General features: G+C 44.0%; 61 protein-coding genes and 1 pseudogene (2 of these 62 only partly in view). 51 read left to right on the top strand and 11 right to left on the bottom strand.

Annotation, left to right across the window (positions count from 1 at the left end):
• On the top strand, positions 1-607 hold the 3' portion of the coding sequence (locus ACM1ND_RS19325) for a hypothetical protein (protein ID WP_069081163.1). It extends 44 nt beyond the left edge of the window; only the last 607 of its 651 coding nucleotides appear in the window; the start codon falls outside the window, past its left edge; the stop codon is at positions 605-607.
• Between the two features lie 160 nt (positions 608-767).
• Here the strand turns inward: ACM1ND_RS19325 and ACM1ND_RS19320 are convergent, their stop codons facing one another.
• Positions 768-1,697, bottom strand: a complete 930-nt coding sequence (locus ACM1ND_RS19320; protein ID WP_069081184.1) for an AraC family transcriptional regulator — start codon at positions 1,695-1,697, stop codon at positions 768-770.
• 199 nt (positions 1,698-1,896) lie between these two features.
• On the opposite strand from ACM1ND_RS19320, the gene ACM1ND_RS19315 reads away from it, so the two are divergent.
• The 4 genes from ACM1ND_RS19315 to ACM1ND_RS19300 all read left to right on the top strand — a co-directional run bounded on the left by ACM1ND_RS19315 (position 1,897) and on the right by ACM1ND_RS19300 (position 4,702).
• Positions 1,897-2,175, top strand: a complete 279-nt coding sequence (locus ACM1ND_RS19315) for an Atu4866 domain-containing protein (RefSeq protein ID WP_013311369.1) — start codon at positions 1,897-1,899, stop codon at positions 2,173-2,175.
• A 39-nt stretch (positions 2,176-2,214) separates the two neighbouring features.
• On the top strand, positions 2,215-2,952 hold the full coding sequence (locus tag ACM1ND_RS19310; protein WP_165178611.1) for an SDR family oxidoreductase: 738 nt from the start codon (positions 2,215-2,217) through the stop codon (positions 2,950-2,952).
• A gap of 219 nt (positions 2,953-3,171) precedes the next feature.
• A complete protein-coding gene (locus ACM1ND_RS19305; protein WP_013311367.1) occupies positions 3,172-3,450 on the top strand; it encodes an ArsR/SmtB family transcription factor in 279 nt (92 codons plus the stop codon).
• Between the two features lie 79 nt (positions 3,451-3,529).
• Positions 3,530-4,702, top strand: coding sequence for an MFS transporter (locus ACM1ND_RS19300; RefSeq protein WP_028542251.1), 1,173 nt, complete (start codon positions 3,530-3,532; stop codon positions 4,700-4,702).
• Between the two features lie 100 nt (positions 4,703-4,802).
• Here ACM1ND_RS19300 and ACM1ND_RS19295 read toward each other — a convergent pair whose 3' ends face one another.
• Both ACM1ND_RS19295 and ACM1ND_RS19290 read right to left on the bottom strand, forming a co-directional pair.
• Complete coding sequence (locus tag ACM1ND_RS19295) at positions 4,803-4,949, bottom strand: hypothetical protein (RefSeq protein WP_023989733.1); 147 nt, start codon at positions 4,947-4,949, stop codon at positions 4,803-4,805.
• Between the two features lie 28 nt (positions 4,950-4,977).
• The gene (locus ACM1ND_RS19290) at positions 4,978-5,244 is read right to left on the bottom strand and encodes a hypothetical protein (RefSeq protein WP_023989732.1); all 267 of its coding nucleotides are present in this window, start codon (positions 5,242-5,244) and stop codon (positions 4,978-4,980) included.
• A gap of 437 nt (positions 5,245-5,681) precedes the next feature.
• Here ACM1ND_RS19290 and ACM1ND_RS19285 point away from each other — a divergent pair, with 437 nt between their 5' ends.
• On the top strand, positions 5,682-6,053 hold the full coding sequence (locus tag ACM1ND_RS19285) for a hypothetical protein (RefSeq protein ID WP_023989731.1): 372 nt from the start codon (positions 5,682-5,684) through the stop codon (positions 6,051-6,053).
• 229 nt (positions 6,054-6,282) lie between these two features.
• Here ACM1ND_RS19285 and ACM1ND_RS19280 read toward each other — a convergent pair whose 3' ends face one another.
• Entirely contained in the window at positions 6,283-7,284 is a 1,002-nt protein-coding gene (locus ACM1ND_RS19280) for a chitosanase (protein WP_418026496.1), read from the bottom strand.
• A 273-nt stretch (positions 7,285-7,557) separates the two neighbouring features.
• Between ACM1ND_RS19280 and ACM1ND_RS19275 the strand changes: the two genes are divergently transcribed.
• The 5 genes from ACM1ND_RS19275 to ACM1ND_RS19255 all read left to right on the top strand — a co-directional run bounded on the left by ACM1ND_RS19275 (position 7,558) and on the right by ACM1ND_RS19255 (position 11,801).
• Positions 7,558-8,346, top strand: coding sequence for an isocitrate lyase/PEP mutase family protein (locus tag ACM1ND_RS19275; RefSeq protein WP_068942129.1), 789 nt, complete (start codon positions 7,558-7,560; stop codon positions 8,344-8,346).
• 37 nt (positions 8,347-8,383) lie between these two features.
• Complete coding sequence (locus ACM1ND_RS19270) at positions 8,384-8,944, top strand: bifunctional transcriptional activator/DNA repair enzyme AdaA (protein WP_023989728.1); 561 nt, start codon at positions 8,384-8,386, stop codon at positions 8,942-8,944.
• 25 nt (positions 8,945-8,969) lie between these two features.
• A complete protein-coding gene (locus ACM1ND_RS19265) occupies positions 8,970-9,455 on the top strand; it encodes a methylated-DNA--[protein]-cysteine S-methyltransferase (protein WP_023989727.1) in 486 nt (161 codons plus the stop codon).
• Positions 9,456-9,468: 13 nt separating this feature from the next.
• A complete protein-coding gene (locus ACM1ND_RS19260) occupies positions 9,469-9,756 on the top strand; it encodes an antitoxin Xre/MbcA/ParS toxin-binding domain-containing protein (RefSeq protein WP_023989726.1) in 288 nt (95 codons plus the stop codon).
• Positions 9,757-9,923: 167 nt separating this feature from the next.
• Positions 9,924-11,801, top strand: coding sequence for a stalk domain-containing protein (locus tag ACM1ND_RS19255; RefSeq protein ID WP_418026495.1), 1,878 nt, complete (start codon positions 9,924-9,926; stop codon positions 11,799-11,801).
• A gap of 86 nt (positions 11,802-11,887) precedes the next feature.
• Here the strand turns inward: ACM1ND_RS19255 and ACM1ND_RS19250 are convergent, their stop codons facing one another.
• Positions 11,888-12,445, bottom strand: a complete 558-nt coding sequence (locus ACM1ND_RS19250; RefSeq protein ID WP_068942131.1) for a YdhK family protein — start codon at positions 12,443-12,445, stop codon at positions 11,888-11,890.
• 290 nt (positions 12,446-12,735) lie between these two features.
• Between ACM1ND_RS19250 and ACM1ND_RS19245 the strand changes: the two genes are divergently transcribed.
• The 3 genes from ACM1ND_RS19245 to ACM1ND_RS19235 all read left to right on the top strand — a co-directional run bounded on the left by ACM1ND_RS19245 (position 12,736) and on the right by ACM1ND_RS19235 (position 15,573).
• Positions 12,736-13,575 (top strand): MetQ/NlpA family ABC transporter substrate-binding protein, encoded by an 840-nt coding sequence (locus tag ACM1ND_RS19245; RefSeq protein ID WP_053325891.1) that lies wholly within the window; start codon positions 12,736-12,738, stop codon positions 13,573-13,575.
• A gap of 69 nt (positions 13,576-13,644) precedes the next feature.
• Complete coding sequence (locus tag ACM1ND_RS19240; protein ID WP_418026494.1) at positions 13,645-14,820, top strand: aminotransferase class I/II-fold pyridoxal phosphate-dependent enzyme; 1,176 nt, start codon at positions 13,645-13,647, stop codon at positions 14,818-14,820.
• A 42-nt stretch (positions 14,821-14,862) separates the two neighbouring features.
• Positions 14,863-15,573: a 5'-methylthioadenosine/adenosylhomocysteine nucleosidase gene (locus ACM1ND_RS19235; RefSeq protein WP_013311357.1), complete on the top strand. Its 711-nt coding sequence runs from the start codon at positions 14,863-14,865 to the stop codon at positions 15,571-15,573.
• A gap of 18 nt (positions 15,574-15,591) precedes the next feature.
• On the opposite strand, the gene ACM1ND_RS19230 is transcribed toward ACM1ND_RS19235, so the two are convergent.
• From ACM1ND_RS19230 to ACM1ND_RS19215, 4 genes are all read right to left on the bottom strand, one after another.
• Complete coding sequence (locus ACM1ND_RS19230; protein ID WP_053325889.1) at positions 15,592-16,077, bottom strand: DUF5381 family protein; 486 nt, start codon at positions 16,075-16,077, stop codon at positions 15,592-15,594.
• Positions 16,070-16,906 (bottom strand): hypothetical protein, encoded by an 837-nt coding sequence (locus ACM1ND_RS19225; protein WP_053325888.1) that lies wholly within the window; start codon positions 16,904-16,906, stop codon positions 16,070-16,072. Before ACM1ND_RS19225 ends, ACM1ND_RS19230 begins: the two co-directional genes overlap by 8 nt.
• Positions 16,907-16,939: 33 nt before the next feature.
• On the bottom strand, positions 16,940-18,025 hold the full coding sequence (locus ACM1ND_RS19220) for a WXG100 family type VII secretion target (protein WP_053325887.1): 1,086 nt from the start codon (positions 18,023-18,025) through the stop codon (positions 16,940-16,942).
• 272 nt (positions 18,026-18,297) lie between these two features.
• A complete protein-coding gene (locus ACM1ND_RS19215) occupies positions 18,298-19,044 on the bottom strand; it encodes a hypothetical protein (protein WP_418026493.1) in 747 nt (248 codons plus the stop codon).
• Between the two features lie 158 nt (positions 19,045-19,202).
• On the opposite strand from ACM1ND_RS19215, the gene ACM1ND_RS19210 reads away from it, so the two are divergent.
• The 5 genes from ACM1ND_RS19210 to ACM1ND_RS19190 all read left to right on the top strand — a co-directional run bounded on the left by ACM1ND_RS19210 (position 19,203) and on the right by ACM1ND_RS19190 (position 22,808).
• Positions 19,203-20,129 (top strand): cell division protein ZipA C-terminal FtsZ-binding domain-containing protein, encoded by a 927-nt coding sequence (locus ACM1ND_RS19210; RefSeq protein ID WP_418026492.1) that lies wholly within the window; start codon positions 19,203-19,205, stop codon positions 20,127-20,129.
• 20 nt (positions 20,130-20,149) lie between these two features.
• Entirely contained in the window at positions 20,150-20,851 is a 702-nt protein-coding gene (locus ACM1ND_RS19205) for a DUF1963 domain-containing protein (protein ID WP_418026491.1), read from the top strand.
• Between the two features lie 99 nt (positions 20,852-20,950).
• A complete protein-coding gene (locus ACM1ND_RS19200) occupies positions 20,951-21,430 on the top strand; it encodes a DUF6097 family protein (RefSeq protein WP_076295519.1) in 480 nt (159 codons plus the stop codon).
• 33 nt (positions 21,431-21,463) lie between these two features.
• On the top strand, positions 21,464-21,931 hold the full coding sequence (locus ACM1ND_RS19195; protein ID WP_023989714.1) for a hypothetical protein: 468 nt from the start codon (positions 21,464-21,466) through the stop codon (positions 21,929-21,931).
• A gap of 79 nt (positions 21,932-22,010) precedes the next feature.
• Positions 22,011-22,808, top strand: a complete 798-nt coding sequence (locus ACM1ND_RS19190) for a hypothetical protein (RefSeq protein WP_076295518.1) — start codon at positions 22,011-22,013, stop codon at positions 22,806-22,808.
• 29 nt (positions 22,809-22,837) lie between these two features.
• Here ACM1ND_RS19190 and ACM1ND_RS19185 read toward each other — a convergent pair whose 3' ends face one another.
• Entirely contained in the window at positions 22,838-23,260 is a 423-nt protein-coding gene (locus tag ACM1ND_RS19185) for a hypothetical protein (protein WP_076295517.1), read from the bottom strand.
• 169 nt (positions 23,261-23,429) lie between these two features.
• Here ACM1ND_RS19185 and ACM1ND_RS19180 point away from each other — a divergent pair, with 169 nt between their 5' ends.
• The 23 genes and pseudogenes from ACM1ND_RS19180 (at position 23,430) to ACM1ND_RS19070 (ending at position 48,749) form a co-directional block, all read left to right on the top strand.
• On the top strand, positions 23,430-24,218 hold the full coding sequence (locus tag ACM1ND_RS19180; protein WP_254347582.1) for a YwiC-like family protein: 789 nt from the start codon (positions 23,430-23,432) through the stop codon (positions 24,216-24,218).
• 14 nt (positions 24,219-24,232) lie between these two features.
• On the top strand, positions 24,233-25,348 hold the full coding sequence (locus ACM1ND_RS19175) for a TIGR04053 family radical SAM/SPASM domain-containing protein (RefSeq protein ID WP_160789669.1): 1,116 nt from the start codon (positions 24,233-24,235) through the stop codon (positions 25,346-25,348).
• A pseudogene (gene hemG, locus ACM1ND_RS19170) lies at positions 25,332-26,754 on the top strand (protoporphyrinogen oxidase). The gene ACM1ND_RS19175 and the pseudogene hemG overlap by 17 nt, the downstream one beginning before the upstream one ends.
• A gap of 109 nt (positions 26,755-26,863) precedes the next feature.
• Positions 26,864-27,583: an iron-sulfur cluster repair di-iron protein gene (gene ric, locus ACM1ND_RS19165; protein WP_068942146.1), complete on the top strand. Its 720-nt coding sequence runs from the start codon at positions 26,864-26,866 to the stop codon at positions 27,581-27,583.
• A gap of 29 nt (positions 27,584-27,612) precedes the next feature.
• Positions 27,613-28,437 (top strand): molybdate ABC transporter substrate-binding protein, encoded by an 825-nt coding sequence (gene modA, locus ACM1ND_RS19160; RefSeq protein ID WP_418026490.1) that lies wholly within the window; start codon positions 27,613-27,615, stop codon positions 28,435-28,437.
• Positions 28,434-29,111: a molybdate ABC transporter permease subunit gene (modB, locus tag ACM1ND_RS19155; protein ID WP_028542273.1), complete on the top strand. Its 678-nt coding sequence runs from the start codon at positions 28,434-28,436 to the stop codon at positions 29,109-29,111. The genes modA and modB overlap by 4 nt, the downstream gene beginning before the upstream one ends.
• Positions 29,112-29,309: 198 nt before the next feature.
• The gene (locus tag ACM1ND_RS19150) at positions 29,310-32,984 is read left to right on the top strand and encodes a nitrate reductase subunit alpha (protein ID WP_068942148.1); all 3,675 of its coding nucleotides are present in this window, start codon (positions 29,310-29,312) and stop codon (positions 32,982-32,984) included.
• Positions 32,974-34,551 (top strand): nitrate reductase subunit beta, encoded by a 1,578-nt coding sequence (gene narH, locus ACM1ND_RS19145; protein ID WP_028542275.1) that lies wholly within the window; start codon positions 32,974-32,976, stop codon positions 34,549-34,551. Before ACM1ND_RS19150 ends, narH begins: the two co-directional genes overlap by 11 nt.
• A complete protein-coding gene (gene narJ / locus ACM1ND_RS19140) occupies positions 34,544-35,110 on the top strand; it encodes a nitrate reductase molybdenum cofactor assembly chaperone (protein ID WP_028542276.1) in 567 nt (188 codons plus the stop codon). The genes narH and narJ overlap by 8 nt, the downstream gene beginning before the upstream one ends.
• On the top strand, positions 35,110-35,793 hold the full coding sequence (narI, locus tag ACM1ND_RS19135) for a respiratory nitrate reductase subunit gamma (RefSeq protein ID WP_028542277.1): 684 nt from the start codon (positions 35,110-35,112) through the stop codon (positions 35,791-35,793). The genes narJ and narI overlap by 1 nt, the downstream gene beginning before the upstream one ends.
• A 45-nt stretch (positions 35,794-35,838) precedes the next feature.
• Positions 35,839-36,291 carry a GAF domain-containing protein gene (locus ACM1ND_RS19130; protein ID WP_023989701.1) on the top strand — a complete coding sequence of 151 codons (453 nt, stop codon included), beginning with the start codon at positions 35,839-35,841 and terminating at the stop codon, positions 36,289-36,291.
• Between the two features lies 1 nt (position 36,292).
• On the top strand, positions 36,293-37,357 hold the full coding sequence (locus ACM1ND_RS19125; protein ID WP_254347579.1) for an ATP-binding protein: 1,065 nt from the start codon (positions 36,293-36,295) through the stop codon (positions 37,355-37,357).
• Between the two features lie 7 nt (positions 37,358-37,364).
• Positions 37,365-38,012, top strand: coding sequence for a response regulator transcription factor (locus ACM1ND_RS19120; RefSeq protein WP_023989699.1), 648 nt, complete (start codon positions 37,365-37,367; stop codon positions 38,010-38,012).
• Positions 38,013-38,034: 22 nt separating this feature from the next.
• Positions 38,035-38,565, top strand: coding sequence for a hemerythrin domain-containing protein (locus tag ACM1ND_RS19115; RefSeq protein ID WP_023989698.1), 531 nt, complete (start codon positions 38,035-38,037; stop codon positions 38,563-38,565).
• A gap of 166 nt (positions 38,566-38,731) precedes the next feature.
• Entirely contained in the window at positions 38,732-39,886 is a 1,155-nt protein-coding gene (locus ACM1ND_RS19110) for a nitrate/nitrite transporter (protein ID WP_023989697.1), read from the top strand.
• Positions 39,879-40,898, top strand: a complete 1,020-nt coding sequence (locus ACM1ND_RS19105; RefSeq protein WP_075154569.1) for a ThiF family adenylyltransferase — start codon at positions 39,879-39,881, stop codon at positions 40,896-40,898. The genes ACM1ND_RS19110 and ACM1ND_RS19105 overlap by 8 nt, the downstream gene beginning before the upstream one ends.
• A gap of 85 nt (positions 40,899-40,983) precedes the next feature.
• Entirely contained in the window at positions 40,984-41,424 is a 441-nt protein-coding gene (locus tag ACM1ND_RS19100; protein WP_053326596.1) for a molybdenum cofactor biosynthesis protein MoaE, read from the top strand.
• Positions 41,421-41,654, top strand: coding sequence for a MoaD/ThiS family protein (locus ACM1ND_RS19095; RefSeq protein WP_053325878.1), 234 nt, complete (start codon positions 41,421-41,423; stop codon positions 41,652-41,654). The genes ACM1ND_RS19100 and ACM1ND_RS19095 overlap by 4 nt, the downstream gene beginning before the upstream one ends.
• Positions 41,655-41,691: 37 nt before the next feature.
• Positions 41,692-42,708, top strand: coding sequence for a GTP 3',8-cyclase MoaA (gene moaA / locus ACM1ND_RS19090; protein ID WP_075154568.1), 1,017 nt, complete (start codon positions 41,692-41,694; stop codon positions 42,706-42,708).
• 586 nt (positions 42,709-43,294) lie between these two features.
• Complete coding sequence (gene licT / locus ACM1ND_RS19085; protein ID WP_023989692.1) at positions 43,295-44,128, top strand: BglG family transcription antiterminator LicT; 834 nt, start codon at positions 43,295-43,297, stop codon at positions 44,126-44,128.
• 107 nt (positions 44,129-44,235) lie between these two features.
• Complete coding sequence (locus ACM1ND_RS19080) at positions 44,236-46,149, top strand: beta-glucoside-specific PTS transporter subunit IIABC (protein WP_028542282.1); 1,914 nt, start codon at positions 44,236-44,238, stop codon at positions 46,147-46,149.
• Between the two features lie 30 nt (positions 46,150-46,179).
• On the top strand, positions 46,180-47,637 hold the full coding sequence (locus ACM1ND_RS19075; protein WP_053325876.1) for a glycoside hydrolase family 1 protein: 1,458 nt from the start codon (positions 46,180-46,182) through the stop codon (positions 47,635-47,637).
• A 275-nt stretch (positions 47,638-47,912) separates the two neighbouring features.
• Complete coding sequence (locus ACM1ND_RS19070; protein ID WP_023989690.1) at positions 47,913-48,749, top strand: methyl-accepting chemotaxis protein; 837 nt, start codon at positions 47,913-47,915, stop codon at positions 48,747-48,749.
• 87 nt (positions 48,750-48,836) lie between these two features.
• Here the strand turns inward: ACM1ND_RS19070 and ACM1ND_RS19065 are convergent, their stop codons facing one another.
• On the bottom strand, positions 48,837-49,331 hold the full coding sequence (locus tag ACM1ND_RS19065) for a nuclear transport factor 2 family protein (RefSeq protein WP_023989689.1): 495 nt from the start codon (positions 49,329-49,331) through the stop codon (positions 48,837-48,839).
• A 196-nt stretch (positions 49,332-49,527) separates the two neighbouring features.
• Between ACM1ND_RS19065 and ACM1ND_RS19060 the strand changes: the two genes are divergently transcribed.
• From ACM1ND_RS19060 to ACM1ND_RS19020, 9 genes are all read left to right on the top strand, one after another.
• Positions 49,528-50,082: a TetR/AcrR family transcriptional regulator C-terminal domain-containing protein gene (locus ACM1ND_RS19060; protein WP_068942165.1), complete on the top strand. Its 555-nt coding sequence runs from the start codon at positions 49,528-49,530 to the stop codon at positions 50,080-50,082.
• A gap of 183 nt (positions 50,083-50,265) precedes the next feature.
• Positions 50,266-51,072: an alpha/beta fold hydrolase gene (locus ACM1ND_RS19055; protein ID WP_028542285.1), complete on the top strand. Its 807-nt coding sequence runs from the start codon at positions 50,266-50,268 to the stop codon at positions 51,070-51,072.
• Positions 51,073-51,096: 24 nt separating this feature from the next.
• Positions 51,097-52,080: a sensor domain-containing diguanylate cyclase gene (locus ACM1ND_RS19050; RefSeq protein WP_068942167.1), complete on the top strand. Its 984-nt coding sequence runs from the start codon at positions 51,097-51,099 to the stop codon at positions 52,078-52,080.
• Between the two features lie 543 nt (positions 52,081-52,623).
• A complete protein-coding gene (locus tag ACM1ND_RS19045; RefSeq protein ID WP_023989684.1) occupies positions 52,624-53,586 on the top strand; it encodes a helix-turn-helix domain-containing protein in 963 nt (320 codons plus the stop codon).
• A 107-nt stretch (positions 53,587-53,693) separates the two neighbouring features.
• Positions 53,694-54,896, top strand: a complete 1,203-nt coding sequence (locus ACM1ND_RS19040) for an MFS transporter (RefSeq protein WP_076157394.1) — start codon at positions 53,694-53,696, stop codon at positions 54,894-54,896.
• 328 nt (positions 54,897-55,224) lie between these two features.
• Positions 55,225-55,551, top strand: coding sequence for a hypothetical protein (locus tag ACM1ND_RS19035; protein WP_023989682.1), 327 nt, complete (start codon positions 55,225-55,227; stop codon positions 55,549-55,551).
• Between the two features lie 21 nt (positions 55,552-55,572).
• A complete protein-coding gene (locus ACM1ND_RS19030; protein ID WP_023989681.1) occupies positions 55,573-55,974 on the top strand; it encodes a hypothetical protein in 402 nt (133 codons plus the stop codon).
• A gap of 404 nt (positions 55,975-56,378) precedes the next feature.
• A complete protein-coding gene (locus ACM1ND_RS19025) occupies positions 56,379-57,389 on the top strand; it encodes an ABC transporter permease (protein WP_023989680.1) in 1,011 nt (336 codons plus the stop codon).
• Between the two features lie 34 nt (positions 57,390-57,423).
• A protein-coding gene (locus ACM1ND_RS19020) for an ABC transporter permease (RefSeq protein ID WP_023989679.1) crosses the window boundary here: on the top strand, positions 57,424-57,671 show its start. Its footprint extends 661 nt past the window's final position; the window shows 248 of its 909 coding nt (coding positions 1-248); the start codon lies at positions 57,424-57,426; the stop codon falls past the right edge of the window.

Below are 57,671 nucleotides of genomic sequence, written 5' to 3'. Positions count from 1 at the left end.
ATTGCTGGCTGTAACCATAGGGTGCACTCCCCATCCAGTGGGACAGGATGCTGAAACTGCGGCGCCGTCCAGGGCAAACAATGGGGAGTCCAAGCAAACTGTAGCCAATACGCAGCACACCCAGCAAAGTAAAGAGGAGCTAGTGCTGTCCTTTTATAAAGATTCATCCCTCAGTGATGAAGCAAAAGTCCGTCATATGACGGACCATTTAGCAGGAATCCAATGGGGAAAGATAAACGAAATCAAAGAACATCAAAGCCTGGAAATTATCGAATATCTGTATAGGCAGCGCGCTTTTATTCCATCGGAAAGCTTTGCAAATCTGATTCAGGCTTCTGACGGATTGGATGGAGCTTTAAGCGAAAGCTATGCTGGTCTTATGGGAGATTTGTTTACAAGAGATAGAACTGCGATGACTCGAGCATTGGCAAATATGGACAAAACCAACCGCACACAAGGTATAGGAAGCATCGGGTATGCTCTCAGCTATAGAGAACCCAAAGAAGTCAAGAAAGAGATTCAACAATGGCAGGCAGGACAAAAGCTTACTACGGCAGAGAAGGATGTCATCCGAGCCTTGTTCGTCAAGCTGGATAATCCGTATTGATGCTCAAATAGTGATGACCACATGCATAGAGGAATATATTGAGCAGCCGCGTCTCTACCGGAGGAGCGGCTGTTTTGTGCTGTTTTTTACATCCTGGCATTTATGATTTGGATAAACGTTAGTAGAACCATTGGTTTCAGATGTTCATCTAACAATGGGTTCAAGTGGTCTGGTGATCCTGATCTGAGCGCAAGCGTTTAATATCACTAATTGGAGGCAGGCCGAACAAGCGGGCGTATTCGCGGCTGAATTGTGAGGGACTCTCGTAACCTACCTGAAAACCGACATCTGCCGCATCCGCTGATTCAGATAACAACAGGCGGCGGGACTCTTGTAGACGTAATTGTTTTTGATATTGCATTGGGCTCATAGCCGTAACCTCTTTAAAATGACGATGTAGTGACGAAGGACTCATATTCGCTAGTTTGGACAATTCCTCAATACGTAACGGCTTATCATAATCCTGCTTAATCCGCTTTATGACTTCTGCGATCCGGTTGGAATGGCTGCCGGTCATGACCAGTTGTTTTAAGGATTCCCCCTGATTCCCCTGTAAAATCCTATACAGTATCTCACGAATGACTAATGGAGCCAGCACCGGAACATCTTGCGGGTTTTCCAAAAGATGCACTAGCCTTACCACGGCATCCAGCAGTAGAGAGTTAGTTTGGCTTACATACAAGCCTCGTCTGGAATCAGGCATTGGGCTTGTGGGAAAAGCAGATTCCTTGATCAGGTCCAGAACCTGATGCGGATCAAAATTGAGCCGGAGGCACAAATAAGGAGCTTCTGCTGACGCTTGAATGACCTGCCCGGAAATCGGCAAATCCACCGACACAACAAGGTAATCGGATGTGCCGTAATGGTAACTTTCCTCTGCGAGCATCACGACTTTTCTGCCTTGTGCCACAATACATAAAGCAGGTTCATGGACTTGATGTATCGGTACGGTTGTATTTGAACTTCGGACGAAATGAAGCGAAGGTATGGCTGTAGTGAGAACTCCGTCCTGATTTGAAAATCGTTCTATAAGCCTTGCCAACTCGGCTTGTTTTTCCATGGTAGAACCTTCTATTTTGGTTGCCCCCATCATGACACATCCCTTCTTTGCAACGTAGCCCGTTTTCATTTTCAGTAGTTTATTACATATTAAGGGGCTTTGGAGGATTAGGCAATAATTTGCTCTGATTCTTCTACCGGGCTGATGGACATTCCTCTCATAATAAGATGCAGATACAACACCTAATGAGCAATTGAGAAAAAAATAGAAGTGCAAAGGAGTGGGAGTCATGGAGAGTAACAAAGCGGAAAAAAGTGTACACGCTTCGCAGCATCCCTATATAGGGATGTGGGTAACTGAAGACGGAAATATCCGTCACGAACTCTTGCCTAATGGCCGTTATGATGAAGCACGGGGTCAGAGACAAAGTGCCTATACAGGCAGCTATATCTTAGAAGATGACTATATCGAATATGTGGACGACACCGGATTTACGGCAGATGGTGTATTCAAAAATGGTGTTTTGTATCATGCAGGGATGGTTTTTTACAGGGAAGTAAAAAAGTAATCTGTTTCAGTGATATTTTTAACTAGAGGAGGAATAAGAATGTTGGATATTAAAGGGAAAGTCGTAGCTATTACGGGGGCAAGCAGTGGGATCGGTGAAGCTACTGCCCGTTTACTTGCTCACCATGGGGCTCATGTAATATTAGGGGCCAGACGCACAGAGCGACTGGAGGCTCTGACATCCGAGATTCGTTCTAAAGGTGGATCGGCTGATTATCAGCAACTGGATGTGACTAAGAGGGACCAGATGGAAGCGTTCATTAAGTACGCGGAAAAAACATTTGGGCGTGTGGATGTCATTTTGAACAATGCAGGAGTGATGCCTCTGTCAAAATTAGAGGCCCTGAAGGTAGAGGAATGGGATCGCATGATTGATGTAAATATACGAGGCGTTCTGCATGGGATTGCGGCAGGGCTTCCGATTATGAAAAAGCAAGGATTTGGTCAGTTTATCAATATCGCCTCTATTGGTGCGTATAGTGTAACCCCGACTGCAGCGGTGTATTGCGCAACGAAGTATGCGGTTCGGGCAATTTCTGAAGGGTTGCGTATGGAGGTGGGGGGAGATATTCGTGTGACGCTGGTATCGCCAGGAGTAACCGAATCTGAGCTTGCTGACAGTATTTCAGATGAAGAGGCCCGGCAAGGAATGAAAGAGTACCGTCGTATTTCGATTTCGCCTGATGCCATTGCCCGTTCCATTCTGTATGCCATGGAGCAGCCAGCGGATGTAGATGTTAATGAAATTATTGTCAGACCCACGGCAAGCCCGAATTAACGCCATGGCGTCCAAGATTCCCCCTCTCTACTCAGTCATTTTTCCCTCCATCCTTTATGGATGGGGGGGATTTATCGGATGAGAAAGAACATTATTCACACCACAGAGTGTAAAATAGCTGTACCTTTATAATAAACGGGTTTACTTTTACAAATGTTTGTGATAATTTTATTTCGACAAACATCGAAATTAAGACTGAACAGAAGGGAGCCGAACAAGGTGAAAGATACAACAGAGATGCAGCAGGCTGTAAAAATATATAAAGCACTTGGAGAACCGACTCGTCTCAAAATAGCACTTCTGCTAAAAGAGGAAAGTGACCAATGCTGCTCTGTGCTGGGCGAGAAGCTGAACAGTGTAGCTATTTCAACACTATCGCACCATCTGAAGCAAATGGCAGAGTCGGGGCTGCTCACATACCGTAAAGAGGGGACGTTTATTTATTACAGCTTGGATGTGGAAGCAGCGCAGAAATATGCCCCGTTCCTAATAACATAAATTTTTTTAGTCTTAATTTCGATATTTGTAAAAATATAAAAATATAAAAATATCAAAAGAAAAGAGGCGTTATTTAAAAATGCAGAGCACGTGGAAAGTGTATATTTTGGCAATTGTTAGTTTTTTGGTAGGCACATCCGAGTACATTATCTCAGGCATTTTGGATCAAATTGCGACAACTATGGGGATTACGGTGTCCGCAGCGGGCCAGCTGATTACAGTCTTTTCTCTTGCTTACGCGATTGGCACGCCGATTCTGATGGCAGTAACCGCTAAATGGGACAGACGCAAGCTGCTCTTGAGTTCGCTCGGATTATTTGCAGTAGCTAATGTCCTCTCCTTTATTCTGCCGGGTTTTGGAATGTTTATCGCCGCGCGTATTCTTATGGCCCTCGGGGCGGGGATGGTCGTGGTTACAGCACTGAGCATTGCAGCAAAAATTGCCCCAGCCGGCAAGCAGGCCAGTTCTATTGCTACAGTCACTATGGGTTTTACAGCTTCGCTGATTATCGGGGTGCCGCTTGGGAGAATGATATCTTCTGCATATGGCTGGAAAACCGTATTTCTCGGCATCGCGTTGACAGGGATTATTGCCCTAATTGTTATATCTATGACAATTCCCCGCTTAAAAGGAGATCGACCAGTCCCCTTACTACAACAGTTTGCTCTTCTGAAAAAGCCTGAAGTTGCTTTGGGATTAGGTATTACCTTCTTTTGGCTAGGAGGTTATTCACTCGCGTATACTTACATCTCACCGTATTTGCTGAATGTATCAGGTGTAGGAGAGGATATGCTAAGCTCAGTATTGCTCGCCTTCGGAATTGCCAGTCTAATCGGGTCAAAAATTGGTGGGTACAGTGCGGATAAAAAGGGTATACCCTTTACATTATTAGGGGGTATGGTGTTGCACGGTATTTCCTTACTCTTGCTTCCTTTTGCCGCTCATTCCCTGATCGCAGTATTTGCTTTATTGATCCTTTGGTCGTTCGCAGCCTGGACAACTGGACCTACTCAACAATATAATCTGGTCACACTTGTGCCTGAATCTTCCGGTGTGATGCTGAGTCTCAATCAATCTACAATGCAGCTTGCTATGGCAGCCGGAGCCGGAATTGGCGGTGTAGTTGTTGGTCAGGTTTCGCTGTCTTCCATCACCTGGTTTGGAGCAGCAGGGGTTGGTATAGCTATTGTGGCTACGTATTTACTTACACGAAGATCCTCAGTTCAAACACAAGTGGGTGTTACGGAGTAAAGTGTATAGATAAGTGAAGAGGAGGCCCAGTGATGAAGGTGACATTGCGGCCTTCTTTGATTTGAATGAGCAATAACATGCTCTTTTGCAGTAGGAAGGCTTATTCAAACGCAATATCAGTGATTTTGCCGCCTTCCTCAAAGGCGATATTTTTATAAACTTGATTGGAAACCGAATTTTTTAAATCTGCATATAGCATGGGTACTAAATGCTCATTTTCCAAAATGCAACATAGCTCGGATACCATTGCGCTGGCAAAACCTTTCTTTCGCAAATTAGGCGGGGTATAGGGTGGTTCCTTTTAAATAACGTAAGAGTTCTTCTATATAGGTCAATTTATAATCATCTGTGATTTGTTGTGAGATCCATAGCCAAGCCTTATGTCCGGGTGATTGAGCAAAGATCATATTTTTATCGGACGTTTTGAGGCATGTTGACTCTTCTGACTCACAAATTCGATGGATCAAATTGTATCGAACTTCATCAGCCAAAAATTGATTTTGATTTAATATATCGTCGTTTGAGACTAGTAGCTCAATCATGACTCTGCCTCCTAAAAATGAGCTATGACCTAAACAAAAAGTAGAAATCTATGAAGATTCAGTTGTTATATCTACTAGGATTTAAACTTCCGCGCTATAAGCTTCTTATTTTTTTGTCGCCAAATCCATCTTTCGATAAAGTTTTTTTCTTTTCTTTCCTGAAGTGTTTCCTTCATACCCTTAATAAGAAATTCGGATCTTCGCTTGTCGTTTCTGCTAATTTCACGTAGTTCCTCAATAAATTTATCGTCCATGTCCGCATCTCCGTTAGTTCAGGATTTTCCAAATTGCTAAGCTAGATTATACAGAACATATGTTCCTTTTTCAAGTCTGCATCTGCTCTATTCAATCACATAACTATTTTTAGATGGATGCTGCGAGGCCCGCGCCAATCGGATGGTGAAGCATAAGATAAAGTTGAAAGGAGGAATTACAACATGGACAACAAAGCATATGTATCTCAAACGTATCCACGTCTTACAGTCTACAACGAAGAAAATTTTCGGGGTTCCAGGAGAGTATTCAGAGGAAACCTAGGCATTCGTAATACCGATAACATTCTCAACGGCATCGAAAGTTTGCGTTTCTTTTCTACTAGCAGCAATGCTACACTTGTACTCTTTACTGGCACGCGGTTTAGAGGTAACTTCCGTGTGTTTAGAGGCAATCGCAACATCGCCGACCTGGATGATCTGATTCGCGGGAATGATGTGGAATCTATTATCTCTACCAATCAACGTTTGACGTTGCAGCAAATCCGTAATATCCGCAGTAGCGGTAGACTGCCATCTGGCTATCGAATCATCTAACGGCCTTATTTCGACTTCATAAACCATTTTACAAGACTGTTTCAGGAGCTTGCAACTTTCGGGCTTTTGGGACAGTCTCTCTATTTGTACACGCGACCTACATACTCGAATGATGAGAGGAACTGTATGGGAGAATGGGATGTTGTTAGCAGTCAACACCAACTCAATGTTCATAAAAAATAGATAAAGGAGGACATACGATATGCCCTCCTCATGACGTATATTATATTTACTTCAGTTCCCAATTCGTTGCTTTGATCACAGCTGCATCTGCGTTCTTAAGATCTGTTTCGCCAGAAGCTAAGAGAGAGCTCCATTGTTTCACACGATTCTTACCATTGGGAGGTTGGTTATAATCGTTGGTATCGACAACCAATGTACGCTTAGCATAGAAGCTAGTCATGAACTTCTTCTCATTCGTACTACTGCCTGAACGTGAGAGGATTCCTTCAAGACTACCTGAATCACCAGTAGCGCCTTGATTGAGTGCTGTGTCGACAAATGAACCAATCGTCAGAGCAGTATTAAATCCGCGTTTCTGTGCTTGCTGTACACTATATTCGATATAGGTGTCATAGAACGTACGCCACATGGCTTCTCTCCAAGCTTCATTGTTTTGGAGAGCGTTGATCTTCTTCTTGATAACACTATCGCTATCGCTGAGCTTTAGAATCGAACCACTCATTTTCCCCTTCAGGCCAGCACGTGTTAATCCACCTGCAATGGAAGGGTTACTAGCTCCACTAGCAGCATCAAAAGCTTTGAATAAGTCCGGACCATCGGGTCCCGTATCATTTGAACCGCCTGTTGTTGCTCCAAAGATACCAATGGTGTATCCGCGATTATCGCCGATATCTTCAGCATATCCATAGAATTCAGTCCATTTCAAAGAATCTTGCTCTGGTTTGTTCACTAGCTTCATAATATTATCCCATTGCTCACCGTCGAGTCCTGTATTAGCCTTCAGAAACTGAAGTGTTGAAGGTGAGAAATTAGCATCATGATCAATAGCTGTAACCGCTTCTTGGCTAGTAGCTGCTTCGCTGGTAAGGGATAATGGCTCTATACTAGCTTCATTTGAGTTGTCGAAGCCCTCATTTAAATCGATCGTTTTCTGTACTGGAGTTCCATTCTCTTTAGCAAAAGCCTTGGCAGGTGGACCCGACAAGCTAGAGAAAGAAGCAATTACAGTAAAGCTTAGCAAGATCCTAAGGAACTTTGTTTTATACATATAACTCCTCCTATAATAATGTAATTGTGAAAGGCTAAAAGCTAAAAGCGTAGATTTGCATCTAACTCGAATTGATTTAGCAAGAGTATAGATAAGAAGAATATGATTGAATAGAGCTTAAATAACCGTTTTTTTCAAAAATTATGATTTATATGTGAATAAATGGACCTAGTTGTTCCTAGATTCCTACAGACCATAAGTGCAAGAATGAGGACGAAACAAAGATAGCCTCTTGATAAAATGAGTTACATCACATATCAGGAGGCTATATTTATGAACAAAATTCATCAGTTTCATGCACTTCACACATCAGAGGAACTTTTATTTTTAGGGAACGCCTGGGATATGCTATCTGCGGTGGCTCTGGAGAAGGCAGGCTTTAAGGCGATAGGTACGACGAGCTGGGGAATTGCCAATACGCTTGGATTCTCAGATGGAGAGCTTATTGATTTTGACCAGCATGTAAGCATTATTCGGACGATTGCTGAGCATGTTCAGATTCCAGTGTCGGCAGATATTGAAGCAGGATATGGGGAGGATACGGCAACGATTGTTGAGCATGTTTTAAGGATAGCCGATGTGGGAGTTGCAGGGATTAATATTGAGGATTCTTTGAAAACGAAAAAGGGACTTCGAGAAGTGGGCCTGCACAGTAACCTGTTGTCCAAAATAAGAACAGCATTGGATACGCGTGGGTTTAAAAATTTTTTTATAAACGCAAGAACGGATACATATTTGCAGATGGATGCCCCACTTTCAGAGACCATAGAGCGGGCCAAAGCGTATGTGGATAATGGTGCGAGCGGAATTTTTGTTCCAGGATTAAAGCGTGATGAAGAGATCAGGGAAGTTGTGTTTCATATACATGCTCCGCTTAATGTTTTATCCCTGCCGGGTCTGACGAATGTCCACCAGCTTCAGCAGTTAGGAGTTAAACGGTTTAGCTTTGGAAATGCATTTTCTGATAAGATAATAGTTGCTTTGCAAAAGAATGCAGAACAGTTGATAGAGCTTCAAGATACATCACATTTATATGAGGATTTTGCAAAATCCTTGAGCTAGATGAATATGAACTATAGAAAGGACAGAGCATTCGATCATGGCTAACCTTAGTCTTTCTTTTGAAGAAATGTGGGAGAAAATTATAGCGTGTGATCGTAAGTATGACGGGTTGTTTTTTACCGCTGTGAAAACAACCCGCATATACTGCCGACCTTCCTGTCGATCCAAAAAGCCGAAGAAAATAAATGTGGAGTTTTACTTTGATTTGGACAAAGTGGAAAAGGCGGGTTTTCGTGCTTGCAAAAGATGCCAGCCCCATACAGACCATTCGCCGTATATCAGACTTGTGCAGAATGTAGTAACCTTCTTGGTCAATCATTACAAGGAAAAACTTGTATTGCAGGATATTGCGGACCATATCGGAATAAGCTCCTTTTACTTGGATCGGATCTTTAAACAGGAAACCGCCGAAACCCCGCGTACGTATTTGGAAAAAATAAGAGTAGATAAGGCAGCCTATCTTCTTAAAAGTACAAATCTTACGAATCTTGAGATTTGCTATGAGACGGGCTTCCAAAGTCCCTCCCATTTCTATAAGGCGTTTCGCAGCTTGAACCATTGTTCTCCTAGTGAGTATAGAAAGTTGAGTAAGGAATAGAAAAGGAAGGAGGGCGTATCCTTTTATGAGTGAACTTTACGTATTGAAGTATGTATCGCCGATTGGAGAGATAGAGATACAGGGCACAAATGAGGCTGTCTATTCTATTATGTTCTCTAATCGGAATGAGCTCTTAACGAGGGCTATAGAAGAGGTTCCAATCCAAGTATTAGCGGAATGCGCTATCCAGCTTGACGAGTATTTTAAAGGTGAGCGCTTTGAGTTTACGTTTCCTTATGCCTTTGAAGGTACGGATTTTCAGCAAAAAGTATGGAATGCTCTGGTGTCCGTGGGGTACGGTAAAACGACAGCTTATAAAGATATTGCTCTTGCTATTGGAAATGAAAAAGCGATCCGAGCCGTAGGCAGTGCTAATGGAAAAAATAAGCTGAGCATTGTGATTCCATGTCACCGAATTATCGGTTCCAATCAGAAACTAACGGGCTATGCAGGAGGGCTATGGAGAAAAGAATGGTTGCTCCAGCATGAAAAGCGTTGTCTGAGGCCCTAAGGAGGGTTCGTAGATGAGAGACATATATTTGAAAGAGTTTAAGCCGGAGAACTGGGCCAACATGGTTCAGATCTATCAGGAGCGGTATGCACAGGTAGATCCGGCTATAAGAGCAAAAGTGGTCGAAAGTAAAATTCCCAAGGAGATTCAGATTGTGCTACTGCCCGATATGGGGGAATATTTGCTGACTTGGATGGATCGAAAAGTCCCCGCACTCGGCAACGAAACACCGTCGGATTATTTGAAAAGCGAAGAAGGCACTAAAGCACTGAAGGCGGCCATATTACGTATGCCACGTTGAAGAAGCGGGCCAAGGAGATACATATGAACATTGAACAGATGAACAGAGCGCGAATGATGGAAAAAGTGAGTTCGCATATCCATAACTGTAATCAGATGGCATGAACTTCATCTAACCCTATGCTATGATTTACCGACAAGACTATAGATTCAAAAGGGGAAATAAGAATGAAGCTCAAAAGAATGATGTTCCTACTTTCGTTTTTAACGATACTCGTAGGGTTGTTCACTTTGTGTACAGAAAGTGTTCATGCTGCCAATTCGACAGTATTCAGAGATGGAGATAAGCTTAAGCTTACCCTTGATGATGGTAATGGAGTAAACAGAGTGTTTAAATTCGATCTCCCGTTTACGATTAAGCCTGATACGCCAATTCGTCTGTATAGCAACTATATTGAAATTCCTTCTGGTGACTTTACGATTGATTATGCCAACTCTACAATTACGATTGCGGATTCACGACCAGCACCTTATCCAGGATCAGAAAATCATATAGAACTTCCTATAACTGTGAAAGGGGCTGTGCAGTCAGTCGATGAATCTAAAGTAACTCCACTTGCGGAGGAGCCGAAAGTAACGCAGCCTGAGGTGGAGACCAATATAAAAGAGATTTCCACTCCCAGTAAACCCGAGGTTGCTCAACCTGTGGACGAACCGAAAGTAATTGAATCTCAAGTAACCCAGCCTGTCGTGGAGCCTAAAGTGGACCAAGAGGTGGATGAGTCACCGGAAATCCCTTTGACTATCCCGTCTGGAGAAAATTTTCCGGGTACATTTACGATCAACTCTTCAGGTACGTCATTTTCGGTTCGTTTGAAAATAAAAAATATTCAACCCACGTACACTTCATACGTTATGGTCAAAAATGCAGATGCTCAATTAATTAAACGGATTCAGTTCGATCCGGAAACAACGTTTACCTACCCTTTGAGTAACCTGAATTTATCTACGGGTGGATACTACTTTTATATCAAAATGATCGACCAGTCGGGAAATTCGGCAGCGTCTGTACCCCAATTTGTTCCCATAAATAATAACAAGGCTCAGCAGGTTGAGGTGTTTATAGACGGGAAACTGCAACAATATGAGCAGCCTGCGACCTCTATTAGCGGAAGTATGCTGGTGCCATTTCGTGCCGTTTTTGAGGCGCTTGGGGCGAAAGTGAAATGGGATGGAGCTACCAAGACTGTTACTGCAACCAAAGGAAATACAACGATCAAGTTAACTGTAGGCTCCAGAGATGCCTATATCAACGGTAAATTAGTGCGTCTCAATGCAGCGCCGAGACTCATTAACGGCAAAGTAATGGTTCCTATTCGCTTTGTAAGTGAGGCGCTGGGTGCGAAGGTAAAATGGAATATTGCAGCTCAGAGCGTTGTGATTTTTCATGCTCCACCGCAGGTTTTGACAACCAGTGAAAGTGAACAATTAATGGAGGAAAATGAAGATGCTTCTGAATCACATTCCAATCCAACGATTCTAAAAAAGATATCCACCACCTTCTCCAAATCTACGGATATTGTGTTCGTCATAGATGTTACGAGTAGTATGACAGGGACGCTGGATTATGTGAGACAGAAGGTGAAAGGCTTTGTTGATTCCGTTCCAGCAGGTTCCCAATTTGCTGTCGTTGCATTTCGGGATATCAATCTGAAGGCAGATAAAGATTTAGAATTTTTGGAGTTTACGACCGATAAAAACAAGTTAAAAGGTAATTTGAATATGCTGCGCCCTTCCGCTGGCGGGGATTTGAAGGAATCGGGATTAGAGGCTATTCAGTTAGCTATAAGTAAATTTCCCAAGAATTCTAATTCCAAAACAATTATATTCATTACAGATGCACCAGTTCATGATAAAAATACAGCTCTGGGTAAAGCCCGTTTTTCAGTAGATGAAATCAACGAGCAATTACAGAAAAATGGTGTTATTTTTAATGCAATCGTGCCTGCGAATGGACTAGCCAACAAACAAATGAAAAAGCTTGTAGAAACCAACAAAGGGACTTTGTATGACATCAAGGATGCCAAGCTGAATTTAGCAAAGTAGGTTTGTCCAAACTCAAATAAAGCCGTATAAAGGGAGCCGATGTAAGGCTCCCTTTTGCTATCATAAGCGCCTGTGTTGTAAGAGTTCTAATGGGCTGAAAGCTCACTCTCCGTCACCCATTTATGATTTTTGACAGGCTCTCCTCCTGTAGTCGGCGTATAATCTACCATATATACGGTCGTTGGCTCGACGGAATCAATGGTAGCCTTAGCCCCATCCATCCCCTTCATATGATCTGCTGTAAGAATAACCTCCGTTCCCGGTGAATAGGGCTCGCTGCCTGTATCCTTAATCTCTTCATGAATAACCCACTTATGATTATTCACTTTTTCTTCTCCAGTGGTTGGAGTATATGAGACCGTATAAGCAGTAGTCGTATAAGCACCAACAATCGTGGCAGTAGCCCCATTCATGCCTGCCATATGGTCGGCTCGGATAGTCGCTTGGCTACCAACTTTGAAGGCTGGATTTTCCGCTTCTTTTAGTCCGGTAGGAAGCTTACTGGAAGTGGAATGGTTCATATCCGATGTGTCGTGCTGTTGACTGCTGTTTGTCGTGTGCTCCTGGTTCGGCGTGTTACTGTTCCCGCACCCACTCAAAATAATCATGATTGTACCAGCGAGCAAAGCCCATTGCATTCTCATATTTACAGCTCCTTTACGGTTTTAATTACATATTTTAAATGTACCCCTATGGGGTATATTTAAAACGGAAGTATATGACAAACTTGTGAAGTGTTTTGCTTTCAAGGGGATCTCCTGTTGTGACCCCTTTTTTGTTATGCAGAAGATGCGTAATTAAATGTTGTTGACAGTGAATAAAAAATCATTGTAATATCTATAAAACGCATCAAGTTACTTGGTATTTTGGGCGACTGTAAACATTCTAACTCACCAAAAGTAGATGATATCAAGGAGCAGGGGGAGACATCAAAATGAAGAAACCATGGATTTCATTTATATTGCTGCTGGGAGCAGTCGTGCTTTTTATTTCAGGCTGCGGCAGCAAGAATACGTCGGGCAACGCTGCGGGTGAAGAAAAGAAAACACTGCATATCAGCTTTAATCCCGGTCCATATAGCGATCAGTTTAAGAATGGTGTGGCTCCATATTTGGAGAAGAAAGGCTATACGATTACATATAAAGAGTTTACAGACGGTGTTCAGCCCAATGTAGCCGTGGCTAAGGGGGATATTGATGCTAATGTGTTCCAGCACTCGCTCTACCTGGATTCTATGAATAAGCGGGAGAATATTGATCTGATTGGTGCTGTGCAGGTCCCGACTCCTCCAATGGGATTGTACTCCAGCAAGCATACCAGCCTTGACGAAATCAGTGAGGGAGCCCAAATCAACCTGCCTAACGAGCCAGTCAATATGTTGCGTGCGCTGAATATTTTGAAGGAAGTAGGCTGGATTACGTTAAAGGACAATATCGATCCATTGCAAACCTCGGTGAACGACATCACCTCTAATCCGCATCATCTGCAATTTGTTGCTACCGACCCGGCACAGGGGCCACGTGCACTAGAGGATGTTGATTTTGCGGCTATACAAGGGAACTTTGCTGTATCGAATGGAATAAAGCTGACCTCGGCATTAAAGCTTGAAAATATGACAGATCCGTTCACGAACGTGGTTGCTGTGGACAGCAAGAACAAGGATAAGCCCTTCGTCAAAGACATTATTGAAGGATATCATTCAGATGAATTCCAAAAGTACATCCAATCGAATCCTGATTATGAAGGCTACAAGCTGCCAAGCTATTTCAAATAATATGGGGTATTATCTTCTGCGGGCTGACGTTGTCAGCCTGTATCTTATGGATAGAAGGTGGAGATGAACGTGATTTTTTCATCCTCTGATCTCGTCAAGGCTCTGCCTGACAACTATTTTAGCGCAATGGATGACAAGGTGAATCTGTATAAAAGTAAGGGAATAGATGTAATCAATTTGGCAGCCGGCAACCCGGATCAGCCGACACCGGCGCATATCATCAGCACTTTGAATGAAGCGGTCGATCAACCGATCAATCAGGGCTATCCACCTTTTCATGGGAAAAAAAGCACGCTGGAGGCTGTCGCTGCGTTCTATAAACGGGAGTATCAGGTGGAGCTGGATCCTGACCGGGAGGTTGCCATATTCAACGGCTCAGCCATAGGTGTAATGGGGATTCCACAGGCGCTGCTGAATCCCGGTGATTGGTTATTGACCACCGATCCGGCATATCCCCAATATTATTCCGCTGCTGCGCTGGCAAGAGCCCATATTCATACGATTCCGCTTGATGAGAAGTATGGCTTCTTGCCCGATTATACAACCGTGCCGGAAGAAATTGCAGAGCAGGTCAAATTGCTCATGATTAATTATCCGAACAATCCGACTGGAGCAGTAGCTACAGCAGATTTCCTGATAAAGACGCTGAATTATGCCGCTCGGTACCAGTTTCCGGTTATGAATGATTTTGCTTATGGTGCTCTTGGATTTGACGGGCATAAGCCGATTAGTTTATTGCAAATCCCCGGCGGCAAGGAATATGGCGTCGAGACGTATACGGCTTCCAAAACGTATAACATGGCTGGATGGCGCTTCGGCTTTGCAGTGGGAAATTCGTCCATCATTGGTGCGCTCAAGCATTATCATACGCATGCCTACAGCACTGTTTTTGGAGCGGTACAGGATGCGGGGGCTGTGGCATTGCTGGGCACGCAGGAACCGGTACGGGAGCTCGCGGCGTTATATGAGCGGCGCCGTGATATTCTCATTGCAGCGTTACGAGGTATTGGCTGGGATGTAGCTGCTCCCCAAGGGTCTTTTTTTGCCTGGTTCAAGGTGCCAGAGGGTTATACATCCGCTTCATTTGCAGACTTTTTATTGGACGAGGCGCATGTTGCGGTCGCCCCTGGAGAAGGCTTTGGTCGTGCGGGAGCTTCTCATGTGCGGTTCAGTCTGGTGAACAGTGAAGAAAGGCTGCTGGAGGCGGTGCAGCGTATCGCAGCAACGGGTATTTTTCAAGTATAAGCTGGAATACAAGGAATTCATGGAGGGAGCGGGAAAAGAACTTTGAGTATAGCGATTATCGGAGCCATGGAGGAAGAAATAGCAGATTTGAAAGCGCAGATCGAAGGGATAAAGATGACCCAGATTGCGAACGGGATTTTTTATACAGGCCAGCTTGAGGGCAAGGAGGTTATTCTGCTGCAATCAGGAATTGGCAAAGCGAACGCAGCCTCGACTACGGCGCTGCTGATTGAGCGATTTAGCCCGGAGCTTGTCATTAATACCGGGTCTGCGGGTGGGCTCGATCCAGCGCTGCATGTTGGCGATGTTGTAGTGGCGACCGAGCTGACTTACAGCGATGTGGACGGAACGGCGTTCGGCTATACCTACGGACAGGTGCCACAGATGCCGGCAAGTTATCCTGTCGATCCAGCGCTGCTTGCTTTTGCGACAGAAGCGCTGGCGGAGACCAGGATTGAGGGGCAGATCGTCAACGGATTGATTACGACGGCAGACTCTTTCATCTCCCAGGCTGAGCGCGCCCATTTTATCCGTAGCCAGTTTCCTGAAGCGAAAGTGACGGATATGGAAGGGGCCGCGGTCGTTCAGACTGCGTACCAGTTTGGTGTTCCGTTTTTGGCTGTCCGTTCTTTGTCTGATCTTGCCGGTGTAGAAGCGGCGGATTCTTTTGACTCCAATCTTGATTTGGCTGCGGCCAACTCGGCAGCAGTGGTTGTGGCTCTTGTAGCTGCATATGATAGAGACAAGCTTTGACATATTCAATGGCACTATTCAGGAACGTTTTTTCTTTGGCTTGCCATGCTGGTTAATGAGAGTTCGAAGTTGTTTCCCGGCTTGGTTTAGCTCAACATCGTTCAACACATAATCGGTGCTGACTTCCCAGGTGCTGTGGTCATTCAGATGAAAAATAAAGGCGGGAAAGCGAGGGCGCAGCCATTTGCGGATGGAGGCTCCTTCGAATTCGACTTTAGTGATTGCAGACCATGGGACAGTTCGAATACCATCGGAAATGCTATGCTCGTCAAAGATGAACAGGTAGGTATCCTTACGAAGCGTTCTGCTCAAACAAACCACAAGATAGCTACCGAAAAAAGGAAATCCGATAATGGCGGAGGTAATAAAGAAAAAGATTTGTAGAGCTGAGATATCTTCGTCGATAAAAATGAGCAGCAGCAAAAGCAGACAAATCAGCACAAACATCAAGCTGCCCATGGCTTTCCAAAATGCCAAAGATCTTCGATATACAATTTTATCCACGGAATACCGCCTCGTCGCGTACAAACTCCTGAATGAAATAAGTTATTCGTTCTCTCCAGTCAGCTTCGGTTACACTTTCAATACGCAGACATGGGGTGGCCTGCATATCCAGTTCTGTATTTCTTACGATCCACACATCATTCGTTCCTTTAAGAACAAATAGTAGATTTGTAACGGAAGGTCCATCTTCATCCGTATCCGCGTATATCATCTGGCTCAAATTATCTAGGCTACACTGATTACGATCAAAATCCTCTCGCCAGTCTTGTATTATTTGCTGAGCGGACTCATGAAGCTTCCACGTTGTCATTTGCTGCATGCTGAAGCTGGAAGAGGTTAACTCATTCCACTGTTCTTCTGTCAGATCGACGTATCGGCTGTGCTCATTGAAGTTCGAAGCAAGCAGGCCGAACAATTGATCAATGTCGTGATGCCAGTCTTCTGGGGAAGACCAGCGAAAGAAATGGAGTTCATTGTGGCTGGAAAAATGATACAGAAAACGTTCATTTCCATGGTGTATCGTTAATGTATTTTGCTTATCCTGTTGCTCCTTGTAGCCACGTAGCATCTGACGACTTTGTACCAGATGAGCTAGCATTTCAACAATGAACGCATCAAATTCAAGCTGTTGTTGCTCGTCATCTCGTTGTTCCATCAAACCCTTGGATATCAGGCTATGCGTTGCGGCATGAAAAAGCAGTTCCCAGCGATCTTCGGTCAGTTCCCCGTAATAAGATTGGAGCAGACCAGAAGCCATGTCTTCTGCGCCCAGTGCGGTCAAGGCAAAGCCTAGTTCCTCAAGCGTTAAAATTACCGTTTGTTTGTCCATAGTTAGGCTCCTTCTCCATCTGTTAGGTGTATGTCATTTAAATAGTTTGCTGGCCCAACGTATCCCTTTTTCGGCGAATTTGGCGACCTTTCCACCTGCCCAGCTTCCCACCGTACCGCCGACGTAAGCACCGACGGCTGCACCGACCGGACCACCGATAGCGCCGCCTACGGCTCCCAAAGCAACAGCACCGCCATAAGTTGCAGCGGTTTTAATCGCTACGTTAGAAGCAGATACAGCCACATCCGTTCCGGTAAGCTTCCCGCTTTTCCATTTTCCAGCCAGACTGATACCCTCGCCCACAATATTCATGGTGGCATTAATAGGGTATAGCTTTTTGGCAATCATGCCGGGAATTTGGCGGGTGGCTATGCCGTAACGGCCTTTTTCCACCCCGGCGATGACGTTCCGCGTCCACTGAGGAAAGCTATTGGCTTTGTTGAATCCGAGGCCAAGCTTACCCATTTGAAGCTTTCCAGCTAAACGATCAAAGCCCTTTAAACCCTTCATCACAATACCGGGTTTAGCGAATTGGCGGTTTAGGCTTTTGCCCAAATTACGCATAAACGCATTGTTACCCTTGCCATTCACCCATGCCGCATTATGTATAACCGCTCGAGTGGGATTCTTCAGACTTTTCTTGAATTCTACTGTTTTGGTGAGCACAAGTGTGGAAGCCAGACCGCTATAGATAGCTGTTCCGGCAAATCCCAGTTGCCCGCGCCATTTATTGGCTTCTGAAATGCTGTTAATAGCTATATCTGCTGGATCGGGTCCTTTTTTCCCGGAAGTTGCCCCTTCACTGCTGCCGATCTGTCCTCTGTGATCTCCTTTATTAATACCCGTGTCTGCTTGTGTATCTGTTTCCTTGAATTTTACTGCAATGGAACGCAGCTCTGTGCTGACAGAACCGACAGTTTGAGTGAAAGCATCCATTTGTCCACGCGCTTTATGAAAATCCTGATAAAAGCGCTGCTGTGTTGTTCCTGCCCAGCTATTTTCCAACATCTGAATATGCTGTGACAGTTGTCCGCAAATTTGTGCCCCCAGCTCACGTGCCTGTGCGAACTGCCTGGAAACCGCCTCAAGTTTCTCAGGAGGAACCATAATTTTTGCCATGATGTCCACCTCGGATGATTAAAATAATTACTTATATTCTAGTGAATCTAGTGGGGGTTAGCAAAAAAAGGAGGGTATTTAAGTGAAAAATAAGTCATTTGTATGAGTTCCTGAGGATTCATAAGGGAGAATAGTAGGAGGTGTTATGCTCCGAAGTTCTTATATGCCATTCATAACGAAAACGAAAAAAGCCCCTCTTTTCAAATGGAGCTTTCCATTAGAAAGAGAGGCCTTCTTGCGTAGAAGCTAATACATATTTCGCGTCGTTTTAATTATTTTAGCGGAATCTGCTTGGACAGCTTTTCAAACTGCTGCAAATAAGGAGTGACCTTGGCAGTAATTCCTTTGAGATACTTGATGGACGCTTGTCTTTGACGTTCTTTGGTAGCAGTCTCTTCAGGGAACATAGAGTATTCCTTTTGGACAGAGCCATTTTTATAATTTACGGAGAAGAGATCTCCTTTTTGCCATCTTTGGACCAGATCTTGATTACTGTGCAAGATATTTAGTATTTCTTTGCTATTTTTATAAGTGAAGCTGTAGTCTGGATCGGCCACAGCGTGGATCACTTGGTAGCCATTCTGTAATCCATTGTTCTGAAAGGTACCTACTTGGATCTCGTTCGAACGTACGGTTCCGTCCATTTGGGTCACTTTTTCAGTCTGCGTACCCTTGCCACTCATCGTGTCATTGCTCCATGTGCCGTTGTATACGACTTTATGATTTTGTCCATCTGCATCGGTGTATTGATTTATATATTTTCCGGTACCTGAGCGCTTGCCATTCACAAAATCACCCGAATACTGCTTATATTCGCTCCATTTGATCGTACCACGTCCGTTGGGCTGCCCATTCTCGACCTCTCCATAGTAAGTCGTCTGACCGGATAGCTGAAGCAATTCCTTGGTTGCAGCCGCATTCGCCGCAGGTGTACTTACAGACAGCGCTCCAGATATTAGCGATGCGGACACCATAATAGGCAGAGACAAAGCCTTCCCTTGTTGCCAAAGTTTTTGCATCACGAGTTCTCCCCTTTCGAAGCTTTGAATTTCTAAAAGTTAAGTTCAACGACCCAGCACCGTTTTATACTATTTTGTGCTTGGTGAGTTATAGTTTAATATAGATTGAGAATTATAGGAAACTGTAAAGTGAAAACAGCTAGCTAGGAGGGAGATTCATGAATTTACCCGAACATGGGAGTGAGGATGTATCTAGCATCCTTGCCGTGGAGTTGGAACATGAGCCTGTGAAGACCATAAAAGGAATCCATCAAGTGGAGCCTGATTCTAATATCTATTGGCTGATTGACGTGGAATTCAGCGGTTTTACGTTATCAGATGAGGATATTTTGCAATTGCTTAAGGGGTATATCGTGTATGGACATGTGCATGATTTGCAGATATGGACTAGTGTGGGACGCAGATCGGCAGGCGAATGCCATTTTGATAAAATCTGTATTTGTATGGATATATTCGATAATGTAGAGATGCAGATTCGTTTAGATGAAGCCAAGGTTGCAGACTTTATGAACACACTGCCAGCGCGTTTTCAGGGGAAGGGCACCGTTCATGTGCTTCCTCGGGAGGATGCTGCCCGTGCACGTGCAAAAGCGGAAAAACTTAAAGCATTTACAGATCAGGAAGGTGAAAGGGAACACGCTGTCATGCTTAGGCTGGTGGCGGATCAAGGCCAATCTTACCGTGGAGCGGATATCTGGGATGTCATGCTGAGTCTCGGAATGGAGTGGGGAGATATGGATATTTTCCATGCACACCATCACGGGCCGGGAGGCTATGATGAACTATTTAGCGTACATACGGGAACCGAGCCTGGATTTTTTTGGTTGAGTACACTCGCAGAGGATCGCTTTGCAGATTTGATTTTCAGTATGGATGGGGTACGAACCGTACAGCCGCAAACTGTGTTTGAGGCGATGTGGAAAAGTGCCGAATATGCACGCGCCAGACTTGGCGGGACATTAGTGAATGAACAGGGTCTGCCAGCTGTGCCGGAAGATTATCTACGTCAGATTCAAGAGATGGAAGACCGCTTAAGTGAGTTTGGTTTTAAAGCAGGAGAGGATGTTGTTGCGTTTCTATTCTAGATTAGAAAGGAGTGGTTTCGTTGTCCAGCAACGCTATTGAGAAGCTAAGAACGATTCTAAAACGTAAAGCTACTATTTTCCATACAGGGGGCCGTAGACCGTCCGGTTCCCTTGAACAGAGCTGGATTGGTAGAGTTACAGTGGCTTTGCCAACGGAGGAGCAACCCATTGATGTACAGGGGAATGTTATGGCTCCGATCATGCAATTGTATTTGCCTGCCTTGCCCTTTGTTCCTCCGGCTATACACAGTGTCAAGCTGTTGACAGTCTTTCTGTCTCCTGATGTACTGGATCATGAGGACATGGAAGGATATATGTGTATTCGTGAGTATACGTCGTTAGAGGATTTGGTTGAAAAAGATTTTGGTCCGGCATTTATGCAAATCAAAGCATTCCCGCTGTTCCCCGAACTCAAAGAGAATGATTATCCGGTCTGGGACGGTGAAGACATTCCTGAGGAATATGGCGATGCCCTCAACCATTTGGACGAGGAGGAACCCGACTATTTTGAGGACATCGTAGAGGAAATATATGCGGTTCACAAAATCGGTGGCTATCCCAGCTTTGTTCAATCGGGCATCGACTTTGGCGAGGGCTATGAATTTGTGTTTCAGATTGCTTCAGATGCCAAAGCCGAATTGAATATTGTCGATGGAGGCAGTTTTTATTTTGCCAAGCATCAGAGTGAAGGAGCCTGGCGGGGTTACTTTGATTTTTACTGATAAGCTCACTTAGAAAGCAGTCTGGAACCGATCGTTTTGTAGAGCATGGCAACCCTATATACTCGTAAGTTAGACACTATTGAAGTGGAGTAAAAAGATATGAATGTTTTAGGTCAGCTGGGATCTGCTATCCAGAGTAGTTTATTTATTCAATCCGAATTGAAGAAAGCCTATGCATTTATTCAGAAGCACGATCTGCCTGTAGAGCAGGTAGAAAATGATTTTCACAAGCAGATCATCGTGCTGGAGCAATATGCTGGAACTCGCGTTTTTCAGCGAGGGCTTGCCAAATACAAAGTAATCAATGTAATGCTTATGATCATATCTGTGATCATATTGTTGGCAGCAGGCATCGTTGCGGCGGTAGAATATTTACAACCAGAACGACATTTGCTGCAAGTGGTGGCGAATGCCATGTTTGACTATTGGGTTCCCTCTATCACTTTGCTCAGTGTTGTATTCGTGAGTGTGATCGTTCTTGCCATCGTTAGAAATGTCTATGCCAGACGATTACATACGCACGTGCTAGATCGGGCCTGGCAGGCCATTTTCAATCATGAGGACAGAGAGCAGCTGTAGGAGATTGGCATAATAGCTGAAGGAGTGGCAGCAATGAATGACTGGGAATCGGGAATCATTCAGGTCGATGGTGAGCGTGCTATCTACTCATCTTTAACAGAAGATCAGTTGTTAGAGACCACTTGGTATTCGAAATATTTTCATTCTGTAAGAAGGCTAGGGAATGACTACATCTGGTATCATTTCGATCAGGTTTCTTTGCTGCGTCGGCATTTTTTTGTGTCTGTATGCTTTAAGGATACAAGCCTAATTGTCGTGGAGATTTCGCTTCAGGGCAATGAATTTCCAACTTCTTGGGATAATTGGTCTGAGGAAGGGGAGAGAAAGCGGCAAGGGGAGCATGATCGTTTGTTACAGCAACATTTGTCCGTGAAGCCAAGCTATCGTCAAACCAAGCCTTACCCCTATATGGAATATGAACTGAGCTGGGGGAAAATCTCTTCTTATTTTGACCCCCGGTCAGGAAATACGGCCATTGCTTTTAAATATAAAGATGAATAGCAATCTTACATAAAATGCACTACAACCCTGAGCTTTGTATTGGAGGTGAAGGGGTTGAGATGAGTAAGGGAGATGTGTTGTGGATAAAAAGGCAAAAAAAATACTGATGAACACATTCTGGTCCTCCAGCGGCTGGAAGCAGGAGCGGGGATCTTTTTCGGGTGAGGATTTTGAATATGCCAAAAGTAAGGGCTTGATGTTCGATCCGATCACCATTACACATAACGAGATTATAAACAGATTACATGAGCTGCATCAGCAAAAGGCTACAAAAGAGCGAGTGGCAGCAGCATTTTTGCACAGCCTTTCCACGAAAAAGGTTCATTTACGAAGCGCCTTATCGAGCTGGGCATTAACCGCTGGGCTTCCTTTGCACACCTATGGTGAGCGGCCTGTCGTCCTGCCCAATTACAGTAGCTGTGGGGACTGTAATTTTAATAAAGTGATGTCTGATAATGAATACGTCAATGAAGATTTGAATGTACTGAATTTTGAACGAATCAAATGGGGCGGTATTCGTCTGAACCACCTTCTATATTGCTGGATGGACCTTGAATTGTTCAGTCAAGAAGAGGATGTTCAGGTTTCCGATGAGGATCTAGCTATAATCCATAACATGCTCGAAGCTGTTCAGAACTGTGAGGCTCAAAGCAGTGCACGTCAATTGGAAAAGCGCTGGAAGGATGTGTTTCCATCCAGCAAAAACGAGCGTGATGTAGTCATGGAGGTGTGGGGATATGCCGGACTGCTGGTCCCACAGGACACGCCTCGTAAACGACAGCACGGCAATCATGATTTTTATTCCGTAGCAGCTTGGCAAGGAGATGACAGATACTCGCAGGAGGCGTTGGACTATTTCTTCGGTACGTTTTTATAGAGAAAGTGAATCGTTATGCCACATCTTGATCATGACGGTTCCTCAAACAACAAACGTTCTTCTTCCCGACTATGAATAGCATTGACAACCAGAAGCGCGTGGAACTGCTGAAGAACTTCAGGCGTAAGCCCTTCTTCACGGATCCCGGCTTTGAGCTCTTTTACAATGATTCGGAGCAGGTCATGATCCCGTGTAAGTTTGACGACAGCCTCCTGCAGTTCCGGTTTTTTATCGACCTTTTCCTGATAGAATCCTTCCTCTTCTGCATCAGCATGGCTGAGAATGCGGGTTTCCCAATATTCGATCAAGTGGTCGGCAGCCTGGCGCGCCACCTTGAATTCTTTTGCTTCGAGTAATTCTTCTACTTCTCTCGTCTTATCTAGAGCGCCAGTTAGCCCGCCTTGATGAATGGCATGATGAGCATGCAGTTGACGTAAAGAAGGTCCTCCCATAACAGTTCATCCTCTCTTTGTTCCCTTTTTTAGTACAGTATAGCATAAGAAAATAGCGTTATTTTTCCGGTTAGGATATTCCCCGCTAAGGAAAAGGGAACTCCCTAATTGGTTCAATTTCATATAATACTTAGAATGAAGTTAGAAGATAAAACTCAATCTTGGGGGAATGGATGATGAATCGATTAACCGAAATAACAGACATAAAAAAGATTGTGAAAAAAGGATCAAGGGTTTGAAGGGGATGAGCAGATACATACCTAATCAACATGGAGCCTGGGCCATGCTCGTTCTTCCATTTTTATTCGGTTTAGCTGCTTCTCGAGGGGAACTCATTCATATCCCCCTATTTGTGTGCTGGTTTTTTATCTACTTATTCAGTTTTCCTGTCCTCCAATGGATCAAAACAGGCAGCAGTGAAAGATACCGCAAACCCGCCGTTGTATACGGAGTGATATTACTTCCTTTGTTAATTTCACTGATATGGTTTGAGCCTGCCTTGATCTGGTATGGAGTTCTTCTATTGCTCTTTTTTATGGCTAATATTTATTTTGCAAAAACGAAAAATGAACGTGCTTTACTCAATGACATTGTTGCAATTCTACTCTTTTGTTCTTTTATATACCCTGTTATTTATATGGGGGGAGGAGAGGATTGGAGAGTAGCAACAGAGCTATTCTTACTTTTGATGCTTTACTTTATCGGAACTGCTTTGTATGTCAAAACGATCATTCGTGAAAGAAAAAATATACGTTACCATTATGCTTCCATCATCTATCATTTGGTGATTTTGTTGTTTGCTACCTGGTTAAAGTTACCTCTGTTTGTTCCTTTTTTGATTTTTTTGATACGAGCCATATGGCTTCCTAAACTCGGATTAAAGGCAAAACAAGTTGGCATGGCGGAAATTGGATTTTCAATGATGCTCTATGTTTTTGTGTTGTTTTTATACTTCTAAAAGGAGAGACATCAATGATATCTTTGAAAACGCCGCGTGATTATCATACAGATCCGTTTATAGTCATCTGGGAGGTTACACGAGCTTGTGCTTTAAAGTGCCTTCACTGTAGAGCGGAAGCTCAGTACAAACCTGATCCTCGCCAGCTGACATTAGAAGAGGGTAAGAAGCTGATAGATCAAATTGCTGAAATGAATCATCCGTTGGTTGTATTCACAGGCGGAGATCCTTTAATGCGTCCTGATCTGTTTGAACTGGCTCGATATGCAATTGAAGAGAAAAATCTGTCGGTTTCAATGACCCCCAGTGCCACCCCTAAAGTGACACGAGCAGCGGTAGAAAAAGCAAAGCAAGTTGGGTTATCGCGATGGGCGTTTAGTCTGGACGGTTCATGTGCAGACATTCACGATCATTTTAGGGGTACAGCAGGTTCTTACGATACGACCATGCGAGGAATTGGTTATTTGAAGGAACTGAATATCCCTATTCAAGTGAACACGACGGTGTCCCGGTACAACCTTCATGATCTGGAGCAAATTGCAGAAAGGGTAAAGGAAATGCAGGCCGTGTTATGGAGTTTATTTTTCCTTGTTCCAACCGGACGTGGCATGGAGAAAGATATGATTACTCCTGATGAGCATGAAGCCGTAATGAAATGGCTGTATCAAATACAGCAACAGATGCCGTACGGTGTGAAGGCTACAGAAGCTCCTCACTACCGGAGGGTCGTACTGCAGGAAAAGCACAGAGCAGGTGAGAGCAGTGTAGCAGACGGACAAAAAAGGGCAGATGTTTTAGGACGTGCTCCTAAAGGCGTAAATGATGGAGATGGATTTGTTTTTATTAGTCATATCGGCGAAGTATACCCGAGCGGTTTCCTGCCTCTTATATGCGGGAATGTACGAAAGGATAGCCTGGCAGATATTTATCGCAACTCTCCGATCATGATGAATCTTAGAGATAAGTCCCTACTTAAAGGTAAATGTGGAGTCTGTGAATTCAAGGCTGTCTGTGGGGGCTCTAGAGCAAGGGCTTTTGCAATAACAGGAGACTATTTGGAGAGTGACCCTTATTGTGCTTATATACCCGGAGTTGGAGAGGAAAAGTGTTTTCATGAAAAAAAGTTCTAAAAAAGTCGTTATTCTCGGTGGAGGAATAAGCGGTTTAAGTGCTGCCTTTTATGTGAAAAAGCTGGCTGAGGATAGGCAGCTTGAAGTAGAGATTACACTGGTGGAGAAAAGTGAACGTCTGGGAGGAAAGCTACAAACCGTTCGCCAAAACGATTTTATGATCGAAAAAGGACCAGATGCTTTCTTGGCCAGAAAGACAGCAATATTGGATCTGACCATGGAGTTGGGGCTGGAAGCAGAGCTGGTATCGACAAACCCGAAAGCCAAATCTGCTTGCATTTTGCATAAGGGCAAACTTCATACGATGCCGATGGGGCTTCATTCTGGGCATTCCAACAAAGCTCACCCCCTTCATTCGGACAGGGCTTATTTCTCCGCTGGGAAAAGCACGGGCAGCCTTGGATTTATTCATTCCAGCGAAGAAAGGTGATGAGGACGAATCTCTAGGGGATTTTATCAAACGGCGTCTCGGCAAAGAAGTTCTGGATCAGATTACAGAACCTCTGCTGTCTGGAATTTACGCTGGGGATACTCATTCTCTGAGCCTTATGTCAACTTTCCCTCAATTTAAACTAATGGAACAAAAGCATGGAAGTTTGATTAAGGGTATGTCTAAAGGGGCGGGAAGAAAGCCAGCAGTACAAGACAAACTGCCGGATATCGCTAAGAAAAGTATGTTTCTTTCTTATCGGCTAGGATTATCTACGATCGTGGAGCGGCTAAAGGAAAGGCTGGATACCGTACGTTTTGTTATGGGGCAAGGTGTAGTTGAAGTAAGGAAAGAAAACGGTTATCAGGTCATTTTAGAACATGGACAAAAAATAGATGCGGATGCGGTGATTTGTGCTGTTCCAGCTTTTGAAGCGGCTACATTATTTTCCGGCGTTGCAAGCGCTAGCTGGTTACACAAGATTCACTATGTTTCCGTAGCCAATATTGCCCTTGCTTATAAAAACACAGATCTTAATTTTGCTTTTGAGGGAACGGGATTTCTAGTCCCCCGCAAAGAAGGCAAAAAGATTACCGCATGTACTTGGTCTTCGACGAAGTGGAGCCATACGGCTCCTGAAGGATATACGCTTTTACGGACCTATATCGGACATGCAGGTGCACAGGAGTGGGTTCAAATGACAGACAATCAACTTGTGGATGCCGCGCGCAAGGATTTGAAAGATTTAATGGGCCTGGAAGCGGAACCGGAATTCACAGAAGTCAGTAGGTGTGATCGATCGATGCCGCAATATCCGATTGGACACAAAGAGCATATGGCGAAGATGAGACAGGACTTTGCACAGTATTTACCGGGTGTTTTTCTATGCGGTGCCGGCTATGGGGGCGTTGGAATTCCAGATTGCATCGCTCAAGGGAAAGAAGCGGCTGAACAGTTGCTTTCTGATTTTTTATAATCAGGCTCTTTCCACTAGTGAAAGAGGGAACCCCCTGATTGGTTCAGCTTTAAGGGAGACGTAGAATGAAAGTTAAGCACAAAATCGAAGTAAGATGGAGGAATGGAAGATGAGCCAGTTAACGGAAGAAACATGGGTGGCGGACATTGTGAAAGCAGTACCCAAAACAGGAGATCTGTTCCGCAAACTGAGGATTGATTTCTGCTGTGGAGGGAAAATATCGCTCCGTGAAGCAGCAGCCAATCGAGGTCTCCACGCTGGTGAACTGCTAACGCAGATACATGAAGTGGAAGAAAAGCAGGCACAGCATAAGCAAATGCAACCTCCTTCACTCGAACCAAAAGAACTAATCGCCTATATTCAAAATGAGTATCATACGAAGCTTCGGGAAGAACTATCGGCGTTAACGCCGTATGTAACCAAACTAACGCGGGTTCACGGCGAACGTTATCCGCATCTAAAGCGAGTTAATGAACTGTTCACCTTGCTTAAACAGGAATTATCGGAACATATTCAAAATGAGGAGGACCTTGTGTTTCCGATGATTGAAGCATTTTTACAAGAATCAACAGTGGAACGAGCAGATGAGTTGAATCCAATTTTGTCCAAGTTGCAAAACGAGCATCAAACGGTGGTGGAATTCCTGAAGGAAATGCGCTTGATCACAAACGGCTTTGAGCCGATGCAGGAAGCTTGTGGTACGCACCGACTCGTATTGAAGCGGTTAGAAGACCTGGAAGCAGATATTTTTAATCATATTCTTCTTGAAAATTGTACACTGATCGAACGTACGAGACAGGCACAGCTAATAGCGAAACCCATTAATTGATGATGAACGAACATGAGGAGCCGAACCAAATGCATAAATTAATTAAAAGTAGCACTGTTTTCGTTTTGGTTATTTCCATCATTTTATTATTATCAGGATGCGTTGGCAGCGCCGGTAAGAATGGATCTTCCAGCCAGACATCTTCGAAAACGGCTGAAACTATTGAGCTTACCATATCCGCAGCAGCAAGTTTAACGGATGCGCTCAAAGAAATTCAGCATTCATACGAATCAACCCATACAGGCATCAAATTGAATTTTAACTTCGGCGGCTCTGGTGCGTTGGAAAAACAAATTGAGCAAGGAGCGCCGTCGGATTTGTTTCTGTCCGCTTCGACCAAAAACATGAAGTCCCTTGTTGATCAGCAGTTAATAGATACAAAAAAACAAAAAACGTGGCTGACGAACGAATTGGTCGCGGTTATCCCTGCAGACGGGACGATGAACATCGCGAGTGTAACCGATTTAACAAAAAAAGAAGTGAAGAAAGTTGCGATCGGAATTCCTGAAAGTGTCCCTGCGGGCAACTACGCACAGGAAGCGCTGATGAAAGCGAAGCTTTGGGACACGTTACAGAGCAAGCTGGTTCAAGCAAAAGACGTTAGACAAGTGCTGCAATATGTGGAAACGGGGAATGCTGATGTCGGATTTGTATATAAAACAGATGCGTTGACTTCACAGAAGGCAAAAATCGCCTTTGAGGTGGATCCCAAAACCTATTTACCTGTTGAGTATCCAATCGGGATTGTCAAAGCTTCAAAGCACATTCAAGAAGCCGAAGACTTTTATGCATACCTACAATCGCAAGAATCTCTGAATATTATGGCTAAGTATGGATTTACCATACCGAAGTGAGCATGCAAGATATAGATTGGAATGAATATTGGCCTCCTATCCGATTATCGTTGCAGGTTGCACTGTTATCCAGCGTTCTGGTAATCATATTAGGCTTGCTTGTGGCATGGTCAATGTCGCGGTTAGGATTATTTAAAGGGAAAACGGTTGTTGAAACCGTGCTTATGCTGCCTTTGGTACTCCCACCGACGGTTGTTGGTTTTTTACTGCTCATATTACTTGGACGAAAAAGCGGGTTCGGACGGTTTGTGGAGCAATGGTTTGGCGAGCCTATTATATTCTCGTGGTGGGCTGGGGTTATAGCAGCGGTGGTAGTGGCTTTTCCTCTTGTCTATCGGACGCTGAGAATGGGACTGTCTTCTGTTGACCGGGACTTGGAAAACGCGGGACGTTCGATGGGTGCAAGTGAATGGCAGGTTTTTCGATACATCACCTTCCCTTTAATTTTCCCTTCTTTTAAGGCTGCCTTTATACTCGGTTTTGCCCGCGGCCTGGGCGAATTTGGTGCTACGCTGATGATTGCCGGAAATATTCCGGGTAAAACACAAACGATTCCGACGGCCATTTATATTGCGGTGGATGCTGGTCATCTTCCTATGGCCTGGGCGTGGACATGCTCTATCATACTCATTTCTTTTATCATGCTCCTGTTAACGGGTCAAAAGAACAATTAATTACTCCATACAAGCTTCCCTTTAGCAGGGGGAGGCTTTTTTGTATCTTTCCATAGAACGAGGGATTTCCTGTAGCGCTATAGGACATTCCCTAATGGGAACAGAGATGAATGAATTACATAATGAGAGTAAGCGAATGAGTCTTCCCTTGGAACTTGGGTTGGGATGATTCTTTCTAAAAAGGAGTGTTGGTCATCGATGAAAAAAAAATACAACCTCAACTTTTTTAAACCGATCGAAAGCTATTCGGGAAATTGGTCAATCCTTGAGGAAAAAAATAGAGAATGGGAAAACGTGTACCGTCAGCGTTGGTCTCACGACAAAGTGGTTCGGACGACTCACGGAGTGAACTGCACCGGTTCCTGTAGTTGGAAGGTTTTTGTAAAAAACGGCATCATTACCTGGGAAAATCAACAGATCGATTATCCCTCCTGCGGTGTAGATATGCCAGAATTCGAACCACGCGGATGCCCGCGTGGGGCTACATTTTCCTGGTATGAATACAGTCCATTACGCGTGAAATACCCTTATATGCGCGGTAAGCTGTTGCGGCTTTGGCAGGCAGCCATTCAGGAACATGCCAATCCGGTGGAAGCATGGGCAAGTATTGTGGAAGATCCGGAGAAAGCCAAGCTCTACAAAGCAGCTCGCGGAAAAGGCGGTCATGTCCGTGTCGCTTGGGACGATGTCCTACGTCTGATCTCGGCGCAACTCATCTATACCATTCGTAAGTATGGTCCCGACCGGATCGCGGGCTTTACGCCAATTCCGGCGATGTCAATGATAAGCTACGCTTCAGGAGCCCGATTCATTTCGCTACTGGGTGGACAGATGTTGAGTTTTTATGACTGGTATGCCGACCTTCCGCCTTCATCTCCTCAAATTTGGGGTGAGCAGACGGATGTACCGGAATCTTCTGATTGGTACAATGCGGGTTACCTGATTATGTGGGGATCGAACGTACCGCTTACCCGGACGCCAGACGCTCATTTTATGACGGAAGTACGATATAAGGGAACAAAAGTCGTATCCGTGGCTCCGGACTTGGCGGAGAATGTGAAGTTCGCTGACAACTGGCTTGCACCACATCCGGGTACAGATGCTGCCATAGCCCAGGCTATGACGCATGTTATTTTGGATGAGTTTTACAGAGAGCGCCAAGAACCGATGTTCATTAACTATGCCAAACAATATACAGATATGCCGTTTATGATTCTGCTTGATCCGCACGAGGGAGCTTGGAAAGGTGGACGTTTTCTACGGGCGAGTGACCTTGGAGATGTTTCGCCGCATGCGGACTGGAAGCCGGTCATATATGACGAAGCAGTGGGGGAAATGCTAGTTCCGAACGGTACGATGGGACAGCGCTGGGAGCAGGATAAGAAATGGAACCTGATTCTGGAGCGGGAAGACGGAACAAAGGTTGAGCCCGCACTCACTGTGGAAGGTCATGGTGAGCAATGGGAAGAAATCGTATTCCCTTACTTTGATAACGCGGGTAATGGAACATTCAAACGTGTAATTCCGGCCAAAAAAGTACGCTTGGAAGATGGCTCGGAACGTTACGTAGCAACCGTGTACGATTTGATGATGAGCCAGTACGGTGTCGCACGCAATGACAGCTCTCATAACGCCAAGAATTATTACGACGAAGCTTCGCATTATACCCCTGCCTGGCAGGAGAAGATCACAGGTGTGAAGGCGTCTGTTGTGGTACAGATTGCTCGGGAATTTGCTCAAAATGCTATCGATACTAAAGGGCGCTCCATGATTATTATGGGTGCGGGTATCAACCACTGGTTCAATAGTGACACGATCTATCGGTCCATCTTGAATCTTGTCGTGTTGACTGCTTCCCAAGGTGTAAACGGTGGAGGCTGGGCGCATTATGTGGGTCAAGAAAAGCTCCGCCCAATCGAAGGCTGGTCAACGATTGCTTTTGCAAAAGACTGGCAAGGGGCAGCTCGGCAGCAAAATGCTACATCGTTTTTCTACTTTGCAACAGAGCAGTGGCGTTACGAAGAAAGTGGAACAGACACCTTGAAGTCACCGATTGGCGGGGATGTCAGTTACAGACATCCAGCAGACTACAACGTGCTCGCAGCGCGTCTGGGATGGCTGCCTTCTTATCCACAGTTTAATAAAAACAGTCTACTGTTCGCCGAAGAGGCTGCGCAATTAGGCAAGAAGTCCAACGAGGACATCATTAATCATTCTGTGGAAGAGATTAAATCACGTAAGACACGCTTCGCTGTAGAAGATCCTGGGGCAGCCGAGAACTTCCCGCGCTCACTCTTTGTTTGGCGGTCAAATCTGATTTCCAGTTCGGCGAAGGGACAAGAGTATTTTATGAAACATTTACTCGGAGCATCTGATGCCCTGCTTGCCCGGCCGAACGAAGAACAGAAACCTGAGGAAATCGTCTGGAGAGAAGATGTAGAAGGAAAGCTTGATTTGATGGTTGCACTTGATTTCCGGATGACAACAACTCCATTGTACGCGGACATCGTGCTTCCGGCGGCAACCTGGTACGAAAAAACAGACTTGTCGTCAACAGACATGCATCCTTTCGTGCATCCATTTAATCCGGCTGTTAACCCTCTGTGGGAATCCCGCGCGGACTGGGATATTTACCGCCAGCTTTCCGAAGTCTTTTCGGATATGGCAAAAGAGTACCTGCCAGGAACATATAAAGACCTTGTGACTGCGCCGCTCGCACACGATAGTATAGGCGAAATTTCACAGCCGATGGGTCTTGTAAAGGATTGGACGAAGGGCGAGATTGAAGCGACTCCGGGTAAAACCATGCCGAATTTCAGCATCATCGAACGCGATTATACTAAAATTCACGATAAATTTATCTCACTCGGTCCTAATTTGACTACTGGGAAAGCAGGTGCGCATGGCGTCAGCTTCTCCGTAGCGGACGAATATGAGGAAATGAAAAAGTTGAACGGAGTTTATTACGATGAGTCCATTAAAGATGGGCTGCCCAAAATCCAGACAGCTCGCCAAGTGGCCAATGCAATTCTTCACCTTTCATCCGCGACTAATGGACGGGTGTCGCAAAAGGCTTATGAGCAGGCAGAAGAGCTTCACGGTGTGGAACTCAAAGACATCTCGGCCGATCGGGCAGCGGAAAGGATCACTTTCCAAAGTATCACGGCACAGCCACGGGAAGTTATACCGACACCAGTATTCACTGGATCGAACAAGAAGGGACGCCGCTATTCACCATTTACAACGAATATTGAACGTCTCGTTCCGTTTCGTACTTTGACGGGAAGACAGCATTTCTATATTGATCATGAGATTTTCCAACAATTTGGGGAATCATTACCGATCTATAAACCGACGCTGCCGCCGATGGTGTTCGGCCCTCGCGACCGGGAAATAAAAGGCGGGCAAGATTCACTTGTGCTTCGTTATCTGACACCGCACGGTAAATGGAATATTCACTCCACCTATCAGGACAACCAGCACATGCTGACACTGTTTCGCGGAGGTCCTACGGTGTGGATCAACAACGAAGACGCAGAGGCACACGATCTGGCCGACAATGATTGGGTAGAGGTATACAACCGTAACGGCGTCGTAACCGCCCGGACTGTTGTCAGCCACCGGATGCCAAGAGGAACGATGTTCATGTACCATGCTCAGGATAAGCACATTCAAGTGCCAGGCTCCGAAATCACGGATACACGCGGCGGTAGTCATAACGCACCGACAAGAATTCATCTCAAACCAACCCAGATGGTCGGTGGATATGCTCAGCTTAGTTATGGATTCAACTATTATGGTCCGATCGGCAACCAGCGTGATGTGTACGTTGCGGTACGTAAAATGAAGGAGGTTAACTGGCTTGAAGATTAAAGCTCAAATTGCCATGGTCATGAACCTGGATAAATGTATTGGCTGTCATACGTGCAGCGTGACATGTAAAACAACCTGGACGAACCGCAAAGGTGCGGAATATATGTGGTTTAACAATGTGGAAACCAAACCAGGTATCGGTTATCCGAAGCGCTGGGAAGATCAGGAATTATATAAAGGGGGCTGGCAGCTCCGCAAAGGGAAACTGGAACTGAAGTCAGGCAACAAGCTGTCCAAGATAGCACTGGGTAAGATTTTTTACAATCCAGACATGCCGGAAATGAAAGACTATTATGAGCCCTGGACTTATAATTACGAGCAACTGACCAACGCTGGCGAACAGAAGCATTCACCTGTGGCACGCGCGCATTCTGCGGTAACAGGTGAAAAAATGGATTTGGAGTGGGGCCCAAACTGGGAAGATGACCTGGCGGGTGCGCATGTAACCGGTCCGCTTGATCCAAATATTCAGAAAATCGAAGAAGAGATTAAATTTAACTTTGAGAAGTCGTTCATGGTATATCTACCACGGCTTTGCGAACATTGCCTAAATCCAAGCTGTGTCGCGTCCTGTCCTTCGGGCGCCATGTACAAACGGGACGAGGACGGAATCGTGCTCGTCGATCAGGAAGCCTGCCGCGGCTGGCGGTATTGCATGACGGGCTGTCCATACAAAAAAGTGTACTTTAACTGGCAGACGAACAAAGCGGAAAAATGTACCTTCTGTTTCCCACGTGTGGAAGCTGGCCTGCCGACAGTCTGCTCCGAGACATGTACAGGACGAATTCGCTACCTCGGCGTTATGCTGTATGACGCGGATCGGGTGCTTGAGGCCGCTTCTACGCAGGATGAGAAAGAACTTTACAAAGCGCAGTGCGACCTGTTCATGGATCCAAGTGATCCGGCAGTGATTGCTCAAGCGAGAAAAGACGGTATCTCGGAGGACTGGATTGAAGCAGCCCAGAACTCGCCGGTCTACAAGCTTGCCATTGAGCACAAGCTGGCATTCCCGCTTCATCCGGAATACCGCACATTACCTATGGTCTGGTATGTGCCACCACTTAGTCCGATCATGAATTACTTTGAAGGGAAAGACTCGATTGAGAATCCCGATATGATCTTTCCGGCTATCGAAGAGATGCGTACCCCCATTCAGTACCTTGCCAATATGCTGACGGCGGGCGACACGCAAACCGTGAAGGAATCCTTGCAGCGAATGGCTATGATGCGCTCCTATATGCGTGCCCAGTCCACAGGACAATCTTTCGATGAAAGCCGTCTTGAGCGCATCGGCATGACACCGCGGCAGACCGAGCAGATGTATCGACTTCTGGCGATTGCCAAGTATGAGGATCGTTTCGTCATTCCGACATCGCATAAAGAAGGATATTCGAACCCGTACCGAGCTCAAGGATCTGCTGGTTACGGCGATACCATGGGAAACATGGGTTCAGGCTCTGGATGTGACGGCTGTAGTATGGCAAGTTCAATGGGGATGGAAGAGCCTTTGAAAACGGGCAAAGAAATGTATGAAGAAAACTTCTACGGGGGTATTTGGCGTGATTAATGTAGCGAAGTTGTATGAATGCAAGCCATCATTCGGGTTTTTCGCTCAGCAACTCATGTACCCGGAAAAGCTGGATTTTCATCCGGCTTTTCTGGAAACATCGTTTGATCCGAACCATCCGGCATATACGTATGCGAACACCTACTGGTCCCTTATGCAAGAGTTCAGTATGGAAGAGATTCAGGAAATGTATACAGAAACCTTTGATTTTCAAAAAAATTGTGCACTATATATGACTTACTTTAAATTCGAAGATGCAAAAGAACGGGGACAAATGTTGGTCAAGTTAAAGGTGCTATACGAGATGTATGGTCTTGAAATGCCAGATGGAGAGCTGCCAGATTACCTGCCGCTCATGTGTGAATTTCTGTATGCCGCCGAATGGTCGCAAGATCCGAAGACGACAGAAAACTTCCGCATGCCAATCGCGATCTTGGAAGACGGCACATATCATTTGCTTAAAGCGCTGGAAAAAATGGAAAGCCCGTATTTTCATTTGGTGAAGGGACTGCGTGAAACGCTTAAAGTTTGCGTAGAACAGGAGGCAGCCGCGCAATGATGATGCTAGAGCAGTTTTTATGGGTTATTTTCCCTTATATGTGCGTGGTGGTCTTTATTGTAGGGCATATTTTCCGCTATAGAAACGACCAGTTCAATTGGACAGCAAAATCAAGTGAGTTTATTGAAAAAAAACAATTGATGATCGGAAGTCTCTTATTCCACCTGGGTATTATCCCGGTTATTATGGGTCATGTATCCGGTCTGGGTATACCAAAAACCTGGATGCATGCACTGGGTGTAAACGATCATCTGTATCATATTGGAGCAGTTTATGTTGGTGGAATATTTGGAGCGATGACATTCCTCGGTATGTTGATTCTTACCTCTCGTCGTTTTACAATGCGCAATGTGCGCCGTTTAAGTACAGCGTCTGATTTGATTGTAAACGTATTGCTTTTGGCCATTGTATGCATGGGGATGTTCGCGACTCTCGTGACGAATGCGGTACAGCCAGAATTCGATTATCGGGAGACGATCTCGATCTGGTTCCGCGGTTTATTCATATTCCGTGTTGACCCGACTCTGATGAGAGACGTACCGATGTCTTTCAGGCTTCATATACTTATGGGCTTTGCGATTTTTGCATTCTGGCCGTTTACCCGGCTTGTACATGTGTGGAGTGTTCCGTTGAATTATGTGCGCAGAAGTTATATCCTTTACAGAAGACATAAATCGAATTAGGAAAGCGGGCTCTGCCTTCTTTCCTAATTCTATTAGGAGAGAGCGATGAATAATAGGATGGATTATCAAAGGGAGCTTGAGCGAATACGCGAACATTTCGGTTATGATTTCATGGCGCTTGCTCTGGTTGAACCGGCCGAATATCAATACGTAATTAAATGGAAAAATGCAGCCGGTAATTTAAATGATCGCTTTAAGCGGATTGTGCTGCAATCCGGTAAGGGCATAGCAGGAATCGTGTTTAAAACCGGGAAATCCGTTTTCATTCCATCTATTTATCAATATGTGGGGGCAGACAACCTGTTTAACTATCCGATCGTTCAATCCGAGAAGCTCAAGAGTCTCGGGGCTGTTCCCCTATGGAATGATGCTCGCGTCGCGGGCGTACTGCTTGGTGGATTTCGGGAAGAACAGCTCATGACCGAAGCCATGATGCGTGATTTGGAAGCCTTGGCGCATAGGGGAATTGGAGAGTTGAACGGGAAGGAAGTGATGTGAATTGACATTGTCTTTAGGGACTGGCCCTTTGAGTGCGCTAATGGTGAAGTTGTTTGAGAACAGTACGGAAGCCATTTTCTTTTTTGATAGGCAAGGGAATACCCTAGCCATGAACCCGGCAGCTGAGGAGATTGTGGGCGATGACGTCCTCATCCAACTCTATGAAGGGAAGGAAAGAGCTTTATGTGGAACATGCAGGGGTTATACAAGCGAAACGGAGCCCCGTACCTGCCTTGACTGTTATTTCAATATGCCAGAATCCAAGGATTTCGCTTCTTTTCAGGTGTATCTGGAAACGAAGAGCAACCGAATGGTTCCCTATGCCGCTTCTTTTCACACCATTGATTCTGAACATGGAACACGGGTGTTGATGTTGAGAGACTTGACTCCACAATTTCAGACGCAGGAAAAACTGTATCAAAACAAAATGATGAAGCATGTCATTGAAGCGCAGGAAAATGAGCGCAAACGGCTTTCCAGGGAACTGCACGACAGTGTGGCCCAGGAATTGATGAGCGCGGTTGTTGAACTACGGGTGTTAAAATACATGACGAATGATGAACAGCTCATCAAAAATATGAAGCAGACTGAAGCATCCATGACACGATTGCTGGATGATATCCGCAACCTGTCTGTGGAATTACGCCCCGCCACACTTGATGATTTTGGGCTTGAAGCGGCATTTCGTTCCCACTTTAAGAGGGTTGAACAAAGCTTTGGTCTGGTAGTTGAATTTGTGTCGGATCTTTCCCAAAAGCGATATGGAAGTGAAAAGGAAACGGTCATTTACCGTGTCTGCCAGGAGGCTGTTCTCAATGCCTTGAAGTATGCCCAGGTAGACATGGTTAAAGTTTCTTTGACTGAGCACGATCATACACTTCGTTTGACTGTAGAGGACGATGGAATTGGCTTTGAAAAGGGGAGCAAGCCTATTGGAACGGGATTAGGTTTATATGGCATGCAGGAGCGAGCAGAGCTGGTAGGCGGGAGTTTTGGCGTCCTTTCAAATGTTGGTCAGGGAACCAAAGTCTTTTTACAAATTCCGATTGGCCAAGAGGAGGAATAGAGACTTGATCAAAATTGTGTTAGCGGATGACCATGCTATTGTACGAAGCGGATTTTCCATGATTTTGAACTTCCAATCGGATATGGAGGTTGTCGGAACGGCTGCGGATGGCATTGAAGCGTATACGATGGTAGCTAAATATCGTCCGGATATTCTAATCATGGATCTCAGCATGCCCCCAGGCGAAAGTGGATTGATCGCTACAGGCAAGATTAAAGAGGACCACCCTGATACTAAAATTCTGATTCTGACCATGCATGACGATGAAGAATATCTTTTTCATATTTTAAAGAATGGTGCTTCAGGATACGTTTTGAAAAATGCCCCAGATGAGGAGTTATTGCTTGCTATACGAACCATTCATGGGGGTGGGACTTATATCCATCCTAAAATGGCTACTTCTCTCGTTCGTGAGTTCATCAAAAAAGATACGACGTCACAATCAGAAGATCCTTATGAGATCCTGTCCAAGCGGGAACTGGAGATTCTACCTCTGGTCGCAAAAGGTTACGGTAACAAGGAAGTTGCGGAAAAGCTGTTCATCTCTGTCAAGACGGTGGAAGCGAACAAAGCGAAAATCATGGAGAAATTGAATTTAAGAAGTCGGCCTGAACTGGTCCAATATGCATTAAAGAAAAAAATGCTGGATTTTTAGCCGATGAATGGAGGAAATCCGCGTGCTGGAAAATGAGAAATTGCGCTTTTCCAAACCTGCCATGCGTATTCTTGAAAATGAGCATCGCTATCTAACCTATCTGATGGATGAATGGCATGCCATTGTATTGTGGTTTGAGCAGCACAGAATACTAGATTTGGAAGAAGGCCGCAAGCAACTGGAAAAACTGAGAACGCAGATTATCGATTTTAGGGTACCCCTCAAGAAACATACCGAAAAGGAAGAAGAACACTTCTTTTCTATGCTAGGAACCTACATTGGTTTTGAGCAGGGACCGCTCGTTGGTATACAGGAGGAGCACCGTGAAATAGAGGGCTATATCGATCATTTTCTTTATCAAACGGAGGGCGATCTGAGTTTGCTCACGCTTGATGAGATTCAGGAGGCGACCAAGAACGCGGGAGAGGCGTTCGAAGTCCTGACTGTACATTTTATAAAAGAAGAAGCCGTACTTTTTCCTATGGCAGAGCAACAGATCAATCGGAATGATCTGACCAAGTTATGTGACAAATTAAATACGCTTATCTCTTGAATTGACCAAGCCGCTTCCTATAGAAGCGGCTTTTTATATTTTCAGGGAGTCCCCTGTTATGTAAAGGGGACTCCCCTATATTCGAATGGATGGGCTAGCGGCTACAATGGGGACAGAAAATTCAAATCAATAATTCGACAGAAAAAACGTTGAAAAGGTGAGTTAAATGATTAGAAAAATGCAGTTGCCGTTACAAACATTGAACTTGATTCTTGGATTCATGGTATGGGTTATTATTTCTTCGCTTATGCCGTTCATTACGGAGGATATTGCTATTCCACCCGGAAAATTGGCCATGGTCACAGCAATTCCGGTCGTGCTTGGTTCGATTCTGCGCATTCCGCTTGGTTATTATGCCAACATCTTCGGAGCAAGAATCGTTTTTCTCGTTAGCTTTATTTTGCTTTTGTTTCCCGTCTACTATATCAGTGAAGCTTCTACGATGATGGATTTAATTATCGGTGGCTTGTTCCTTGGGATTGGGGGAGCTGTGTTCTCGGTTGGGGTGACTTCGCTGCCGAAGTATTATCCAAAGGAAAAGCATGGGTTTGTAAATGGGATGTATGGCATAGGGAATTTGGGAACAGCCGTCACTACCTTCTCGGCCCCTATTGTGGCTACTCAAATTGGCTGGGCCCCTACAGTGAAGCTGTATCTCATTCTGCTGCTTGTTTTTATCGCTTTGAATTTCTTCTTAGGGGACCGTCATGAAGCTAAAGTAAAGACGCCCATTATGGAACAGATTAAAGGGGTTTACAAAAATGAAAAGCTTTGGTTTTTCTCGCTCTTTTATTTTATTACATTTGGCTCATTTGTAGCGTTCACGGTGTACTTGCCGAATTTCCTGGTATCGAATTTTGAGCTGACTAAAGTAGATGCAGGGATGCGTACAGCAGGCTTTATAGCGATTGCCACTTTCTTCCGCCCCATCGGTGGCTGGCTGGCGGATCGGTTTCAGCCCCTGTTCCTGCTGGTAGGCACGTTCTCTGTTTATACGGTCGCTGCGATTCTTTTGGCTTTTTCACCAGGGATTACCCTTTATACAGTAGGCTGCTTGGCGATCGCTGTATGTGCTGGAATGGGGAACGGCGTCATTTTCAAGCTAGTTCCATTTTATTTTAATAAACAGGCAGGTATAGTTAACGGAATTGTATCCATGATGGGCGGTCTCGGTGGCTTTTTCCCTCCGATCTTGTTGTCGACGATTCATGCCGCTACTGGCCAATATTCCATTGGATTCATGCTCCTCTCCCAAGTGGCGCTGGCTAGCCTGATCCTCGTTATATGGCTGTATTATCAAGGGACACAATCTAATGAATGAACGTTATTCCAGACAGATCTTATTTAGACCTATTGGTGGCGAAGGGCAGCGTAATTTATCCGCTGCTGTCGTCACCATTATCGGTTGCGGGGCACTGGGTTCCGCCATTGCCGAAACATTGGTAAGAGCGGGCGTTGGGGAGCTTCATCTTGTCGACAGGGATTATGTGGAGATGTCGAATCTGCAACGTCAGCAGCTGTTCACGGAGCAGGACGCCGCGGAAATGCAGCCTAAGGTCATGGCAGCCGAAAAAAGGCTGAAAGCCATACGAGAAGACGTGCGGTTGCACACATATCTCGATAACTTGGATGCCGAGCTTGTTCAAGAACTTGCCAGCAAAAGTAAATTGCTGATGGATGCTACGGACAATTTTGAAACTCGTCTGCTTATCAACGACGCTGCACTGAAGGCAGGAATTCCATGGATTTATGGAGCCTGTGTTGGAAGCACAGGCGTTGTTTTTCCATTCGTGCCGGGCGAGTCTGCTTGTTTACGCTGCCTTCTGCCATCGTTGCCTGCGATCAATCAGACCTGCGATACGGCTGGAATCATCTCGCCTGCAGTCCAGGTGACAGCGGCCCTCCAATGTGCAGAAGCCATGAAGTGGCTGAGTGGCAGACATGATAAGATGCGCCGCAAGGTTCATCTATTTGATCTATGGGAGAATACGCAGATGGACATAGGGATTTCCCGCATCCGTAACCAAGACTGTCCAACCTGTGGAGAGCATCCTACGTTTCCTGCACTGACAGCATCACGTCGCTCGGCGTATGCGGCTCTGTGCGGACGGAACGTGGTACAGGTTCTTCCAGACCCACAACGTCCGATCACGCTCGATGATGCAGAGAAAATGGGCAGGCTTATAGCAGATCGTGTAAAAAGAACCCCTTATTTCGTTGAATTTTATGCTTTTAAGCATCGAATGATTTTATTCAAAAACGGAAGGCTTCTCATACACGGTGTACGGAGTGTTGCCAACGGTCAAAAACTATATCATCAGCTGTTCGGTTAAATGAGATGTAGATACAAAAAGCAGAAACATTTAAAAGAGTCTGTCACCGGAGAGTTGCTTGTCCGGTGGCTGGAAGGTGGAAAAGATGAGTGTATTTGAAATCGTAACGGAGCCCATTATCCCGCAGGCTTATGCGGATTATGTCCTAAGGCCGGAAGCAGGAGCGGTGACTATTTTTACAGGGCACGTACGAGAATGGACTCAAGGCGTACGGACCTTATACCTTGCTTATGAGGCCTATGTCCCTATGGCTCAAAAAAAACTCGCAGAGATTGGTCGCGAAATCGAACAGAAATGGGAAGGAACGCGAGTGGCGATCGCGCACCGCATTGGCGAGCTTCAAATCGGTGATATCGCCGTCGTCATTGCCGTTTCTTCACCTCACCGTTCGGATGCGTATGAGGCGAATGAATACGCGATCGAACGAATCAAAGAAATAGTTCCTATTTGGAAACGAGAGATTTGGGAAGATGGAACGCAGTGGGTCGGAGATCAAAAGAAAAAGCCAGGGGGAGATCAGTCATGATTAAGCTGTACTACTTTGCGGGACTCCGTGAGGTGACGGGAAAAGCAGAAGAATTGGCAGATTTGGCGGGCCAAACGGTAGGCGATTTATCCAATTGGATAACAGATCAATATCCAGATATGCCGATCAAGTCTGTGCGAATTGCGATAAACGAGGAGTATGCGTTGTCTACGGATGTATTACAGAATGGAGACATTGCAGCCTTCATTCCCCCAGTGAGCGGCGGCTAATGATAACGATGCTAAACAACTAGAAAGGAGGGGGCGTATGAATTTTCATCCACTGAAAGACAAGTTGCAGCGGCCGATTCGTGACCTGCGTATATCGGTTACAGACCGCTGCAATTTCCGCTGTTCCTATTGCATGCCTAAAGAAATTTTCGGTGACGATTACGCCTTTCTTCCCCAAAATGAATGTCTGTCGTTTGAAGAGATTCACCGGCTGACGAAGCTCTTTGTATCCCTGGGTGTAAAAAAGATCCGACTCACGGGCGGCGAACCATTAATGCGCAGGAATCTACCCGACCTGGTCTCCCAAATCCTGTCCATTGACGGAGTGGAAGATGTCGGCTTGACCACCAACGGTGTGCTGCTAGGACAGCAGGCTAAGCCTCTCTATGACGCGGGGCTACGACGGCTTAATGTCAGTCTGGACGCTCTGGACCCCGAGCTATTTGGGCGGTTGAATGGGCGGGGGATTAAGCCTGATATTATTTTGAAGCAGATCGAATATGCAAGAGAAATCGGCTTTGAAATCAAGGTCAATATGGTAGTTCAAAAAGGCGCTAATGACTCGGAGATTTTGCCGATGGCCGCTTATTTTAAGGAGCAGGGAATAACCCTTCGCTTTATCGAGTTTATGGATGTAGGTAATGACAACGGATGGAGCTTCAAAAAGGTACTAACCAAAAAAGAAATCGTTGAACGACTTAAGAATGCGTACGAGCTGGAGCCGATGGATCAGGATTACTTTGGAGAAGTAGCAAAGCGTTACCGTTATAAAGACAGCGACGCACAGATTGGTTTTATTACTTCGGTTTCTGAATCGTTTTGTTCGTCTTGTACACGTGCCCGCTTATCGTGCGATGGCAAGTTTTATACATGTTTGTTTGCTTCAGGCGGATTTGATCTACGTCAGATGCTTCGTAATGGAGCGAATGACCAGGAATTACTCGATGTGATTACTTCAGTATGGGAACAACGCACAGATCGGTATTCCGATGAACGTACGGAGCAGACAGCCAACAACAAAAAAAAGATTAACATGTCCTACATTGGCGGCTGACATTTTATACCATGAGAATGTGCTGTATTTGATGTGGTTGCCTCGAAAAAGAAAGCGCAAACATTTTTGTTGGCAAAACTTAAATTCGATGTTATTATGATCTTGGGATTGTTACTGAAAAGGCAAAACCCGAGGCATGGAATTAGATTTCCATGTGTTGGGTTTTGCCTTTTCTTTTTAGAATACAAGCTTTACGATATCCTGCATGATATGAATATATGGCCCAGCCATAACGCAGAAAGGTGAGTGATATAAAGCCTTACAAGTGCTGAACAACAAAGATGATGACGTCGACCAACGAATCGACATCCGAAAAATGATGTCATAGGACGTGGTTAACCGACTATATTCATTTTCAAAACGGAATATCAGATCGGTTTGGAAGCACTCAAGATCATTCAGGGAAAACGTAAGGCTTTGTCTCTCATTATGAATGCGTTTTCATAACACGAAATTGTAAATCAATACATTTGCATTTGATTTACGACGAAGGTTTGATCGGCTATTACCGTCTTGTGACCTATCTGAAATTTCGCCCAGCAACTAAATCCTTTTTTAAATTTGATGGGATAAGGGGGGCAGTTAGATGATCATAACGAAGATATTTAATAACAACGCCATAATAGCCAAAGATCAAAAAAGAGATGAATTTGTTGTTATGGGTCGTGGTATTGCATTCAAAAAGAGTGCAGGTGAACAAGTAGAAGAGCATCTAATTGAAAAGGTCTTTGTGCTTAAACATAAAGATGCTTCAGAGAAATTCAAGCTATTGTTAGAGGATGTTCCATCAGAATATGTTTCGTTATGCTATGACATCATTGAATATGGAAAAAGCATATTAGAAGCACAATTGAGCGATTATATATATGTTTCGCTTACGGATCACATGAACAATGCATTTAAAATGTTTGATGAAGGGTTTAAAAATGCAAATCCATTAATTTGGGAGATTAAAAAATTTTATCCCAAAGAATTTGCGGTTGGATTAAAAGCACTGGAGTTCATTGAAGACGAAACAGGCAAACGATTGTCAGAAGATGAAGCAGGTAATATTGCTCTTCATTTAATAAATGCTCAAGTAAACAGCTCCTACAACAAGGTAGCAGATGTTGCTCAGCAAACTCAAAAAATACACGACATCTTGAATATTATTAAATACTCTTATAATACCACCATAGATGAACGCTCGATCAGTTATGAGCGATTTATTACGCATTTAAGGTTCTTCTTTCAGCGATTAAATAAAAAAGAAAAAGTAGAACTGGAAGACGATTTTTTGTGGAGGCAAGTGAAAGCAAAGTACAAAAAGGCTTATGGCTGCATGCTGAAGATTGAGAAATACTTGGATATGGTATTGTCAGATGAGGAAAAGCTGTATATAACGATTCATATTCAGCGTGTGACCCAAAGAGAAAATTGAATAACTCTTGGATTGTTACTGGTAATGCAGGCGAAACCAACCTAGATCGAATTTGATCTATTTTGGTTTTGCCTTTTTTTATAAATACAATTAAAGGGGAAGTTACAATGAAGTATGAGACATTAGCAAAAGACATCATCAGAAATGTCGGCGGCAAAGAAAATGTGAATAGTCTAACTCATTGTATTACACGCTTGCGCTTCAAATTAAAAGATGAAAGTAAAGCCAATACAGAGGTTTTGAAAAATATGGATGGTGTTGTCACTGTGGTAAAGAGTGGCGGGCAATACCAGGTTGTTATAGGTAACCATGTACCTGAGGTTTATGCTGATGTTACTGCTGTAGGTGGTTTTCAAACAGGAGATTCAGAAGAAGCATCAGGTGAAAAAATGAGTTTGTTCAATAGATTCATTGATACCATTTCAGGTGTATTTACACCCACGCTGGGTGTCTTAAGTGCCACAGGTATGATTAAGGGCTTCACCGCCTTATTTGTAGCTTTGGGCTGGCTGGCTACTACATCGGGTACCTATCAAATTCTCAATGCTTTAGGTGATTGTTTGTTTTACTTCTTTCCTATTTTCCTGGGGTATACGTCAGCTAAAAAATTCAATGCCAACATTTTTATAGGCATGGCTATAGGTGCATCGCTTGTGTACCCAACATTTAGCACGATAACAGCCTCGGGCAAACCACTATATACTCTATTTAGCGGTACTATATTTGAGTCACCGGTATATATCACCTTCTTAGGTATTCCGGTCATTCTGATGAGTTATGCGTCAACCGTTCTTCCGATTATCATATCCACCTATGTAGGCTCAAAAATAGAAAACTTCTTTAAAAAGGTAATCCCTAGCGTAGTGAGAACATTTTTGGTTCCGTTTTTCACATTGTTAGTTATTGTACCCTTAGCGTTGATTGTGATTGGACCTCTCTCGACTTGGGCAGGTCAACTGCTTGGCGCTGGAACCCTCTTTGTGTATAACTTAAGTCCGATTATTGAAGGTATGCTCATGGGCGCTTTCTGGCAAGTGTTTGTTATCTTTGGATTACACTGGGGACTTGTTCCTATCGCTATGAACAATTTAGCAGTGCTTAAATTCGATCCGATTCTTGCGGCTACGCTGGGAGCTTCCTTTGCTCAGACGGGCGTCGTACTGGCGATTTTGTTTAAGACCAAAAATGTAAAACTGAGATCACTTTCCATTCCAGCTGTCATCTCCGGGATTTTTGGTGTGACAGAACCAGCAATTTACGGGATTACATTACCACGTAAGAAACCATTTATTTTAAGCTGTATAGCATCCGCAGTAGGCGGCGGTATTATAGGAATGATGGGAACTAAAGGTTACATTATTGGTGGATTGGGTATTTTCGCTATCCCGAGCTATATCAGTCCGGCAGGAATAGACAACGGATTTTATGGGGCTGTTATCGGTATCCTGGTAAGCTTTGTATTAGGTTTCTTGCTTATGTTCTTTGGCGGATTTAAAGATGATGAAGTGAAAGAAGCAAAAAAGGAAGACAGTACACCAGGAGCGGCAAGAGGAGAAGTTTTAGTAAAACAAGAGACGGTGATGAGTCCATTAAAAGGTGAAGTGAAGTCTTTATCTGAAGTAACAGATGAAGCCTTTTCGACAGGTGCTCTGGGTAAAGGGATCGCCATTGAACCTTCTGAAGGTAAGGTCGTTTCACCTGTAGATGGTGTATTAACATCATTATTTTCGTCAGGTCATGCGATTGGAATTACAAGTGATCACGGTGTTGAGGTCCTCATCCATGTAGGCAAAGATACGGTCAAATTAAAAGGCAAACATTTTTATCCTAAAGTAAAACAGGGAGATGCTGTTAAAAAAGGCCAGCTGCTTATGGAGTTTGATATGGAAGCTATAAAAGAGGCTGGTTATGTTTTGACCACACCCGTTATCGTTGCCAATACTACGAATTACCTGGATGTCATTGAAACAGAGAAGAAGGCGATTGAGTATCAAGAGGATTTATTGACCGTCGTAGTCTAATCTTAATTAAATGTTGAGGAGGAATTAACAATGGAAAATACAACTAAATTGGAATTTCCACAAGGATTTTTATGGGGAGGTGCAACGGCTGCCAACCAATTTGAAGGTGGATATAATGAAGAAGGTAAAGGCTTAAGCACTGCGGATGTGATTACGGCTGGAACGCATACGACTTCCCGAAGAATTACACCTATACTGGAAGAAGGAGTGAACTATCCGAGTCACGAGGCTATTGATTTTTTCCACCACTATCAAGAGGATATCCGCTTATTTGCAGAGATGGGATTCAAGGTCTTTAGAATGTCCATTGCGTGGTCAAGAATATTTCCTAACGGAGATGATGCAGAGCCGAATGAGCAAGGCTTGCAGTTCTATGATCGTGTATTCGCAGAATTGAAAAAGTATAATATTGAGCCTTTGGTTACAATCTCACATTATGAAGCACCGTTTCATTTGACCCAAAAATATAATGGTTGGTCAGATCGCAGAGTCGTAGATTTTTATGTGAGATATTGTGAAGTGCTTTTTAACAGATACAAAGATGTTGTGAAATACTGGTTAACCTTTAATGAAATCAATATTTTAACCTTGTCATTTGGCGCATTCATGGCTGGAGCTATGATGCCGGAGGGGAATGGAGAGCTTGCCCATGCTACAGTGAAGGATGAGCAGGTTTTGTATCAGGCGTTGCATCATCAATTTATTGCCAGTGCAAAGGCTGTAAAGCTGGGTCATGAAATCAATAAGGACTTTAAAATCGGTTGTATGATTGCTTATATGTGTTCCTACCCACTTACATGCCATCCTGATGATATTCTGCTAGCTCAACAAAAGGATAACTTAAGTAATTTCCTATGCTCAGATGTTCAAGTAAGAGGCGCTTATCCGGGATTTGCCAAACGCTATTTTAGAGATCATAACATTCAGATCAAAATGCAAGAAGAGGATGAGGACATCTTAAAGGAAGGCTGCGTAGATTTCTATACCTTCAGCTATTATTCCTCTACTTGTGTCAGCGCCGATCCCAACCAGGAGAAGGTGGGAGGAAATTTATCTATGGGCTTAAAGAATCCTCATTTGAAAGCAAGTGCCTGGGATTGGCAGATCGATCCACAGGGATTGAGATGGTCCCTCAATAACATTTACAACCGATACGAAATCCCGTTAATGGTTGTTGAAAATGGCCTTGGCGCCGTAGATACAGTGGAAGAAGACGGCTCCATTCACGATGATTATCGAATTGATTATCTAAAGCAACACATTGAGCAAATGAAAGAAGCGATTGCTGATGGAGTAGACCTAATAGGGTATACGCCTTGGGGATGTATTGATCTGGTAAGTGCGGGAACTGGTGAAATGAAAAAGCGTTATGGGTTTATATACGTAGATAAGGATAATGAAGGCAAAGGGACACTTGCCAGATCCAGAAAGAAGAGCTTCTATTGGTATAAGAATGTGATTGAAACCAATGGAGAGCAGTTGGATTAAATCTTAGCGCCTGTTTCATAAAAGTCATACCGTCAGCGCGTGCCAATTTTAATCGGTACGCGCTGCTTGTATTTATTATGAAATGAAAACAATACCTTAAATGGATATGCATCCCGGCCGTAAAAATGGATTCCCTTCAGGAAACTACGGAGATTGTTTATAGGTAGGGGCTCAACATCATCCATAGTATTTTTAAATTCACTAAACACATGGGATGAAAATGTCGAAATAGAAGATAGGACTTATATCAAAATATAAGGAAGTGGATACATATTATGAATCAAGTAGAAGCTGTTTTGACCGCCATGCCATTTATCAAAGAAGCTGCACGACAAGATGTTTCAATTTCCGTAATGGACAGGGAAAAATTTCTGTTCTTTCAGTCGGGTAAAAGCTTAGTTTATGACTTCAAAGCAGGCGATCCTCTTCCTGATGTACACAGAGACTTCAAAATGCTAGTAGGCGGTGAAAAGACCAGAGAGCGTTACGCTGCTGAAGTTTTCGGCATCGCTGCTGATTCTTACTTTCATCCGATTAAGAATGAACAGAATGAGATCGAGGCCGTAATGTGTATCACCTATAGTATGGATAATCAAGATCAACTGAAGAAGTTGATGACTCAAGCCGAGGATGTTACAAGCAAGCTAGTTGAAGGGATTCAGCATGTGGCGGCCCATTCGGAGGAGCTTAGTGCGACTGCCGAAGAAATTTTAAGCAATACTAAACAGGCGGTTGAGGACTCCGGTAACGTGACTGAGGTGGCCGGCTACATTAAGGAAATTTCAGAGCAGACGAACTTGCTTGGATTAAATGCAGCAATTGAAGCAGCCCGAGTGGGTGAGGCAGGAGCTGGTTTTGGGGTTGTGGCTACAGAAATCCGAAAAATGTCTACGGGCACCAAGGAAGCAACCGGACGGATTGAGCAGTCCTTGCAAGCCGTCAGACAATCGGTTTATAACATGGAACAAGAAATCACACAGATTGCGGTATCCTCCCAAGAGCAAGCCAAGCTTGTTACGGAATTTATGAATATTATTGATCAATTAAATGTAACCAACCACGGCTTGAGAGGGTTAGTAGAAAAAATCACGGATGATGTTGAAGCAGAATAAAGAATGAAAAAAAGTCTCGGTCTGTGAATTGTACATTCCGTATGGAAATGTAGATTACAGGCCGAGACTTTTTCTAATAGTAAATATTTACGAGTATTGTTGGTTTAACAGTGCAGTATCATAATACTCTTCGAAAGATTTGATTTTATTGTTTTCAAATTTAAAGATCTGGACATAGATCCCGTTGTATTTTATTTTTTTATTTTCTCCCCATGGTCCATTCGCTGTGATATCAATATGGCTGCGTGTTTTTGTCACAATCGTGTTAGGATTTTCTCCGACTATAAACTCATCGATGGTCCATTCGAATGTCCCTTTCATATCATTAAAAATGGGATTAAAGAAGCCTTTTACAGCATCCCAGCCTTCTTGAACAGAATTGTGCAAAACTGCCACATCATCAGTGGTAAATGGGGTAATTACAGCCGGATTATCTTCAACCCACAAAGAATAAAATTTGTCCGTATCTCCTAAATATAAAGAAAAAAAGTCTACAATGACATCCATGTTCTTTTTAGCAACTTCATTCTCGCTGTTGAATGAAGCATTAATAGTTACATTTTTAATCTTTTTGGGATTCATGCTGTTATTCTCCTTTATAAAAAAGATTTTGAACCATTACCTTTTCATTTGGTAGATGGCTGTCCAGCTTCTATTTACATCATTAGTATAAAATATAGGCAATTAAATAATAATAGACTGATTTTTAAGAGTGTTAAAAATGTAGACAAATGCTTCATAGTGTACAAATGTAAAATAAAATTTTGTGAGGGCTAACATGATTCGAAAAACAACTCCTAAGGAACTTCTTGCTGAATCTTTGATAGACTTAGCCAAAATACATCCAATCCAGTCCATCACCGTAACGGATATTACTGACAATTGTCAGGTTAGCAGACAGATGTTTTATTATCATTTTTCCAGTAAATATGACCTGATCTCATGGATATATAGTGATAAGGCAGATAAAATTATTGAACAATATATAGAAAAAGAGCCTTGGGGACGTGTTGCCGGGAGAATTGTTGAGTTTATTAAAGAGGATTACATCTATTTTAAAAAGGCTTTTGACGACAATACGCACTTGTCTTTTTATAATAATATCTTTAACTATACGGTTGAATGCCACACCAATTATATTCTTAAGAAAACAAATAGGACTTCGTTGCCTCCCGACATCCTTTTTGCTATAAGATTTAACGCTTATGGAGGAGTGAATGTGACTAAGGACTGGCTTGAGAACGGCATGAAGGAATCTCCAGAGCAATTAGGCGAATTAATATTCACTGCGATGCCCTTGCCTATAAAAAAATATTTTCATTTAGATGAATAAATGCCGCGGAGAGGATACAGATATGAATTTGAATGAGTTAAATGAACAGAGTTACTCCGAACTAGAAGAATATTGGGTACATGTATTTCTGAATGAGATTCATTATCCATAATCAAATCTTTTCCGATATAATAATGAAAAGAAGCTGATAGAACAGATACTACCTCAGAGAGGTGATTTATAATGACCGTTGACATCCTCGTACGTAATAATGTAAAAGTGCTGGGCTCAGGCAGCCAAACGATCGTATTTGCTCATGGCTTTGGATGCGATCAGGATATGTGGCGTTATATCGTCCCTAGCTTTATCGACAACTACCAAATCGTCTTATTTGATTACGTAGGTTCCGGAGAATCTCAAATTAAGTACTATGATTCAGAAAAATACAGCGACTTACAAGGGTATGCCCAAGATGTGCTAGATATTATGGAAGCGCTAGAATTAAGAAATGTCATATTCGTCGGACACTCTGTTAGTAGTATGATCGGAATGCTTGCTTCTATCCGCAATCCCCAATATTTTGAGCGCATCGTCATGCTCGGTCCCTCTCCTCGTTATGTGAATGACCTCCCCTATTATTATGGAGGCTTCGATAAGAGTGACATCGATGAATTGCTTGATATGATGCAAATGAACTTCATTGGCTGGGCTAGTTACCTGGCACCCATTGTTATGCAGAATCCTGAACGACAGGAATTAACCGAAGAGTTGGAGAAAACCTTTTGCTCAAGAGACCCTCATATTGCACGACAATTTGCGGAAGTGACTTTTTTTTCGGATTGCCGTGTCGATCTCCAGCATGCTTCGATTCCTACACTGATTCTCCAGTGCTCGGACGATAGCATTGCTCCAATTGAAGTAGGGAATTATTTACATACTCATCTTAAAAACAGCAGGCTTCAACAGATGAGGGCAAAGGGGCATTATCCTCACTTAAGTCAACCTGGAGAAACAAGCGATCTGATTAAAGAGTATTTAGCCAGTGTGTAATATCAGGAGAAAGGCAGTCATGAAATGGATATTCAATTAGATAAAGCTCCCTGTGGATATTTCTCAATCTCGGATTCTGGCTTCATTCAATCGGTAAACCAAACTTTATTGGATATGCTACTTTATGATCGTAATGAATTGCTCGGACGGCCGATTGAATCCACAATGTCTGTTACCAACAAGCTATTTTTTCATACTTATTTTTATCCCTATATTCAGTTGTACGGGCATGTCGATGAGATGTACTTCTCGTTTCGGACAAGTGATCGACAGGATGTGCCTGTACTTCTAAACGGGGTACGCCAGGAACGCAACGGAGAAACTGTTATTGATTGTGTAGTGCTTATGATGCGTAAGCGAATTGAACATGAGAGAGATATTCTGCAGACCAAAACCAAGCTTCAGGAATTATATCAGGCTACGAATGAAGCGAACCAGAAGCTTGAACGGTTGCACGAAGAATATGAAATCAAACAGCAGGAGCTAGAAAGGATTAATCTCCAGCTTGAAACGATGGCATCAACGGACCCGTTAACCGGTCTTAAAAATAGAAGGTATTTCCAAGATCAATTACTAGCTAGCCTCGCATCCTTTCGTGGGAGTGGAATATCTTTTTCGCTGCTTATCATTGATATTGATCGTTTCAAAAGTATTAACGATACTTATGGTCATCCAGTGGGCGACCTAGTGCTTACGAATCTGGCAGAATTACTGCAATCCATGTCACGGGACAGGGACATTGTCGCTCGGTATGGCGGCGAGGAGTTCGTAATTATTCTTCCGGGCAACGATCAAGAAGAAGCTATTCTTACAGCGGAAAGATACCGCTCCACGACGGCCTCGATGGATTGGGGAGAATATGCTATTACTGTGAGTATTGGTGTGGCAACGGTTACGCAAGAGGATACGGAACAAACGATTGTTCATCAAGCGGATTTAGCTCTGTATGCTTCCAAAAGTGGCGGGAGAAATCAGGTCACTCATTCAGCAAATCTCGTAAAGGGATAGATATAAAGAGGGATAAAAATGGGGAAAGCGTACAAGCTGGACTGTGATACCTGTACTTATACTGAGAACATATTTGTAGGATTTGGTCTTGCATATATGAGTTTGGAATCCGTTGCTTCGTTTGTAGAGGATGCTGCCCTTAAACGATGTATTGAGGAATTCATAGGCAACCCTTCGACGAGATATGATGCTTATGACGCTCTATATGTGTGCCCGGACTGTCAGGCTATACGCAATGAATTGTTTATAGAGATGAAATCCGACTCATCCCAGTACAGGATTTCTTATACTTGTCCTAGATGCACGAGTGTCATGAAACAGGAACACATTGAAAACAATGTTCTTCATCATTTAAGCTGTCCAGCATGTGAGAAGGGTAAATTGAAGGCAACGTTTTATATGGATTGGGATTAATAGACCCCCGAATGTCTCCACAGCTTACTCCAATAGGTCTGGTCAAACCATACAAATTCAGCTACTATTATTGATAACGATTCTCATTCGAAGGATCAGGATGAATGAAAACATTTGAGGTGGACGCTTGTGAATTCAAATTCGTTATCATTAATATATCAGCATTATTTGGAAAAGACTCCGTTCAGACAGCAGAACGAGCATACGTATATGATTTTACCGGAAGCGGGCCATGGACATATCTACCGAGTTACAACTTATAGCGGAATTGAGATCGTGTATTCGCATATTCAATATCACGAGCCGTATCCGACGAACTTTGCTTCCAGTGGACAAATGATTGAACTCCAATTTGCGCTTTCGGGTCAACGTCATGTGAATGTGGCTGGGTTGGATTATACACTCCCGATGGGACAGGGGGCACTTATTTTTTTACAGGATTTTAAAGCGTGCTTTCATCCTCCGGTTAACGAACAATACAAATCATTTGCACTTGGCATTCCGATTTCGTTGTTTAATTATGCGGCTTCACAGTTAGCGGCTCGTCGGCAGGTAGCTATTGAATTTAATCAAATTCTTAAGGGAGCTGCATTCCATCACTTTAGTTTTGAACTGGATCACAGAAGTATAGTGATGATTGAACATTTGATCAAAGACTTGAAAAGTGTGCATAAATCGCCTTTGTTAATGGAAGCAGCGGCACTTGAGATTTTAAATCGATTTATGATTCAATTATTTGATTTAACACCTATGCCCGAAGGTTTGTCTAAAGAAGATGTCAGAAAGCTGCATATGGCTCGGGAGATACTTGAGTTCAGCATGATTGATCCACCCTCACTGATCACACTATCCCAAAAGGTTGGATTAAACGATTTTAAATTAAAAAAAGGATTCAAAGCCTGCTTTGGAACTACTGTATTTGAATATTTGCGCCAAATTCGTCTTGATTATGCGATGAAGCTGCTCCGAAGCCAAGAAAGCAATGTGACTGAAGCTGCGATGGCTGTAGGATATAGCAATGTGAGTGCATTTTCAGAGCAATTTTTCCGGGAATACGGAGTGAAGCCATCGTCCTTAAAGAAGGTATTTTAAAATAAAATCCGTTTAACCGTAGAATAATCCGTATATAGGCAGTAGAGTGGTGCTGTGACTCGTATACTTCTGCATAGAGAGAATCTATAACAGAGGAGTGTGCGAGGATGAACAGAATAAAAGGGAGCATCTTTTTCAGTGTATTTGTGGCTATGCTTGGGCTCATGCTCATTGCTCCAATTATGCCGCCCCTTATTCGTGAGTTGGGATTAAGAGAAAGTCATTCTGGGTTAATTATATCGCTTGGCTCCATAACGATGGCCTTAATGGCCCCAATATGGGGAAATCTGAGTGATGCAAAGGGACGCAAGCCTGTGATTCTGCTTGGATTCATAGGGATGTGTGTAAGCTGCTTGCTGTTTACGCTTACTCTTTTTGTAGGATTAAAAGGTTGGCTCAGCGGGGGGCTGCTGTTAGTCCTGTTAATTGTTACACGCGGTTTGATCGGCGGGTTTATCCCGGCGGTATTGTCATCCTCCCAAGCTTATATGGGAGATGTGACCGAGGGAGAAGATCGAGGCAGTGGGATGGCGATCATTAGCGCAGCCAATGGACTTGGATTAGTATTTGGGCCTGCTATTGCAGGTGCCTTTACTTTAATAGGCTTGCTGTGGCCTCTATATTTTGGGATCGTGATTGCGGCTGTAGCATTTGTAGTGGCCTTGCTGGCAATTCCGTCTGCCAAACCCGTTATTCAGCAAAAGCCAGCTCGGATTAACCCGTTTCAACCCGGTCTACGAATGTATTTGTTTGCAGGTTTGGTTACGATGATTAGTATTGTGACCATCCAGGTTATAGGCGGATTTTATTTTCAAGATCAACTAGGCCTTTCATCCGAAGAAACAGCAAGAGTGGTTTCCTTTGGACTTATGTTTTCCGGTGCAGCCATGTTGATTGTACAGATCGTTCAGATGAAATGGCTTAAATGGCAACCCAAGCCGATGATTTTGCTCGGTTCTCTGTTCCTTATTGCCGGTATGCTGATATTCCTCATGTCAGCCAGCATGGTTGTTTACTATTTAGCGTTCTTTATGTTTGGTATAGGTACAGGCTTGCTTATGCCTGGATTTATGGCTGGGGCTTCTCTTTCTGTTAGTAAAGAACAGCAAGGGGGAGCCGCTGGTCTGGTGGCCACTGTCCAAGGGATTTCTGCAATTATTGCTCCTATTTTGACAACGACGCTATATCGGGTGGACAAATATATTCCTTTTGCTCTTATAGCAGCTCTAGTAGCTGTTATGGCCATCATTATGTTGGGGGTAAGAAAGAGAAAAGGGAATAGTGAGCTGGTATCTCAGAGGACCAAATAAATAAAAGAATTGTTTGATGAACCCATAGGCTTCCGTGCTATATTCACGAGAAGCCTATTTTGTTTGCTGGTTTGAATGATAGTCAAAAGGTCTCAATTTGTCATAAACCACATAGTTTAGATATCTATTATAATAAGTTTTAAGAAAATTCAGGGAAAGCAGAAGGAAAGTGGGAGGCTCATGGAAATCCAGCAAAAGTGGGTGGTTTTAAACAAAAAAGTACCTCTTATATGCGGATTACGACTGAACTCCTGAGGTGAATGAGAAGGTGAAATCCGATTTAGGGGGGGCTAGTTAAGGAGAAGTTCATAAAATTGGAGGGATGCAGATGGGTTGGGAGTATGGAATTAAAGTCGCAGATGTTAAGGATATTCAAGTGCTAATGGATCGTTTAGCTGAAGCATTGCCTAGGATTGACGGATATCGGATGCAAAGGGATGAGGATGGCTTTGTCCTGCTTCAAAATGATCCCGATTGGCCTGAGGCGTTCCAGGTGTCTGTGGAAGAGGCAAGGAATATTGAAGGGTTAGAAGATGATGAACCTTATATCTATTGTCTATTTCATATCGGCGGCGGAGATGCGGTGAGGTTGAGGGAAGGAATGTGCAGGGTGCTGGAAGAAGAGAAATGCGCTGCGGATTGGTTCGAGTTGTAGCCGAAGAAAGGAGTGGTGAGATTGAGTAAGAAGGACAAAAAAGAGATTCAGACACTAATCTATCGCTATAGTGGTCCACGAGCCAATATTGGATATACTTTTGAACCGCTGCGTTATGGGGATACGGATGAACCAAAGCTGGAGGAGATAATCTTTATCTACGCAGATGACTTTGATATCGTGTTGTCTGCGTTAAAGTCCAAATATCCACTTGACGATCCTGATACGGGGGAAACGTATGAGGCTTTTGATCCCTGTTGGGATAATCCGATTCCGGAGTCGATATGGCATGAGATATTAACAGAATTGGATGCTTGGCCTGCCAAGGAGCCGGAATTGCGCATATTTATCGATTCCTTTATAGCTTGGGTCAGAGCACACCTGAAGCGAGCAAATGGTATTATCGTGACTGGAAATCTATAGAGAAAGACAAAGCAATACGTATTTTCGCTACCCCTCGCTTCAAGGTGCGACCGGACAGCAAGCTGCTGAGTCGAACACCTCGTTCTTTGCAGTGCTCGCGATTATTTCTCCTTTCCTGATCGGCCTAATACTACAATCTATATATAAAAAAACAAGCGATTTCCTTTTGAAAGGGGACCGTTTTTTTGCATCATGCTGATTTTGATTTCTATATTCGAATAAAACACGACATTTAAATAACATGGTGAGTAACTTTAGTGCGCAAACGACAAAATTCGTCATTATTTTTAGTTATTCAGGACGTGGAAACCGTTCTTGTTCCTTAGTACAATGAATAAAAATAACAAGTGATGAAAAGAAAGGTGACAAAGACACGAGGAATTACGGATAAGGAGGGACAGGCTGTGGCCGTATACACACTACGTAGATTGATACAAATGATTCCGGCACTGCTTGGTATTGTCGTCATTACATTCATGATCTCAAGAGTGCTTCCGGGTGATCCTGCCGTGATGCTTGCGGGGGAACAGGCTACACCCGAGACGATTGAAAATATTCGAAGCAGCATGGGACTGGATCAACCGAAGTACATTCAATTTTTTCATTATGTAGTTGGATTGTTCCAAGGTGATCTGGGTCAGGCTTATCACACCGGACAGTCAGTGGCAAGCGACTTTGCTACCCGGTTTCCAGCAACCATCGAGTTGGCGCTGGCAAGCTTGGTTATTGCGATTCTGGTGGCAATCCCAATCGGCATCCTGGCAGCAACCCGTAAAGAATCGATTGTGGATCACATTTCACGTGTGTTTTCCTTGATCGGTGCATGTATGCCCATTTTCTGGATTGGCCTGTTGTTCATTTATATCTTCTATGCTAAATGGGGCATCGCTCCTGCGCCCATGGGTCGAATTAGCGGTGACATCAATCCGCCGACGCACGTTACGGGACTTTATGTACTCGATAGTTTGATGACCGGTGATTTTGTAGCTTTAAAAAGCAGTTTATCCCATTTGGTTCTGCCAGCAGTCTGTCTCAGTACAGGCACTATGGCGATTGTGGCACGGATGATGCGTTCCAGCATGCTGGAAGTGATCGGTCAGGATTTTGTTCGCACAGCCAGAGCCAAAGGTCTGCGCGAAGGAATTGTTATTTATAAGCACGCACTCATTAACGCCTTTATTCCAACACTTACCGTACTTGGTTTGCAGGTCGGTTACCTGATTGGTGGAGCGGTTATTACCGAAACCATTTTTACCTGGCCAGGAGTGGGCAGCTATGTGACGGACTCCATTTTGGCGGCTGACTACGCACCGATTCAAGCATTTACCCTCGTAAGTGCGCTGATTTACAGCTTTATCAATCTTGGAGTCGACTTGGTTTACGGATTGATTGATCCACGTATCCGGTACGAATAATGAACGAAGCACAAAAGTAGGGGGAGGTACTCGGATGAGCACTGCAAGTGATTTGGTGGCAAAAGCGGCTGTACCTCAGCCCAATGCAACCGCTATACCGAAACGCAAGACCTTTTGGCGATTACTGTTTGGCAATAAACTCGCTTTAATCGGATTCATCTTTATCGTTGGCTGGACGCTCATTGCCATCCTCTCATCATGGATCGTTCCACATGATCCTTATGTAACCGACCCGGCGAACAAGCTGCTGCCGCCAAGTGCAGAACATTGGTTTGGGACCGA

Origin of the sequence: Paenibacillus sp. JJ1722 (assembly GCF_048282685.1) — a bacterium.
GTDB classification, from domain to species: domain Bacteria; phylum Bacillota; class Bacilli; order Paenibacillales; family Paenibacillaceae; genus Paenibacillus; species Paenibacillus polymyxa_B.
The sequence above is the reverse complement of the archived record's forward strand: the minus strand, read 5'-3'. Positions and strand labels throughout refer to the sequence as shown.

Excerpts from the sequence above, each read along its gene's own strand:
- ACM1ND_RS19270 (WP_023989728.1), top strand. The coding sequence starts at position 8,384 with ATGGCTAACCTTAGTCTTTCTTTTGAAGAAATGTGGGAGAAAATTATA.
- ACM1ND_RS19255 (WP_418026495.1), top strand. The coding sequence starts at position 9,924 with ATGAAGCTCAAAAGAATGATGTTCCTACTTTCGTTTTTAACGATACTC.
- ACM1ND_RS19310 (WP_165178611.1), top strand. The coding sequence starts at position 2,215 with ATGTTGGATATTAAAGGGAAAGTCGTAGCTATTACGGGGGCAAGCAGT.
- ACM1ND_RS19285 (WP_023989731.1), top strand. The coding sequence starts at position 5,682 with ATGGACAACAAAGCATATGTATCTCAAACGTATCCACGTCTTACAGTC.
- ACM1ND_RS19105 (WP_075154569.1), top strand. The coding sequence starts at position 39,879 with ATGAATGAACGTTATTCCAGACAGATCTTATTTAGACCTATTGGTGGC.
- moaA (WP_075154568.1), top strand. The coding sequence starts at position 41,692 with ATGAATTTTCATCCACTGAAAGACAAGTTGCAGCGGCCGATTCGTGAC.
- ACM1ND_RS19220 (WP_053325887.1), bottom strand. The coding sequence starts at position 18,025 with ATGGCAAAAATTATGGTTCCTCCTGAGAAACTTGAGGCGGTTTCCAGG.
- ACM1ND_RS19035 (WP_023989682.1), top strand. The coding sequence starts at position 55,225 with ATGGGTTGGGAGTATGGAATTAAAGTCGCAGATGTTAAGGATATTCAA.
- ACM1ND_RS19200 (WP_076295519.1), top strand. The coding sequence starts at position 20,951 with ATGAATGTTTTAGGTCAGCTGGGATCTGCTATCCAGAGTAGTTTATTT.
- ACM1ND_RS19320 (WP_069081184.1), bottom strand. The coding sequence starts at position 1,697 with ATGGGGGCAACCAAAATAGAAGGTTCTACCATGGAAAAACAAGCCGAG.
- ACM1ND_RS19280 (WP_418026496.1), bottom strand. The coding sequence starts at position 7,284 with ATGTATAAAACAAAGTTCCTTAGGATCTTGCTAAGCTTTACTGTAATT.
- ACM1ND_RS19195 (WP_023989714.1), top strand. The coding sequence starts at position 21,464 with ATGAATGACTGGGAATCGGGAATCATTCAGGTCGATGGTGAGCGTGCT.
- ACM1ND_RS19315 (WP_013311369.1), top strand. The coding sequence starts at position 1,897 with ATGGAGAGTAACAAAGCGGAAAAAAGTGTACACGCTTCGCAGCATCCC.
- ACM1ND_RS19245 (WP_053325891.1), top strand. The coding sequence starts at position 12,736 with ATGAAGAAACCATGGATTTCATTTATATTGCTGCTGGGAGCAGTCGTG.
- ACM1ND_RS19080 (WP_028542282.1), top strand. The coding sequence starts at position 44,236 with ATGAAGTATGAGACATTAGCAAAAGACATCATCAGAAATGTCGGCGGC.
- ACM1ND_RS19250 (WP_068942131.1), bottom strand. The coding sequence starts at position 12,445 with ATGAGAATGCAATGGGCTTTGCTCGCTGGTACAATCATGATTATTTTG.
- ACM1ND_RS19100 (WP_053326596.1), top strand. The coding sequence starts at position 40,984 with ATGAGTGTATTTGAAATCGTAACGGAGCCCATTATCCCGCAGGCTTAT.
- ACM1ND_RS19065 (WP_023989689.1), bottom strand. The coding sequence starts at position 49,331 with ATGAATCCCAAAAAGATTAAAAATGTAACTATTAATGCTTCATTCAAC.
- ACM1ND_RS19075 (WP_053325876.1), top strand. The coding sequence starts at position 46,180 with ATGGAAAATACAACTAAATTGGAATTTCCACAAGGATTTTTATGGGGA.
- ACM1ND_RS19295 (WP_023989733.1), bottom strand. The coding sequence starts at position 4,949 with ATGGTATCCGAGCTATGTTGCATTTTGGAAAATGAGCATTTAGTACCC.
- ric (WP_068942146.1), top strand. The coding sequence starts at position 26,864 with ATGAGCCAGTTAACGGAAGAAACATGGGTGGCGGACATTGTGAAAGCA.
- ACM1ND_RS19275 (WP_068942129.1), top strand. The coding sequence starts at position 7,558 with ATGAACAAAATTCATCAGTTTCATGCACTTCACACATCAGAGGAACTT.
- modA (WP_418026490.1), top strand. The coding sequence starts at position 27,613 with ATGCATAAATTAATTAAAAGTAGCACTGTTTTCGTTTTGGTTATTTCC.
- licT (WP_023989692.1), top strand. The coding sequence starts at position 43,295 with ATGATCATAACGAAGATATTTAATAACAACGCCATAATAGCCAAAGAT.
- ACM1ND_RS19260 (WP_023989726.1), top strand. The coding sequence starts at position 9,469 with ATGAGAGACATATATTTGAAAGAGTTTAAGCCGGAGAACTGGGCCAAC.
- ACM1ND_RS19150 (WP_068942148.1), top strand. The coding sequence starts at position 29,310 with ATGAAAAAAAAATACAACCTCAACTTTTTTAAACCGATCGAAAGCTAT.
- ACM1ND_RS19265 (WP_023989727.1), top strand. The coding sequence starts at position 8,970 with ATGAGTGAACTTTACGTATTGAAGTATGTATCGCCGATTGGAGAGATA.
- ACM1ND_RS19055 (WP_028542285.1), top strand. The coding sequence starts at position 50,266 with ATGACCGTTGACATCCTCGTACGTAATAATGTAAAAGTGCTGGGCTCA.
- ACM1ND_RS19185 (WP_076295517.1), bottom strand. The coding sequence starts at position 23,260 with ATGGGAGGACCTTCTTTACGTCAACTGCATGCTCATCATGCCATTCAT.
- ACM1ND_RS19175 (WP_160789669.1), top strand. The coding sequence starts at position 24,233 with ATGATATCTTTGAAAACGCCGCGTGATTATCATACAGATCCGTTTATA.
- ACM1ND_RS19040 (WP_076157394.1), top strand. The coding sequence starts at position 53,694 with ATGAACAGAATAAAAGGGAGCATCTTTTTCAGTGTATTTGTGGCTATG.
- ACM1ND_RS19070 (WP_023989690.1), top strand. The coding sequence starts at position 47,913 with ATGAATCAAGTAGAAGCTGTTTTGACCGCCATGCCATTTATCAAAGAA.
- ACM1ND_RS19180 (WP_254347582.1), top strand. The coding sequence starts at position 23,430 with ATGGATGATGAATCGATTAACCGAAATAACAGACATAAAAAAGATTGT.
- ACM1ND_RS19050 (WP_068942167.1), top strand. The coding sequence starts at position 51,097 with ATGGATATTCAATTAGATAAAGCTCCCTGTGGATATTTCTCAATCTCG.
- ACM1ND_RS19110 (WP_023989697.1), top strand. The coding sequence starts at position 38,732 with ATGATTAGAAAAATGCAGTTGCCGTTACAAACATTGAACTTGATTCTT.
- ACM1ND_RS19225 (WP_053325888.1), bottom strand. The coding sequence starts at position 16,906 with ATGGACAAACAAACGGTAATTTTAACGCTTGAGGAACTAGGCTTTGCC.
- ACM1ND_RS19290 (WP_023989732.1), bottom strand. The coding sequence starts at position 5,244 with ATGATTGAGCTACTAGTCTCAAACGACGATATATTAAATCAAAATCAA.
- ACM1ND_RS19095 (WP_053325878.1), top strand. The coding sequence starts at position 41,421 with ATGATTAAGCTGTACTACTTTGCGGGACTCCGTGAGGTGACGGGAAAA.
- narI (WP_028542277.1), top strand. The coding sequence starts at position 35,110 with ATGATGCTAGAGCAGTTTTTATGGGTTATTTTCCCTTATATGTGCGTG.
- ACM1ND_RS19210 (WP_418026492.1), top strand. The coding sequence starts at position 19,203 with ATGAATTTACCCGAACATGGGAGTGAGGATGTATCTAGCATCCTTGCC.
- ACM1ND_RS19215 (WP_418026493.1), bottom strand. The coding sequence starts at position 19,044 with ATGCAAAAACTTTGGCAACAAGGGAAGGCTTTGTCTCTGCCTATTATG.
- ACM1ND_RS19130 (WP_023989701.1), top strand. The coding sequence starts at position 35,839 with ATGAATAATAGGATGGATTATCAAAGGGAGCTTGAGCGAATACGCGAA.
- ACM1ND_RS19060 (WP_068942165.1), top strand. The coding sequence starts at position 49,528 with ATGATTCGAAAAACAACTCCTAAGGAACTTCTTGCTGAATCTTTGATA.
- ACM1ND_RS19300 (WP_028542251.1), top strand. The coding sequence starts at position 3,530 with ATGCAGAGCACGTGGAAAGTGTATATTTTGGCAATTGTTAGTTTTTTG.